The 57,671-nt window shown below is 64.4% G+C and carries 46 protein-coding genes (2 of these 46 only partly in view); 14 read left to right on the top strand and 32 right to left on the bottom strand.

Going from position 1 to position 57,671, the window contains the following annotated elements; all coding sequences use genetic code 11:
- Together sufB and BMF89_RS20170 are read right to left on the bottom strand one after the other, a co-directional pair.
- Nucleotides 1–874, bottom strand: the 5' portion of a protein-coding gene (sufB, locus tag BMF89_RS20175; RefSeq protein ID WP_078108810.1) for a Fe-S cluster assembly protein SufB. Its footprint begins 602 nt before the window's first position; 874 of the gene's 1,476 nt are visible here — the first part of the coding sequence; it begins with the start codon at nt 872–874; its stop codon lies beyond the left edge, outside the window.
- 11 nt (nt 875–885) lie between these two features.
- Nucleotides 886–1,653, bottom strand: coding sequence for a winged helix-turn-helix transcriptional regulator (locus tag BMF89_RS20170; protein ID WP_253190922.1), 768 nt, complete (start codon nt 1,651–1,653; stop codon nt 886–888).
- A 152-nt stretch (nt 1,654–1,805) separates the two neighbouring features.
- Here BMF89_RS20170 and BMF89_RS20165 point away from each other — a divergent pair, with 152 nt between their 5' ends.
- Genes BMF89_RS20165 through BMF89_RS20155 form a run of 3 tightly spaced genes read left to right on the top strand, consistent with a single transcriptional unit; the run spans nt 1,806 to nt 4,548 of the window.
- The gene (locus tag BMF89_RS20165; protein ID WP_078108809.1) at nt 1,806–2,771 is read left to right on the top strand and encodes an ABC transporter ATP-binding protein; all 966 of its coding nucleotides are present in this window, start codon (nt 1,806–1,808) and stop codon (nt 2,769–2,771) included.
- On the top strand, nt 2,768–3,544 hold the full coding sequence (locus BMF89_RS20160; RefSeq protein WP_078108808.1) for an ABC transporter permease: 777 nt from the start codon (nt 2,768–2,770) through the stop codon (nt 3,542–3,544). Before BMF89_RS20165 ends, BMF89_RS20160 begins: the two co-directional genes overlap by 4 nt.
- Nucleotides 3,545–3,603: 59 nt before the next feature.
- A complete protein-coding gene (locus tag BMF89_RS20155; protein ID WP_078108807.1) occupies nt 3,604–4,548 on the top strand; it encodes a COX15/CtaA family protein in 945 nt (314 codons plus the stop codon).
- Between the two features lie 157 nt (nt 4,549–4,705).
- On the opposite strand, the gene BMF89_RS20150 is transcribed toward BMF89_RS20155, so the two are convergent.
- Nucleotides 4,706–5,668, bottom strand: a complete 963-nt coding sequence (locus BMF89_RS20150; protein ID WP_078108806.1) for a heme o synthase — start codon at nt 5,666–5,668, stop codon at nt 4,706–4,708.
- A gap of 482 nt (nt 5,669–6,150) precedes the next feature.
- Here BMF89_RS20150 and tkt point away from each other — a divergent pair, with 482 nt between their 5' ends.
- From tkt to pgl, 6 genes are read left to right on the top strand one after another with little or no spacing between them, the layout of a single operon-like run.
- The gene (tkt, locus tag BMF89_RS20145; RefSeq protein ID WP_078108805.1) at nt 6,151–8,268 is read left to right on the top strand and encodes a transketolase; all 2,118 of its coding nucleotides are present in this window, start codon (nt 6,151–6,153) and stop codon (nt 8,266–8,268) included.
- Nucleotides 8,269–8,324: 56 nt separating this feature from the next.
- Nucleotides 8,325–9,443, top strand: a complete 1,119-nt coding sequence (tal, locus tag BMF89_RS20140) for a transaldolase (RefSeq protein WP_078108804.1) — start codon at nt 8,325–8,327, stop codon at nt 9,441–9,443.
- Nucleotides 9,444–9,448: 5 nt separating this feature from the next.
- Complete coding sequence (locus BMF89_RS20135) at nt 9,449–11,080, top strand: hypothetical protein (protein WP_078108803.1); 1,632 nt, start codon at nt 9,449–9,451, stop codon at nt 11,078–11,080.
- A 15-nt stretch (nt 11,081–11,095) separates the two neighbouring features.
- Nucleotides 11,096–12,661, top strand: coding sequence for a glucose-6-phosphate dehydrogenase (zwf, locus tag BMF89_RS20130; protein ID WP_078108802.1), 1,566 nt, complete (start codon nt 11,096–11,098; stop codon nt 12,659–12,661).
- A complete protein-coding gene (locus BMF89_RS20125) occupies nt 12,658–13,581 on the top strand; it encodes a glucose-6-phosphate dehydrogenase assembly protein OpcA (protein WP_078108801.1) in 924 nt (307 codons plus the stop codon). Before zwf ends, BMF89_RS20125 begins: the two co-directional genes overlap by 4 nt.
- Nucleotides 13,582–13,589: 8 nt before the next feature.
- Entirely contained in the window at nt 13,590–14,408 is an 819-nt protein-coding gene (pgl, locus tag BMF89_RS20120; RefSeq protein WP_078108800.1) for a 6-phosphogluconolactonase, read from the top strand.
- On the opposite strand, the gene BMF89_RS20115 is transcribed toward pgl, so the two are convergent.
- The 17 genes from BMF89_RS20115 to BMF89_RS20035 all read right to left on the bottom strand — a co-directional run bounded on the left by BMF89_RS20115 (nt 14,361) and on the right by BMF89_RS20035 (nt 33,768).
- Nucleotides 14,361–14,756: an RNA polymerase-binding protein RbpA gene (locus tag BMF89_RS20115; protein WP_078108799.1), complete on the bottom strand. Its 396-nt coding sequence runs from the start codon at nt 14,754–14,756 to the stop codon at nt 14,361–14,363. The genes pgl and BMF89_RS20115 overlap by 48 nt on opposite strands.
- Before the next feature lie 83 nt (nt 14,757–14,839).
- The gene (gene secG / locus BMF89_RS20110) at nt 14,840–15,097 is read right to left on the bottom strand and encodes a preprotein translocase subunit SecG (RefSeq protein WP_074589634.1); all 258 of its coding nucleotides are present in this window, start codon (nt 15,095–15,097) and stop codon (nt 14,840–14,842) included.
- 47 nt (nt 15,098–15,144) lie between these two features.
- Nucleotides 15,145–15,960, bottom strand: coding sequence for a triose-phosphate isomerase (gene tpiA, locus BMF89_RS20105; protein ID WP_078108798.1), 816 nt, complete (start codon nt 15,958–15,960; stop codon nt 15,145–15,147).
- 83 nt (nt 15,961–16,043) lie between these two features.
- Entirely contained in the window at nt 16,044–17,270 is a 1,227-nt protein-coding gene (locus BMF89_RS20100) for a phosphoglycerate kinase (protein WP_078108797.1), read from the bottom strand.
- A 9-nt stretch (nt 17,271–17,279) separates the two neighbouring features.
- Nucleotides 17,280–18,290 carry a type I glyceraldehyde-3-phosphate dehydrogenase gene (gene gap / locus BMF89_RS20095; protein WP_078108796.1) on the bottom strand — a complete coding sequence of 337 codons (1,011 nt, stop codon included), beginning with the start codon at nt 18,288–18,290 and terminating at the stop codon, nt 17,280–17,282.
- 285 nt (nt 18,291–18,575) lie between these two features.
- Complete coding sequence (locus BMF89_RS20090; RefSeq protein ID WP_028267347.1) at nt 18,576–19,199, bottom strand: superoxide dismutase; 624 nt, start codon at nt 19,197–19,199, stop codon at nt 18,576–18,578.
- Nucleotides 19,200–19,308: 109 nt separating this feature from the next.
- The gene (gene whiA, locus BMF89_RS20085) at nt 19,309–20,289 is read right to left on the bottom strand and encodes a DNA-binding protein WhiA (protein WP_078108795.1); all 981 of its coding nucleotides are present in this window, start codon (nt 20,287–20,289) and stop codon (nt 19,309–19,311) included.
- Between the two features lie 9 nt (nt 20,290–20,298).
- Nucleotides 20,299–21,315: a uridine diphosphate-N-acetylglucosamine-binding protein YvcK gene (yvcK, locus tag BMF89_RS20080; protein WP_078108794.1), complete on the bottom strand. Its 1,017-nt coding sequence runs from the start codon at nt 21,313–21,315 to the stop codon at nt 20,299–20,301.
- On the bottom strand, nt 21,315–22,238 hold the full coding sequence (gene rapZ / locus BMF89_RS20075; RefSeq protein ID WP_078108793.1) for an RNase adapter RapZ: 924 nt from the start codon (nt 22,236–22,238) through the stop codon (nt 21,315–21,317). Before rapZ ends, yvcK begins: the two co-directional genes overlap by 1 nt.
- 88 nt (nt 22,239–22,326) lie before the next feature.
- Nucleotides 22,327–24,321: an excinuclease ABC subunit UvrC gene (gene uvrC / locus BMF89_RS20070; protein ID WP_078108792.1), complete on the bottom strand. Its 1,995-nt coding sequence runs from the start codon at nt 24,319–24,321 to the stop codon at nt 22,327–22,329.
- 58 nt (nt 24,322–24,379) lie between these two features.
- Nucleotides 24,380–25,048 (bottom strand): lysophospholipid acyltransferase family protein, encoded by a 669-nt coding sequence (locus BMF89_RS20065; protein ID WP_078108791.1) that lies wholly within the window; start codon nt 25,046–25,048, stop codon nt 24,380–24,382.
- Nucleotides 25,035–25,751 carry an HAD hydrolase-like protein gene (locus tag BMF89_RS20060; protein WP_253190919.1) on the bottom strand — a complete coding sequence of 239 codons (717 nt, stop codon included), beginning with the start codon at nt 25,749–25,751 and terminating at the stop codon, nt 25,035–25,037. Before BMF89_RS20060 ends, BMF89_RS20065 begins: the two co-directional genes overlap by 14 nt.
- Before the next feature lie 100 nt (nt 25,752–25,851).
- A complete protein-coding gene (uvrA, locus tag BMF89_RS20055) occupies nt 25,852–28,779 on the bottom strand; it encodes an excinuclease ABC subunit UvrA (RefSeq protein WP_078108789.1) in 2,928 nt (975 codons plus the stop codon).
- A gap of 65 nt (nt 28,780–28,844) precedes the next feature.
- Nucleotides 28,845–29,222: a GntR family transcriptional regulator gene (locus tag BMF89_RS20050; protein WP_078108788.1), complete on the bottom strand. Its 378-nt coding sequence runs from the start codon at nt 29,220–29,222 to the stop codon at nt 28,845–28,847.
- The gene (locus tag BMF89_RS20045) at nt 29,219–31,111 is read right to left on the bottom strand and encodes an ABC transporter ATP-binding protein (protein ID WP_290439684.1); all 1,893 of its coding nucleotides are present in this window, start codon (nt 31,109–31,111) and stop codon (nt 29,219–29,221) included. Before BMF89_RS20045 ends, BMF89_RS20050 begins: the two co-directional genes overlap by 4 nt.
- Complete coding sequence (locus BMF89_RS20040) at nt 31,108–32,850, bottom strand: ABC transporter ATP-binding protein (protein ID WP_078108787.1); 1,743 nt, start codon at nt 32,848–32,850, stop codon at nt 31,108–31,110. Before BMF89_RS20040 ends, BMF89_RS20045 begins: the two co-directional genes overlap by 4 nt.
- A gap of 138 nt (nt 32,851–32,988) precedes the next feature.
- Entirely contained in the window at nt 32,989–33,768 is a 780-nt protein-coding gene (locus tag BMF89_RS20035) for a trans-aconitate 2-methyltransferase (RefSeq protein WP_078108830.1), read from the bottom strand.
- A gap of 57 nt (nt 33,769–33,825) precedes the next feature.
- Between BMF89_RS20035 and BMF89_RS20030 the strand changes: the two genes are divergently transcribed.
- Genes BMF89_RS20030 through BMF89_RS20020 form a run of 3 tightly spaced genes read left to right on the top strand, consistent with a single transcriptional unit; the run spans nt 33,826 to nt 38,232 of the window.
- Nucleotides 33,826–36,351 carry a DEAD/DEAH box helicase gene (locus BMF89_RS20030; RefSeq protein ID WP_078108786.1) on the top strand — a complete coding sequence of 842 codons (2,526 nt, stop codon included), beginning with the start codon at nt 33,826–33,828 and terminating at the stop codon, nt 36,349–36,351.
- A gap of 20 nt (nt 36,352–36,371) precedes the next feature.
- Entirely contained in the window at nt 36,372–36,872 is a 501-nt protein-coding gene (locus BMF89_RS20025) for a GNAT family N-acetyltransferase (protein ID WP_078108785.1), read from the top strand.
- Between the two features lie 4 nt (nt 36,873–36,876).
- Entirely contained in the window at nt 36,877–38,232 is a 1,356-nt protein-coding gene (locus BMF89_RS20020; RefSeq protein WP_078108829.1) for an alpha/beta fold hydrolase, read from the top strand.
- 58 nt (nt 38,233–38,290) lie between these two features.
- On the opposite strand, the gene BMF89_RS20015 is transcribed toward BMF89_RS20020, so the two are convergent.
- The 3 genes from BMF89_RS20015 to coaE form a co-directional block, all read right to left on the bottom strand.
- Nucleotides 38,291–39,325, bottom strand: coding sequence for a TerC family protein (locus BMF89_RS20015; protein ID WP_078108784.1), 1,035 nt, complete (start codon nt 39,323–39,325; stop codon nt 38,291–38,293).
- A 181-nt stretch (nt 39,326–39,506) separates the two neighbouring features.
- Complete coding sequence (gene uvrB / locus BMF89_RS20010) at nt 39,507–41,594, bottom strand: excinuclease ABC subunit UvrB (protein WP_078108783.1); 2,088 nt, start codon at nt 41,592–41,594, stop codon at nt 39,507–39,509.
- 45 nt (nt 41,595–41,639) lie between these two features.
- Nucleotides 41,640–42,860: a dephospho-CoA kinase gene (gene coaE / locus BMF89_RS20005; RefSeq protein WP_078108782.1), complete on the bottom strand. Its 1,221-nt coding sequence runs from the start codon at nt 42,858–42,860 to the stop codon at nt 41,640–41,642.
- Between the two features lie 22 nt (nt 42,861–42,882).
- Here coaE and BMF89_RS20000 point away from each other — a divergent pair, with 22 nt between their 5' ends.
- Nucleotides 42,883–43,572, top strand: a complete 690-nt coding sequence (locus BMF89_RS20000) for a YigZ family protein (protein WP_139359755.1) — start codon at nt 42,883–42,885, stop codon at nt 43,570–43,572.
- A gap of 234 nt (nt 43,573–43,806) precedes the next feature.
- On the opposite strand, the gene rpsA is transcribed toward BMF89_RS20000, so the two are convergent.
- The 4 genes from rpsA to polA form a co-directional block, all read right to left on the bottom strand.
- Nucleotides 43,807–45,282, bottom strand: a complete 1,476-nt coding sequence (gene rpsA, locus BMF89_RS19995; RefSeq protein WP_078108781.1) for a 30S ribosomal protein S1 — start codon at nt 45,280–45,282, stop codon at nt 43,807–43,809.
- 167 nt (nt 45,283–45,449) lie between these two features.
- Nucleotides 45,450–46,187 carry a polysaccharide deacetylase family protein gene (locus tag BMF89_RS19990; RefSeq protein WP_253190918.1) on the bottom strand — a complete coding sequence of 246 codons (738 nt, stop codon included), beginning with the start codon at nt 46,185–46,187 and terminating at the stop codon, nt 45,450–45,452.
- 237 nt (nt 46,188–46,424) lie between these two features.
- On the bottom strand, nt 46,425–47,741 hold the full coding sequence (locus tag BMF89_RS19985; protein WP_078108779.1) for a GNAT family N-acetyltransferase: 1,317 nt from the start codon (nt 47,739–47,741) through the stop codon (nt 46,425–46,427).
- A gap of 87 nt (nt 47,742–47,828) precedes the next feature.
- A complete protein-coding gene (polA, locus tag BMF89_RS19980) occupies nt 47,829–50,471 on the bottom strand; it encodes a DNA polymerase I (protein ID WP_253190921.1) in 2,643 nt (880 codons plus the stop codon).
- A gap of 157 nt (nt 50,472–50,628) precedes the next feature.
- On the opposite strand from polA, the gene BMF89_RS19975 reads away from it, so the two are divergent.
- Nucleotides 50,629–51,096 (top strand): hotdog fold thioesterase, encoded by a 468-nt coding sequence (locus tag BMF89_RS19975; protein WP_078108777.1) that lies wholly within the window; start codon nt 50,629–50,631, stop codon nt 51,094–51,096.
- On the opposite strand, the gene BMF89_RS19970 is transcribed toward BMF89_RS19975, so the two are convergent.
- The 5 genes from BMF89_RS19970 to BMF89_RS19950 all read right to left on the bottom strand — a co-directional run.
- On the bottom strand, nt 51,049–51,645 hold the full coding sequence (locus tag BMF89_RS19970; protein WP_078108776.1) for a dihydrofolate reductase family protein: 597 nt from the start codon (nt 51,643–51,645) through the stop codon (nt 51,049–51,051). The two genes, BMF89_RS19975 and BMF89_RS19970, sit on opposite strands and share 48 nt — an antisense overlap.
- A 36-nt stretch (nt 51,646–51,681) precedes the next feature.
- Nucleotides 51,682–51,903, bottom strand: coding sequence for a hypothetical protein (locus BMF89_RS19965; RefSeq protein WP_078108775.1), 222 nt, complete (start codon nt 51,901–51,903; stop codon nt 51,682–51,684).
- A complete protein-coding gene (locus BMF89_RS19960; RefSeq protein ID WP_078108774.1) occupies nt 51,900–53,114 on the bottom strand; it encodes an inorganic phosphate transporter in 1,215 nt (404 codons plus the stop codon). Before BMF89_RS19960 ends, BMF89_RS19965 begins: the two co-directional genes overlap by 4 nt.
- 168 nt (nt 53,115–53,282) lie before the next feature.
- Nucleotides 53,283–53,780 (bottom strand): HAD domain-containing protein, encoded by a 498-nt coding sequence (locus BMF89_RS19955; protein ID WP_078108773.1) that lies wholly within the window; start codon nt 53,778–53,780, stop codon nt 53,283–53,285.
- 53 nt (nt 53,781–53,833) lie between these two features.
- Nucleotides 53,834–57,671, bottom strand: the 3' portion of a protein-coding gene (locus BMF89_RS19950; RefSeq protein ID WP_253190917.1) for a Pls/PosA family non-ribosomal peptide synthetase. 317 nt of this gene lie beyond the right edge of the window; 3,838 of the gene's 4,155 nt are visible here — the last part of the coding sequence; its start codon lies beyond the right edge, outside the window; the stop codon is at nt 53,834–53,836.

Here is a 57,671-nt window from a genome sequence, read left to right as displayed (position 1 = left end):
TGGACCAGTTCTGGATGGTCGTGTAACGGACGCGGGCGCCCTTCTTCACGATGATTTCCACCACAGCGGAGTGCAGGGAGTCCGACGTGTAGATCGGAGCGGTGCAGCCTTCGATGTAGTGGACGTAGGAGTCCTCGTCAGCGATGATCAGGGTGCGCTCGAACTGGCCCATGTTCTCGGTGTTGATGCGGAAGTAGGCCTGCAGCGGGATGTCCACGTGGACGCCCTTGGGGACGTACACGAACGAACCGCCGGACCACACGGCCGTGTTCAGCGACGCGAACTTGTTGTCGCCCACCGGAATGATGGTGCCGAAGTACTCCTGGAAGATCTCCGGGTGCTCGCGGAGCGCGGTGTCCGTGTCCAGGAAGATAACGCCCTGCTTTTCCAGGTCCTCGCGGATCTGGTGGTACACAACCTCGGACTCGTACTGCGCGGCCACGCCGGACACGAGGCGGCTGCGCTCGGCTTCCGGGATGCCCAGCTTCTCGTAGGTGTTGCGGATGTCCTCGGGGAGGTCTTCCCACGTGGCAGCCTGCTTCTCGGTGGAGCGCACGAAGTACTTGATGTTGTCGAAGTCGATGCCCGAGAGGTCTGCACCCCAGGTAGGCATGGGCTTGCGGTCGAAGTACTTCAAGCCCTTCAGGCGCAGGTCCAGCATCCATTCCGGCTCGTTCTTCTTGGCCGAGATGTCGCGGACTACCTCTTCGTTGAGACCACGGCGTGCGTTGGCGCCGACGTCGTTCTTGTCAGCCCATCCGTACTCGTAGGTGCCAATACCGTGCAGCTCGGGATTCTTCTCCAGAATCTCCGAGATCACAGCACCGTCAGCTAGCGCTTTCTCTGCTGTTCCTTCAGCTAATTGACCCGTCATCACGGCCTTTCTTACTGATTGTTGGATTCGACATGGGGCGCGGCCGGCAGCTTCGGAAACCCGAGGGCCTCCTTGGCGGCCGGCCTGCCGGTAGGAATGTGGGTGGTGCAGACGTGTCCGCCCTGCGCGAGGGTGGAAAGCCTGCGGACATCGACGCCGACCAAACGGGAAAACAGTTCGGTCTCAGTGTCGCAAAAAACAGGAAATTCCGCGGCGAGCTGCTGGATGGGGCAATGGCCCTGGCAGAGCTGCACGCTTGAAAGGGATGCGGGCAGGGGCGCCTTGGTCTCAATCGACGCTGCCGATGCGACATACCCGTCACGGCTCAGCGCCTTGGACAGCGCCACAGCCCGGGCGGCGATGTCGGAACCCGCGCGGTCGACTTCGGGTGCGTAGCGCGCCTCCATCTCGGCAAAGCGCTCCACCGCATAGTCCCTGACGGCTTCTTCGCCGGCGAGGTCCCTCAGCCGCCGCAAGGCGGAACTCGCGATGTTCAGGTAGTCATCGCCGAGCTTCGATTGCCCCTGGGAGCTGAGGACATAGCGGCGGGCCGGCCGGCCCGCGCCGGCACCCGCCTTCGCGACGCGCTTTACCTCTATGACACCGGCACGCTGGAGGTGATCCAGATGCCGGCGGACAGCGGCAGGGGTGAACCCCAGCATGTCGCCGAGTTCAGCCGCACTGACGGGGCCATGCTCCAACACCGCATTGAGAACGCGGTTCCGGGTGCGGTCTTCTGCATCAGCGACGCCAACGGCAGTGCCACCGGGCACCGGCATGACCGCGCCATGCCCTGCGGGCACGGAAACAGAACTCCTCATGGAATACACAACACAATCATGTCGTAATTTAGTCCGCGCATCCAGTAAGGCAAGGCTGGCCTGCGGCGGCTTGCCCTCCGCAGGCCTACTACTTCACGTAGAATACTTTGGTGCGATCCCCCGAATCCCCTGTCCTCACCATTGACGGACTCATCAAGGACGTTGGCCCGCTGGCTTCCCTTGACGGCAAGATGCTGCGGGTAGTCAGCGGCCTCTCAATGTTCGCAGAACGCGGCCAGATCACCGCCTTGCTGGGTGCCAACGGCGCCGGCAAGACGACAACGCTCGAATGCGCCCAAGGCCTCCAGAAACGTACGGGCGGCCGCATCGGACTCCTCGGCGAAGATCCCGACACCGCCGGCGCGAACCTCCGTTCACGCGTCGGCGTCATGCTGCAGGACGGCGGCCTCCCGCCGTCGGCCCGTCCCATCCCCTTGCTTCGGCACATTGCGGGCATGTACCGGAATCCGCTTCCGCTGGACGGACTCGTCGAGCGCTTGGGCATCGATACCTTCAGCCGCACCGGCGTCCGCCGCTTGTCCGGCGGCCAAAAGCAGCGGCTCTCGCTTGCGGCTGCCTTGATCGGCAATCCCGAAGTCCTGTTCCTGGACGAGCCCAGCGCTGGACTGGATCCCCAGTCCCGCCAAATCGTCTTCGAGCTCATCGCCGAACTGCGGGATGCCGGTATGGGTATCATCCTGACCACGCACCTCATGGACGATGCGCAAAGGCTTGCGGACTATGTTTACATCATCGACGCCGGCCACAACGTCGCAGAGGGCACCGTCGCCGAATTGTTGAGCCACGGCCATGAGGCCATGGACGGGGTGACTGAACGCACACTGTTCTTCGACGCCCCGGCCGGCCTCGACATTGCCGCGGCCATCGGCCACGAACTGACCGTCACCGAAAGCCGGGCAGGCAGCTACGCAATTGCGGGCACCTTGACGCCGCAGCATCTGGCGAAGCTGACGGCTTGGTGGGCAGAGAAGGGCATCATGCCTGCGTCCCTCCGCTTGGAGGCGCGCAGCCTGGAAGACGTTTTCCTGGACATTTCCGGAAGGGATATCCGATGACCAGTGCAATCCCAGTGCGCAGCACACCCCACGCCGGACCGGCGACCTTGATGCGCAGGATCCTCCTGCAGGGCCGCTACGAGACCCTGACCATGATCAGGAACGGCGAGCAGCTGATCCTCGCGGTGATCATGCCCTTGCTGGCCCTGGTGGGACTCACCGTGACGCCACTGCTCGACGGCTTGGGCGCCAGCAGGGTGGACATCGCGACGCCGGGTGTCCTCGCCCTGTGTGCCATGTCCACGGCATTCACGGGCCAGGGCATCGCCACCGGCTTCGACCGCCGCTACGGCGTGCTCCGCTTCCTCTCTACCACTCCCTTGGGCCGGACCGGACTCATTGCCGGCAAGATCATCGCCGTCTTGGCAGTCCTGGTCCTCCAGGTCCTGGTGATCGGCGCCGTCGCCGCGTTGCTGGGCTGGCATCCACGGCCCGAAGGTTGGCTTCCGGGCCTCAGCCTCTTGGTTCTCGGCGCTGCCGCCTTCACTGCGCTCGGGCTCCTGGTCGCCGGCACCGTCCGGCCTGAGGCAACCCTCGCCATCACGAACCTGCTCTGGATCCTGCTGGGCGCCCTCGGCGGAATCGTGGTTCCTGCCGAGCGTCTGCCGGACCTGGCGCAGAGCATTGTGCATTTCCTGCCTTCAGGAGCCTTGGGGCAGTCGCTCAGGGATGCTTTCCTCCATGGCAGCGTCTCCCTTCCGTATGTTCTTGTGCTGCTGCTGTGGACCGTCGTTCCTGGCATGGCCGCCGTCCGCTGGTTCAAATGGAACTGAGTGTCCCGCAGTGGAACCGAACCGTCAGCATGAATTGAGTACCGAGAATTGAGAACACTGTGAGCACGGCTTCCCGCCTCCCGAAGTCCATCCAGCAGCTGGCCGACAAGCTGCCCACGGAAGTCAACAGCACCATCCGCAGGCTGGCGATGTTGTCCCTGATCGGCCAGGTGGTCCTGGTGGTCACCGGCGGCGCGGTCCGGCTGACATCTTCAGGGCTCGGCTGCCCCACATGGCCTCGTTGCACCAGCGGATCCTTGGTGAATACGCCGGAGATGGGCATCCACGGCTTCATTGAATTCGGCAACCGTATGCTGACGTTCGCATTGGCCGCCGTCGCGGTCCTGATGCTTGTGTATTTGTGGAACCTCCGCAAGGAACGCCGCGACTTGTTCCTGCTGGCCGTGGGCCTGCTGGCCAGCATTCCGGCACAGGCCATCATCGGCGGCATCACCGTGCTGTCCAACCTGAACCCCTGGGTTGTCGGACTGCACTTCCTGGTTTCCATGGCCCTGGTTGTCTTTTCCACCCTGCTGGTCAACCGCGCCTATGGCCGGACCGGGCGGTTCATGAAGCGGCCGTTGGAAGCGATTCCAGGCGCCATGAGCCCAGTCATGACCGCCGTCGCGTTCTTCTCGGCGGTTGCGGTGTGCTTGGGCGTCATCGTGACCGGTGCCGGACCGCACGCCGGGGACGCGAACGCGCCGCGGAACGACCTCGACTGGGACCTCGTCTCGCACATCCACGCGGTGCCGGCGTACCTCATCACGGCGGGTGCCGTCTTCGCTGTCTACTTCGTCCTGCGCAAGGGAATCACCGGCCTGTTCCGCACAGCTGCGCTGCTGCTGCTCGCCGTGACGGTCCTGCAGGCGGTCATCGGCTTCACCCAGTACTACAACGGCATTCCCGCCCTCCTCGTGGGAGCCCACATGCTGGGTGCCGCCCTGCTCATGGGTGCCGCAACGAACGCGGCGGATGTGGCACGGTTCAGCCCGAAGCTCTAGCACCTGGCGGCTGATGGCCTCTGGGCAAGCCAAAGGAAAGACCCTCGCTCACGTCATGCGACGTGAGCGAGGGTCTTTCGTTTTACCGCTATAGGTGAGCGGGCGTTTGGGAAAACGGCCCTAAAGGTGAGCGGGCGTCCTGCGGGGACGGGGAACGTCAGCCGCCGATGATCGGGGAACCGATGAACGGGTCCACCGCGAGGGCGATGAAGAGAAGCGTCAGGTAGCTGATGGAACCGTGGAAGACCTTCATGGCTCCCTTGTTGGAGACGTCGCCGCCTTGTGCCCGGTTGTAGAGGGCATGGGATTCATACAGGAACCAGGCGCCCGCGAGGACGGCGGCGATGGTGTAGACCCAGCCCGCGCGGCCAACCGGCACCAAAAGCAGCGAGCACACCACCATGGCCCAGGCGTACAGGACCACCTGGACGGAAACCACCTTGGCGCCGGCGATGGCGCCCAGCATGGGGACGTTGGCGTTGCGGTAGTCCTCGCCGTAGCGCATGGACAACGGCCAGTAGTGCGGAGGCGTCCACAGGAAGATCACCATGAAGAGCACGACGGCGGGCCACTCGACGGTGTTGGTCACCGCGGCCCAAGCGATCAGCACCGGGAAGCAGCCGGCCGCGCCGCCCCACACGATGTTCTGTGCCGTGCGGCGCTTGAGGATCATCGTGTAGATGACAACGTAGAAAACAATCGCACCGAGGCCCAGCCAAGCGGACAGCGGGTTGGCCCCGAACCACAGGATGGCGATGGACGCGGCCCCAAGGATCCACGCGAAGACGAGAGCTTCGCGGGGGGTGACTTCCCCGGTCACAAGGGGACGCTTTTCGGTCCGGTGCATCAGCTTGTCGATATCCCGGTCGATGTAGCAGTTGAAGACCCCTGCGCTGCCGGCGGCGAAGGCGCCGCCCACCAACGTAGCCAGAATCAACCCGATGGACGGGAAGCCCCGTTGCGCGAAGATCATCGTGGGCAAGGTGCTGACCAGCAGCAACTCGATCACGCGGGGTTTGGTCAGTGCCAGATACGCCTTGAACTTACGGGACATTCCGCCCTTCCCCACAGCCGGGGAAGCGTTGAGGGGCGTATCTGTTGTGCTCACGTTGGCAGTCACTCTGTTCTTTGCTCTGGTGTTCTCGCAGCGGCGGCGCCTGTTCTTCCTGGCACCTCGGAATCCGGGGCACGGGGTGAAGCGTGCATTCGATCCATGCATGCAATCGATGGCGCACACGCCGCTGGTGGCCTCCAGATATCATACCGTGGCCCGTCCGACGCCACGGCACCGGCGAACTTTCCGTTGTTTCCGAAAGTTCACCGGCGCTTTGCCGTCGAGGTGATTCATAAAACGGAATATGCGTCCATTTTTTGGGATTCCCACCATTTGGGGCCGCGAACCGGGCTAAGCTGTCTGCAGATCAGCTCACGCAGGTTTCCGAGAAAGCGTATTCTCAGATTTGCATGTCTGGATGATAGATCAACGTTTCAATGGTGAACGGCTGGTAGACACTTCGCAGCGGGCGCCATCCTGTGCCCGAGGCTTGCCATGTGCCGCCACCAGCCGTCAGCACAGAGAGGGGCTCGGTTTACGTGCCACATTTGGAAGAGCAAGAACTGACTTGGACAAGCCTGGACCAGCGCGCCGTGGACACCGTCCGCGTTTTGGCCGCTGACGCCGTCGAGAAGGTCGGCAACGGTCACCCCGGCACGGCCATGAGCCTTGCGCCGGCCGCCTACCTGCTGTTCCAGAAGCTGATGCGCCACGACCCGAAGCACCCGGACTGGATGGGCCGTGACCGGTTCATCCTGTCCCCCGGCCACACATCGCTGACCCTGTACATCCAGTTGTTCCTTTCCGGCTACGGCCTGGAGCTCAAGGACCTCGAGGCCCTGCGCACATGGGGATCGCTGACCCCCGGCCACCCGGAATACAAGCACACCGCCGGCGTCGAGATCACCACCGGCCCGCTGGGCCAGGGCCTGGCTTCCTCGGTGGGCTTCGCCTACTCGCAGCGCCGCCAACGCGGTTTGTTCGACGCCGATGCTCCCGCCGGGCAGAGCCCGTTCGACCACACCATCTGGGTCATTGCCTCCGACGGCGACCTCCAGGAAGGCGTCACCTCGGAAGCATCTTCCCTGGCCGGGCACCAGGAACTGGGCAATCTCGTGGTGATCTACGACGAGAACCACATCTCCATCGAAGACGACACCGACGTGGCCTTCACCGAAGACGTCCTCAAGCGCTACGAGGCGTACGGCTGGCACACCCAGCGCGTGGACTGGACCAAGACCGGCGAATACGTCGAAGACGTCCAGGAACTCTATGGCGCACTGCTCGCCGCCAAGGCCGAGACGTCCAAGCCGTCCATCATCTCGCTGCGCACCATCATCGGCTACCCGGCGCCCAAGAAGCAGAACACGGGCAAGATCCACGGTTCCGCCCTTGGTGCAGAGGAAGTCGCAGCCCTGAAGGAAGTCCTGGGCTTCGACCCCGAGCGATCCTTCCAGGTTGACGAGGACGTCCTGGCGCACGCCCGCGCCGTCGTCGAACGCGGCGCAGCAGAGCGCAGCGAATGGCAGGCATCCTTCGAAGCATGGCAGACCGCCAACCCCGAGGGCGCTGCGCTGCTCGAGCGCATCGAGGCCAAGAAGCTTCCGGTCGAGCTCGACTCCGCGCTTCCGGTGTTCGAAGCAGGCAAGGAAGTCTCCACCCGCGCCGCGTCCGGCAAGGTCCTGAACGCGATCGGCCCGGTCCTTCCGGAACTGTGGGGCGGCTCCGCCGACCTCGCCGAGTCCAACAACACCACCATCGAGGGTTCGCCGTCGTTCATCCCGGCCTCGCGCTCCACCGGCGCGTGGAAGGGCAACCCGTACGGCCGGGTCCTGCACTTCGGTATCCGCGAGCACGCCGCGGCGTCGATCGTGAACGGCATCTCGCTGCACGGCCGCACGCGGGCGTTCTCCGGTACGTTCCTGATCTTCAGCGACTACCAGCGTCCCGCGATCCGCCTCGGCGCGCTCATGGGTGTTCCGTCGCTGTACGTCTGGACCCATGACTCGATCGGCCTGGGCGAAGACGGCCCCACCCACCAGCCGGTGGAACAACTGTCCACGCTGCGCGCCATCCCGGGCCTGGATGTTGTCCGTCCCGGCGACGCCAACGAGGTCGCGGCAGCATGGAAGACCATGCTGGAGAACCACGAGAACCCGGCAGGCATCGTGCTGACCCGCCAGAACATCCCGACCTACGCACGCGGCGAGGGCGTTGCCGTGGGTGACACCTTCGGCTCCACCGCCGGCGTCGCAAAGGGCGGCTACGTCCTGGCAGAAGCTTCGAAGGACGGCGCCACGGTCCCGGCCGAGGTCATCCTGATCGGAACCGGTTCCGAGGTTCAGCTCGCAGTGAACGCCCGCGAAGCGCTCCAGGCCGAAGGCATCGCCACCCGCGTCGTCTCCATGCCGTGCGTCGAGTGGTTCAACAAGCAGGACTCCGCGTACCGCGAATCCGTGCTCCCCGCCGCCGTCAAGGCCCGCGTTTCGGTCGAAGCCGGCCTGGCCCTGGGCTGGAAGGAATTCGTCGGCGACGCCGGACGATCCATCAGCCTCGAGCACTTCGGCGCCTCCGCGGACTACAAGCGCCTCTTCAAGGAGTTCGGCATCACGGCAGAAGCAGTCGCCGCCGCCGCCAAGGACTCCCTCGCGGGTCTCAGCAGCTGAAACGCGTCTGAGACGAATCCGACAGCAACGAACAGATTTCCAAGGAGATTAAAGAAATGACTACGACTCCCACCCAGCAGCTTTCCGACGCCGGTGTGTCCATCTGGCTTGACGACCTTTCCCGGGAACGCCTTTCCAGCGGCACCTTGCAGAAGCTCATCGACGAGAAGAACGTGGTTGGCGTCACCACCAACCCGTCCATCTTCCACGCTGCCATCACCGCCGGCAGCGACTACGACGCCGTGATCGCCGAAAAGGCCGCCAAGGGCGCGTCCGTCGAAGAGACCGTCTTCGAGATCACCACCACCGACGTCGCGGATGCCTGCGACCTCTTCGCCCCGGTCGCGGCAGCGACCAAGGGTGTGGACGGCCGCGTCTCCATCGAGGTGGACCCCCGCCTTGCTTGGGACACCGAAGGCACCATCGCCGAGGCCAAGCACCTGTACAAGAAGGTCAACAAGGACAACGTCCACATCAAGATCCCGGCAACCCTTGAAGGCCTCGCCGCCATCACGGCAACCCTGGCCGAGGGCATCAGCGTCAACGTGACCCTGATCTTCTCCTTGGAGCGCTACCGCGCCGTCATCAACGCTTTCCAGTCCGGCCTGGAGCTGGCCAAGGAAAACGGCCACGACCTCTCCACGATCCACTCCGTGGCGTCCTTCTTCGTCTCCCGCGTGGACACCGAGATCGACAAGCGCCTGAATGCCCTGGGCACCGATGAAGCCAGGGCCCTCAAGGGCAAGGCAGGCGTCGCCAACGCCCGCCTCGCGTACCAGGTCTACGAAGAGCTGTTCTCCACTGAGCGCTGGGCAGTCCTGGCCGAGGCCGGCGCACTGCCCCAGCGCCCGCTGTGGGCCTCCACCGGCGTCAAGGACCCGGCCTACCCGGACACCCTGTACGTGACCGAACTGGTCGCCGCGGGCGTCGTCAACACCATGCCGGAAAAGACCCTCGACGCCACGTTCGACCACGGCGTCGTCACGGGTGACACCGTCTCCGGCACGTATGAGGAGGCAAACCGCGTCCTCAACGACCTGGAGGGCCTGGGCATTTCCTACAACGACGTCGTCGCAATCCTCGAATCCGAGGGCCTGGACAAGTTCGTCGCCAGCTGGAAGGAACTTCTGGCCGACGTCGAAGGTGCCCTCGCCTCTGCACGGAAGGCTTCCTAACCCACATGAGCACTCTCAGCTACGACGCCAGCGGTGCTGCGCAGCAGGCCATCGAGCAGCACATCCCGGCACTTGTCGAAGACCGGATTGCCACCAGGATTTTCGCCAAGGACCACACTTTGTGGGGTCCGGACGCCGAATCCGAGTCCGCCATCCGTCTCGGATGGGTGGAAGCGGCAACCGTTTCCCAGCCCTTGGTCGAAGGAATCCTGGAACTCCGGGATGCCCTCCGGGCCGAAGGCGTCTCCCGCATTGTCCTGTGTGGCATGGGCGGCTCTTCGCTTGCCCCCGAGGTCATTGCCGGCACCGCTGGCGTCGAGCTGACCGTGCTGGACAGCACAGACCCCGAACAGGTCGGTGCTGCCCTCGCGGACCGCCTCGCCGAGACCGCGATCGTGGTCTCCTCCAAGTCAGGCTCCACCGTGGAGACCGACTCGCAGCGACGGGTATTCGAGCAGGCCTTCACCGAGGCCGGCATCGATGCCAAGAGCCGCATCGTCATCGTGACCGATCCCGGCTCCCCGCTGGACAAGGCGTCCCGCGAAGCCGGCTACCGTGCCGTCTTCAACGCCGACCCGAACGTTGGCGGCCGCTTTTCGGCGCTGACCGCTTTTGGATTGGTCCCCAGCGGCCTCGCCGGCGTCGACATCCAGGCGTTCCTGGATGAGGCCGAGGAAGCAGCGGAAATCCTGAACGAGGACTCCCCCGAAAACATCGGGCTCCGGCTCGGTGCCGCACTGGGCGGAACCACCCCGCTGCGCAACAAGATCGTGATCGTCGAGGACGGTTCCGGAATCGTTGGATTTGCGGACTGGGCCGAACAGCTCATCGCCGAGTCCACCGGCAAGCTCGGCACGGGGGTTCTGCCCGTTGTTGCAGGTCCTTCCGCTCCCGAGGTCAGCAGCGGCGCGGAAGACGTCCTGGTGATCCGGCTCGTCGGTGCGGAATCCGACGTCGAACTCGGCGAAAACGAGGCAGCCATCGCAGGCGGCCTGGCCACCCAGATGTTCGTCTGGGAATTCGCCACCTCGGTCGCAGGGCGCCTGCTGGGCATCAACCCCTTTGACCAGCCCGACGTCGAGGCAGCCAAAATCGCCGCACGCGGCCTGTTGGACGCGCGTCCCGAGCCGACGCCGGCGAACTTCGTCGACGGCGCGATCGAGGTCCGCGGCGGTGCGTGGCTCGGCGACGCTGCAACGGCCGCCGACGCCGTCAAGGCGCTCCTCGGCGAACTCGGCACGGACGGCTACCTGAGCGTCCAGGCCTATTTCGACCGGATCGCCTTCACGCAGCTCGAAGGCATCCGCGACGAGCTCGCCGGAGTCAGCGGCCGGCCGGTCACTTTCGGCTGGGGCCCGCGCTTCCTTCACTCCACCGGACAATTCCACAAGGGCGGACCGGCCATCGGTTCGTTCCTGCAGGTGACGGCCGCCGCAACCGGCGACATCGCCATCCCTGAACGGCCGTTCACTTTCGGTCAGCTGATTGCGGCCCAGGCCGCCGGCGATGCCCAGGTTCTCGAGGACCACGGCCGTCCGGTCCTGCGGCTGCACCTCACGGACCGCGGAGCCGGTGTCGCCCAGCTCCAGGACATCGTCGCCGCATTGGCCGGCCAGGCCAGCGCGCTCGAAAGCTAAGGCACAAACCCAAACATGCCAGAAACTGAAATCGGTTACCGGTCCACCGGAAAGGCAAGCCACCGCAATCCCCTCCGGGATCCGCGGGACCGGCGCCTGAACCGCATCGCAGGGCCTTCGTCATTGGTGTTCTTCGGAGTCACCGGTGACCTCGCCCGCAAGAAACTCATGCCGGCGGTCTATGACCTCGCCAACCGCGGGCTGTTGCCGCCGAGCTTCGCGCTCGTCGGCTTCGGCCGGAGGGATTGGAGCAACGAGGACTTCGCGAACGAGGTCAAGGAGAACGTCAAGGCGCACTCCCGGACCCCGTTCGACGACGCCGTCTGGAACCAGCTCTCCGAGGGCATCCGCTTCGTCCAGGGGGAGTTCGACGACGACCAGGCGTTCAAGCGCCTCAGCGCCACCCTGGACGAACTGGACGAGACCCGCGGCACGCGCGGAAACCATGGTTTCTATCTGTCCATTCCGCCCAAGGCCTTCGAGCAGGTCTGCCAACAGCTCTCCAAGCACGGGCTGGCGCAGGCCGGCGACGGGCAGTGGCGCCGGGTGGTCATCGAGAAGCCCTTCGGCCACGATCTGGAGTCCGCGCGCAAGCTCAACGACATCGTGGAGTCCGTCTTCCCGCCGGACGCGGTCTTCCGCATCGACCACTACCTGGGCAAGGAGACGGTCCAGAACATCCTGGCCCTGCGCTTCGCCAACCAGCTGTTCGAACCGCTCTGGAACGCCAACTACGTCGACCACGTCCAGATCACCATGGCCGAGGACATCGGCACCGGCGGCCGGGCGGGATATTACGACGGCGTCGGCGCGGCCCGCGATGTCATCCAGAACCACCTCCTGCAGTTGCTGGCCCTGACGGCCATGGAGGAGCCCATCTCCTTCAATGCCGACGACCTGCGTGCCGAGAAGGAAAAGGTCCTGGCCGCGGTCAGGCTCCCTGAGGACCTCTCCACCCATTCGGCCCGCGGCCAGTTCGCCGGCGGCTGGCAGGGCGGGGAGCTCGTGCAGGGCTATCTTGAGGAAGACGGCATTCCGGCCGATTCCAAGACGGAAACCTATGCAGCCATCCGCCTGGACATCAACACCCGGCGTTGGGCCGGTGCGCCGTTCTACCTGCGGGCCGGCAAACGCCTTGGCCGGCGCGTGACGGAAATCGCCGTGGTCTTCAAGCGGGCGCCCAACCTGCTCTTCCGCGGCCACGGCGAAGACGACTTCGGCCAGAACGCCGTGGTCATCCGCGTCCAGCCCGACGAGGGGGCCACCATCCGCTTCGGGTCCAAGGTCCCGGGAACGCAGATGGAAGTCCGCGACGTCACCATGGACTTCGGCTACGGACACTCGTTCACCGAGTCCAGCCCCGAGGCCTACGAACGCCTCATCCTGGACGTGCTGCTGGGCGAGCCCCCGCTCTTCCCACGGCACCAGGAAGTCGAGGAGTCCTGGAAGATCCTCGACCCCTTCGAGGAATACTGGGCCGGACTCGACGAACAGCCCGAACCCTACGCTCCCGGCAGCTGGGGCCCGGCCTCGGCCGACGAACTGCTTGCCCGCGACGGACGAACCTGGAGAAGGCCATGATCGTAGATCTTCCCGACACCACCACCTCCAAGATCTCCAAGAAGATCACCTCCCTGCGCGAGCAGGGAGGGGTGATCGCCCTTGGACGCGTCCTGACCCTCGTGGTCGTCACGAAGTCCGGCCTCGAGGAAGAAGCCATCGAGGCAGCCAACGAGGCCAGCCGCGAACACCCCTGCCGGATCATCGTCCTCGCGGACGCAGGCAGCGAAGCGCCCAACCGCCTCGACGCCCAGATCCGGGTGGGCGGGGACGCCGGAGCCTCCGAGGTCATCGTGCTGCGCGGCTACGGCGAGCTCGCCAAGGAAAGCGAGTCCCTCGTCGCCGCACTGCTCCTCCCGGACGCGCCGATCGTGGCCTGGTGGCCGCACGGCGCACCCGAGAACGCCTGCGAGACTTCGATCGGACGCATCGCGCACCGCCGCATCACGGACTCGGCCAACGAGGCCGACCCCGCGGCGGCCTTGGCCCGGATCCGGAAAACGTACCGGGCAGGCGACACCGACCTCGCCTGGACACGCCTGACCAACTGGCGCCTCCAGCTCGCGGCAGCCCTGGACCAGGTGGACGAATCCCCCGTCACGGCCATCGCCGTCGAGGGCGCTTCGGACTCCCCCAGCACCCTGCTGCTGGCCGCCTGGCTCACCCTGTTCCTCGACGCACCGGTCCAGATCGTCGCCGACCCGGCGGGAACCGGCATCCGCAGGGTGCGGCTGAGCCGCGCCACGGGCGACGTCCAGCTGGTCCGCCCGGGCCTCACCGTGGCGGAACTGACCCAGCCGGGCCAGCCCGCCCAGCGGATCTCCCTGCCCCGCCGAAGCCTCCGGGACTGCCTCGCCGAAGAATTGCGTCGCCTTGATCCGGACGATGTCTTCGGAGAAGTGATTACTATGGGACTGCCCCGAACCAATAGCAAGGAGTGACCGTCCCAGTGAGCGCCGACCCCAGAGTAAGCATCCATCCCGACTCCGCCGTCCTGATGGCCGCGATCGCAGCGCGGCTCATCACCAAGCTGGTGGACATCCAGGACAAACACGGGGAAGCCACTGTGGTCCTCACCGGCGGTACCGTGGGCATCGGCACCCTGAAAGCGGTTGCCGACTCGCCCGCGGCGCCGGCTGTTGACTGGTCCAGGGTGAACTTCTGGTGGGGTGACGAGCGCTTCGTTGGCAAGGACAGCACGGACCGCAACACCGTTCAGGCGCGTGAGGCGTTGCTTGCCAGCTTGCCGGTTGACCCGGCCCGGGTGCACGAACCGGGTTCAACGGACGAGTTCGACACGGCGGACGAGGCCGCAGCGGACTACGCGGCCCGGCTCAAGGCCGCAGCCGCCGCCGAGCACGCCGCCGACGCTTCGGACAACCGTCCAGAGGAGGCCGGTGAGTTGCCGCGCTTCGACGTCCTGCTCCTCGGTGTGGGTCCGGATGCGCACATTGCGTCGCTCTTCCCCGAGCAAGCGGGTATCCGCGTGAAGGACCGTACGGTCGTGGGGGTCGAGAACTCCCCCAAGCCGCCGCCGTCGAGGATTTCGCTGACGTTGCCCGCGATCAATTCCGCCGAGGAAATCTGGATGGTCGTGGCAGGCGAGGACAAGGCCGGGGCTGTGGGACTGGCCCTCGCAGGGGCCAACCCGGTCCAGGTTCCCGCCTCCGGTCCTAGCGGCCGGTCGAGGACCCTATGGCTCATCGATGAAAACGCGGCCTCACGTGTCCCCCAGCAGCTCATCCGCAAGGATCCCGCGGGCGCGTAGCCGCTTGAGCGCTCCGGCCAGGACAATCTCCGCGTCTTGGCTGGAGCGTCTTTCTTTAACGTAGTCCAGGTGGCTCTTGAAGACTTCCTCGTCCGCACGTTCCATGGTGGCCTCGCCCTGCTCGCGCACGGCAATCAGGCCACATTTAGGGCAGTCCCACCGAATCGGGATCTGATCTTCCGGGAGCTTAACGAAAACAAGCCGCGTTTCATGTCCCTTGGCGCACCAATAGGGAACACGAATACGCGGCAGGCTTTCGCCAACAACAGAGTCGGGTTGGTTCCTCGGGGCCGATCCGGCTGTTACGCCGGCCCGTGTGCCCCGGAATCCGGAAGTACCATGAACCATCGTCGATCCCCTTGAGAGTTCGGCTGCATGGCGATGAAGGCCATGCAGCCTAGTCTAATCGGAGGATCCCGACAGGGGCAGTGCTAGGAGTCTCCGCCCGAAGTGAAACGCATGATGAGGCCAAGCCCGATGATGACGACGCCCCAAGTGCAGCCCAAAACAATGGTGAAGCGGTTGAGGTTTCGCTCTGCGACACCTGAAGAACTCAATCCTGAGCTCATGCCACCGCCAAACATATCGGACAACCCGCCGCCCCGCCCCTTGTGGAGGAGGATGAGCAGCGTCAGCAGAAGACTGGTGATGCCCAGCAGGATCTGCAGAATAACTTGAAGAACGTCCACGACGGCCTTTCAGAAGAGCGGAAAACGGGAGCGGAACCTAAAACGGACTAAGCCGCGCTGAGGTGGCTCTCGAACCTGACAATGTTAGCAAACTCGGCGGGGTCCAGGCTCGCGCCACCCACGAGCAAACCGTCGACGTCGCTTTCGGCCATGATTGCTGCCGCGTTGTTAGCCTTGACCGAGCCGCCGTAGAGGAGGCGGGTCTTGCCGGCCACCGCATCGTCGAACAATGAGGCGAGCTCCGAACGGATCGCCGCGCACATCTCCTGCGCGTCTTCGGGACCAGCGACTTCTCCGGTCCCAATGGCCCAGACAGGCTCGTACGCGACAACCAGTTCGCCTGCTTGCTCCACGGAGAGGCCTTCGACGCCGGCGCGCAGCTGGGCGAGCGTGTGCTCCACATGGGTGCCGGCCTGGCGGACCTCAAGGCCCTCGCCGACACACAGGACGGGCGTGACGTCGTGGCGGAAGGCGGCTTTGACCTTCGCGTTGAGGACCTGGTCGTCCTCGTTGTGGATGGTGCGGCGTTCGCTGTGTCCCACGAGGACGTAGGCGCAGCCAAGCTTGTTGAGGAACTGCCCGGAGATATCGCCTGTGTATGCACCGGAGTCGAATTGCGAAAGGTCCTGGCCGCCGTAGACGACGTCCAGTTCGTCGCCCTGAACAAGGGTCTGCACACCGCGCAGGTCGGTAAACGGCGGGAAGACCGAAACCTCCACCCGGCTATAGTCGTGCTTGGCGTCGGACAAGGTCCATGCCAGCTTCTGCAGCAGGGTGATGCCTTGGACGTGGTCCATGTTCATCTTCCAGTTACCGGCGATGAAGGGCTTGCGGATGAAGTTTCCGTTGGCAGAAGTTGTCACGTGTGCTCCAAAGATGCGTTGAGATAGGGAAAGCCGGCGGGGCGCTTGCCTTCCAGGAAAGGCGCCCCGCCGGCCGTGTAGCCTTAGCGGTCCAGAACGCTCAGGCCGGGAAGATCCTTGCCTTCAAGGTATTCCAGGCTGGCGCCGCCGCCGGTGGAGATGTGTCCGAACTGGGAGTCCTCGAAACCGAGGGTCCGGACAGCTGCGGCGGAGTCGCCGCCGCCTACCACGGTGAATGCCTGCGTTTCGGTCAAAGCCTGGGCGATGGCACGGGTGCCGCCCGAGAAGGCTTCGAATTCGAAGACGCCCATGGGGCCGTTCCAGAAGACGGTCTTGGCGGCCTTGATCTGCTCGGCGAAAGCCGCTGCGGATACCGGTCCGATGTCCAGGCCGATGCCGGAAGCCCCGAACGAGCTGTCTTCGATCGCGTCTGCTGCAACCACTTCGTGTTCAGCGTCCGCGGCGAAGCGGCTGGCGACCACGACGTCGGTCGGGATGACGAAGGCGGTACCGGCGTCGGACGCGCGCTTGAGGTAGTCCTGGACCACGGGGATCTGGTCGGCTTCGAGCAAGCTGCCCGCCACCTTGTGCCCAACCGCCGCGAGGAACGTGAAGAGCATTCCGCCGCCGACGAGGATGGTGTCAGCCTTGCCCAGGAGGTTGTCGATCACAGCGAGCTTGTCCGAGACCTTGGATCCCCCGAGAACCACGACGTACGGGCGCTGGGTATCCGTGGTGAGTTTGCGAAGAACCTCCACCTCGGTGCGCACGAGGTCCCCCTGGTAGGAAGGAAGCCGGGTGGCGACATCATAAACGCTGGCGTGCTTGCGGTGGACGGCCCCGAAGGCGTCATCCACGAAGGCACCGTTGTCACCGGTCAGGGCCACGAGCTCATCGGCGAAGGCGCCGCGCTCGGCGTCGTCCTTGCTGGTCTCGCGGGCGTCGAAGCGGACGTTTTCCAGGACAAGGACGTCCCCGTCGCCCAAAGACCGGGCCAGCTCCTTGGCGGACTCACCGACGGTGTCTTCCGCGAGCTGGACCTTGAATGGCGCGAGCTCCGCAAGCCGCGCTACCGCGGGCTTGAGGGAGTACTTGGCCTCCGGAGCGCCCTTGGGGCGTCCCAGATGGGCCGTGACGAGCACGCGGGCACCGGCGTCCGAGAGCTTTTCGATGACCGGGAGGGAGGCCTTGATGCGGCCGTCGTCGGTCACTGTAGAGCCGTCGAGCGGCACATTCAGGTCACTTCTGACAAGAATGTACCGCCCGCGGACACCTTCAGCGATCAGTTCGTTGAGGGTGTGAGAAGTCATGTGTCTACCCTAGCCCAGCTTGGATGCGACGAGCTCCGTGAGGTCAACGAGGCGGTTGGAGTAGCCCCATTCGTTGTCATACCAGGAAACAACCTTGATCTGGTTGCCGATGACCTTGGTGAGGCCGGAGTCGAAGATCGAAGAAGAGGGATCGCCGACGATGTCCGAAGAAACGATCGGATCTGCCGTGTAGCTCAGGATGCCCTTGAACTGCTCGGTCTCGGAAGCTGCCTTGAGAGCGGCGTTGACTTCCTCAACGGTCACTTCGCGGGAGACGGTCACGGTGAGGTCCGTGGCGGAACCCGTCGGGACCGGAACGCGGATGGCGTAGCCGTCGAGCTTGCCCTTCAGCTCCGGGAGGACGAGGCCGATCGCCTTGGCGGCACCCGTGGAGGTGGGAACCATGTTGATCGCTGCGGCGCGTGCACGGCGAAGGTCGCTGTGGGGGCCGTCCTGCAGGTTCTGGTCTGCCGTGTAGGCGTGCACCGTGGTCATCAGGCCACGCTCGATGCCGAAGGCGTCGTTGACGACCTTGGCCAGCGGGCCGAGGCAGTTGGTGGTGCATGAAGCGTTGGAAATGATGTGGTGTGCCGCGGGGTCGTAGAGCTCGTGGTTGACGCCCATGACGATGGTGATGTCCTCGTCGGAAGCAGGCGCGGAGATCAGGACCTTCTTGGCACCTGCATCGATGTGCTTCTGTGCGGCGGCAGCCTTGGTGAAGAAGCCCGTGGACTCGATGACAATGTCAACGCCCAGTTCGCCCCAGGGGAGGTTCGCAGGATCGCGCTCGGCAAGGACCTTGATGATGCTGCCGTCGACAATGAGGTTGCCCTCTTTGACTTCAACGGTCTCGGTCAGTCGACCGCCGACGGAGTCGTACTTCAGAAGGTGGGCAAGCGCCTCGGGACTCGTGAGGTCGTTGACCGCAACAATTTCGAGGTCTGCACCCTGGGCGAGTGCTGCGCGGAAGTAGTTGCGGCCGATGCGGCCAAAGCCGTTGATACCAATACGGGTGGTCACTATTCAGTCTCCTTGGTGCTCTTGCAAGCACACCTAGTGAGTCGGATCTTGATTCCAACTAACAATTCCCGCACATCATTGGGCAGAAGTGATTATCAGATCGGAGGGCGACCAGCCACATTGCTGAAGGCTAACCGCCTTCCGTGACCCATCTTACGTTTAACTACGTCTGCCCCCGCAACTGCGGGGGCAGACAATCCGGTATTTGGGCGAAATTCACCTGAATGTGAAGTTTGTTACATCCTTGTGTATTCCGCGTCACGCACCGATGTAGCAGGAGTTTCCCTAGAGGACAATCAGCCCTGTGGCGTTCGCGCGGGCCGCTTCGAAGCGCTTCGCGACGTCAGCCCAGTTGACGATGTTCCAGAAAGCCTTGACATAGTCAGCCTTGACGTTGACGTAATCCAGGTAGAACGCGTGCTCCCACATGTCCAGCATGAGCAGGGGCGTGGTGCCGACGGCGACGTTGCCCTGCTGGTCGTAGAGCTGTTCGATGAGCAGGTTGCCACCGATGGGCTCGTATGCGAGGAAGCCCCAGCCGGATCCCTGCAGGCCGAGGGCGGCTGCAGTGAACTGGGCGCGGAATGCATCGAAGGAGCCGAAGGCATCGTCGATGGCTGCAGCCAGCTCACCCTCGGGCTTGTCGCCGCCGTCCGGGGAGATGTTGTTCCAGAACACGGAGTGGTTGATGTGGCCACCGGTGTGGAACGCGAGGTCCTTGGAGAGGCGGTTGATGTTGGCGAAGTCGCCCTTGTCGCGGGCCTCGGCCAACTGGGCCAAAGCGTTGTTGGCGCCTGCTACATAGGCAGCGTGGTGCTTGCTGTGGTGCAGCTCCATGATCTTCGCCGAAATGTGCGGCTCAAGTGCTGCGTAGTCGTAGCCGAGCTCGGGCAGTACGTACTCTGTCACGAAATCCTCCAATGCAGTGGACCGGGGTCCGGTTGGTAACTCTCGTTTTGTTCATCCGACCGGCGAACCGGCCGGAAATCTACACTCTCCCGATTCTAGGACGGGAGCTTTATTCGTCCATCATTTCGGGGGTCACATTTGCCTCAGTGCCCGGGATCCCGAGGTCACCGGCCCTCTTGTCTGCCATGGCCAGGAGCCGGCGGATCCTTCCCGCGATGGCGTCCTTGGTCATGGGCGGATCGGCAAGCCGGCCCAATTCATCCAGGCTGGCCTGCTTGTGGGCCACCCGGAGCTCGCCCGCGTACTTGAGGTGGTCGGGGACGTCGTCGCCCAGGATTTCCAAGGCCCTGTCCACGCGCGCACCGGCGGCGACGGCAGCCTGGGCCGAACGCCGCAGGTTGGCGTCGTCGAAGTTCGCCAGGCGGTTGGCCGTGGCCCGGACTTCCTTCCGCATGCGGCGTTCCTCCCACACCATGAGGGCGTCATGGGCGCCCATCCGGGTGAGCAGAGCGGCAATGGTATCGCCGTCACGGATGACCACGCGATCCACTCCACGCACTTCCCGCGCCTTGGCCTGGATGCCGAGGCGCCGGGCAGCGCCTACCAGGGCAAGTGCAGATTCCGGTCCGGGACATGTGACCTCGAGCGATGAGGACCGGCCGGGTTCGGTGAGGGAACCGTGGGCCAGGAACGCGCCGCGCCACACAGCCTCCGCGTCCGACGCCGAGCCGTTGACGACGGCGGACGGCAAGCCACGCACAGGCCGTCCGCGGCCGTCCAGGAGGCCGGTCTGGCGGGCGAGCGCTTCGCCGTCGCGCACTACCCGGACGACATAGCGGCTACCGCGCCGGAGACCCCCGCCGGAGACGACGATGATCTCGCTCTGGTGCCCGTAGACTTCGGCGATCGCCGCGCGCAGCCGCCGCGCCGTCGAGGCGAGGTCAACCTCTGCCTCGATCACGAGGCGGCCCGAAATGATGTGCAGTCCGCCGGCAAAACGCAGCATGGCCGAGACTTCGGCCTTGCGGACGGACGACTTCTTGATGTCCAGCCGGGAAAGTTCTTCCTTGACCGATGCGGTCAGTGCCATCGCATGTTCCTAACTATTCCCGAAGATATCGTGATACGCCGATGCCAGACGCAGCGGGTCGTGGACTGGACGGCGGCTCGACGCCCCCACTTTACCCAAGACCACCTCGGCACCGATCATCCCGGCCGCGCGTTCGAATTCCTTGAGGTCCGATATCGACGACGGATCGGCCAGGACAACGTCCACGCTGAACTCAGGCGCGTAGTGGCGCAAGGCATCCAGGTGGTCAGCAGCGGACATCCCGGAGGTCTCCTTGGTGTCCATGGCCAGGTTCATCGTGAGGCAGCGTTTGGCGGGTGTGTCGCACAAGGCCTGGCGCATTTCGGGCAGCAGCAAATGCGGCAACACGGAGGTATACCAGGAGCCGGGACCCAGAATGATCCAGTCCGCAAGCTCGATGGCAGTCAGCGCTTCGATGCAGGCGCGCGCATCTTCCGGGAGGAGCCTGACGTTTTCGAGCGATCCGGCAACGGCGCACTTGGCCTGGCCCTTGACGGACTGGAGTTCGTACCCGCCCCCGGGCAACGGCACACGGACGTCGCCTTCGATGTTCAGCGGTTGGGAGGACATCGGGAGGACCTGGCCGCGGGCACCCAAAAGCGCACCTGCCCATTTCAGGCCCGCGACGGCGTCGCCCAAAAGCTCCCAGAGGGTGACAATGAGCAGGTTCCCCATGGCATGGTCGTCGAGGGAACCTTGGCGGCCGCTCGGCGTCTTGAAGCGATGCTGCATGACATCCCGCCAGGTGCGCCCCCAGTCGGTGTCGTCGCACAGGGCGCTCAGCGCCATGCGAAGATCGCCGGGCGGAAGGACGCCGTACTCCTCGCGCAACCGCCCGGAGGATCCGCCGTCGTCGGCAACGGTGACGATCGCGGTCAGCTCCGAGGTCAGCAGCCGCAGCGCCGACAGCGAGGCGGAAAGCCCGTGTCCGCCGCCGAGCGCCACCACTGTGGGACCCTTCGCAGGCTGGCTGCCCGGGGCGCCCTTCGGTGGAACCAGCGGCAGGGGTCCGGTGAGGACCCCCATTACTCGCGACCCAGATCGCGGTGGCTTGTGGTGACGGTGACGCGGGGATATTGCGCCAGCCGTTTGGAAAGTTCGACGGCGACCGCGACTGAACGGTGCTTCCCGCCCGTGCAACCGACGGCAATCGTGGCGTAGTGCTTGTTTTCCGTCCGGTAGCCGTCGAGGACGGGCTCCAAGGCAAGGACATAGCGGTCGATGAAGTCCTTGACTCCATCGGCCCCGAGGACATAATCGCTGACGTCGGCGTCGAGTCCCGTGTGCGGACGCAGTTTCGGAACCCAGTGCGGGTTGGGAATGAAGCGCGCGTCCGCGACGAAGTTGGCGTCGACGGGCAATCCATATTTGAAGCCGAAGCTCATGATGTTCAAGCGCAACGCCACAGGGCCTGTGTCGGTGAAGAGTTCAGTGATGGCGGTCGCCAGGCCGTGGACGTTGTACGTACTGGTATCCAGGACGACGTCGGCCGATTCCCGGAGTTCCTTCAGTACGTCGCGTTCCGCCGCGATTCCGTCCAGGATCCGGCCACCGCCTTGGAGCGGATGCGGGCGCCGGCCCTGCTCAAAGCGGCGCACCAGGACGTTGTCGCTGGCATCCAGGAAGAGGAGGCGGAAGGTGATTCCACTGGCGCTGAGCGCCCCGAGCGCCGTCCTGATATCGGTGAAGAGGCCTTTGCTGCGTACGTCCACGACGACGGCGAGCTTGGGGATGGACTGGGGCGCGTGCGAGACGATTTCCGCCAGCGTTCCGAGCATCTGGGGCGGGAGGTTTTCGACGACGTACCAGCCGTGGTCCTCCAGGGCGTCCGATGCCGTGCTGCGGCCTGCTCCGGACATGCCGGTCACCACCAGCAGTTCCGCTTCGACAGGCTTGACGGGTACCAGACCGTCCTGCTCCGCGCCGGATCCTGCTGTTGGCTCTGACATCAAGTTTCCCCGTTTCTGAGATGGTCCAAAGTTTGTGGGATGGCCCAAAGGCGGACCGCTTTCGGGAGCGGTCCGCTTATTACCCTAGCTAAATTTCAAGGATTTCGCCGGTGGTCATGTTCACTGCAGGAGCAGCCTCTCCGGAGGCACCTGCTGCGGCCAGATGGTTGACGACGGCTTCAGCCAGCGCCGGGCCGATCCCCTTCGCGGCCGTGAGCTCGAGGGCCGTTGCCGCCTTGATCTTCTTGAGGGAACCGAAATGGGCCACAAGTGCCTTCCGTTTGGCCTCGCCGAGGCCCGGAACGCCGTCGAGGGCCGAGACCGTCATGGCCTTGCCGCGCTTCTGCCGGTGGAAGGTGATGGCGAACCGGTGGGCTTCGTCGCGGATGCGCTGGAGCAGGTAGAGTCCCTGCGAAGTGCGCGGCAGGATCACCGGGAAGTCGCTGTTCGGCAACCAGACTTCTTCGAGGCGCTTGGCGAGGCCCACGACATAGACGTCGTCGATCCCCAGTTCCGCGAGTGCCCGCGCGGCCGCGTTCACCTGGGGCTGCCCGCCGTCGACGACGACGAGGTTGGGCGGATAGGCGAATTTCGCCTTGGCTCCCGTGAGGGCGGCGTCCTCCGACGGCGGTTCCCCGGCGCCGGGGTTCGGAACCTCTCCGCTCTTCGGAAGCTGGGCTGATTTGTCCTGCAGGTAGTGCCTGAAACGCCTGGTCAGGACGTCGTGCATCGCCGCCGTATCGTCTGTTGCCGCAGCGCCGGTGATGGAGAACTTCCGGTAGTCGGCTTTCTTGGGGAGTCCGTCCTCCACCACCACCATCGACGCAACCACGTTGGTGCCCTGCACATGGGAAATGTCGTAGCACTCGATCCGGAGCAGCGGCACGGGAAGCTCCAGGGCTTCCTGCAGTTCCTGGAGCGCCTGGGAGCGGACGGTGATGTCGCCGGCACGCCGGACTTTGTGAAGCTTCAGCGCCTGCTCGGCGTTTTCCCGGACGGTGGACATGAGGGCAGCCTTGTCGCCGCGCTGCGGCACCCGGATATCCACCTTGGCGCCCCTCAGGCCGCCGAGCCATTCAAGCAGCTCATGGTGGTTGCTCGGGATCTCGGGCACGAGGACTTCGCGGGGAATGCGGCCCTGGTTGTCGCTGTCCTCCCCGTAAACCTGCTGCAGCAAGTGCTCGATAAGCTCCGGAGTGGTGGCGTCTTCGACCTTCTCGACGACCCAGCCCCGTTGGCCGCGCACCCGGCCACCCCTGACATGGAAAACCTGCACGGAAGCCTCGAGGTCGTCTTCGTGCAGGGCGAAAACATCGGCGTCCGTGTCTTCCGAAAGCACGACGGCGTTGCGCTCGAACACTTTGCGCAGCGCAACGATGTCGTCCCGGATCCGGGCCGCCCGCTCGTAGTCCAGCTCGGCGACGGCGGCGCCCATGTCCTTTTCGAGGCGCGTGATGAAGCGTTTCGCTTCGCCGCCCATGAACGAGCAGAAGTCTTCGGCAATCGCCCGGTGCTCCTCCGCGGTGACGCGGCCGACGCACGGGGCCGAGCATTTGTCGATGTAGCCAAGCAAGCACGGCCGGCCGCTGGCCTGGGCCCGCTTCAGCACGCCGGGACTGCAGCTGCGGACCGGAAAGACCCGCAGCAAGGTGTCCATGGTCTCGCGGATGGCCCCGGCCGTGTACGGCCCGAAGTAGCGGGTTCCCTTGCGGCGTTCACCGCGCATGACCTGGACCCGCGGGAGCTTCTCCCCCATGCTCACGGCGAGGTACGGATAGGTCTTGTCGTCCCGGAAGACCACGTTGAAGCGCGGCTTGAATTCCTTGATCCAGGTGTATTCCAGTTGGAGCGACTCCAGCTCGCTGCCCACCATGGTCCACTCGACGCTGCTGGCGGCGTGCACCATGGCATACGTCTTCGGCAGCAAGCCGGCAGGGTTGGCGAAGTATGAGTTCAACCGGGAACGGAGGTTTTTCGCCTTGCCCACGTAGATGACACGGCCATGCGGATCCCGGAACCGATAGACGCCGGGGGTGGTGGGGATTTCTCCGGTCTGGGGTCGATAACTCGCTGGATCTGCCACGCATCCAGTCTAGTAAGGGAATCGCACTCCCCCGTACGGGCCGACCGGCCCGCCGAAGCTACTCCGCGGACTTGCTCTGGTTGTAGCTCGCTGAGCGTTCCTGGCCGCTCAACACCGCGATGGCATCCATGATCTTGTCAGTCACTTCGCGCCGGGCAGGCAAGGAATGGTCCGGACCTGTCTTCTCGAAATAGAGCGGCTCGCCGACCTTCATGGTGAAATGCTGCGGACGGACAGTATTGCGGTCCACCGGCTGCAGCTTGTCCGTGCCGATCAGGCCGACCGGAATGACGGGCGCACCCGTGGTCAGGGCGAGCCAGCCGACGCCGGTACGCCCCCGGTACAGCAAGCCGTCACGGGAGCGGGTCCCTTCCGGATAGATTCCGATGCCCCTGCCGTTCTCCAGGATGTCCAGGAGGGTCTTGAGGGCCTGCACGCTGGCTGCCTGCTCTCCACGTTCCACAGGAATGGATCCAACGGCCTGAAAGAACGCCTTCATCGCGCGCCCCTTGAAGCCTGTGGTGGTGAAGTATTCGGCTTTGGCAAAGAAGCCCACCGGACGGGGCATCAGGGCCTGGACGATCACGCTGTCGAGAAAGGACAAATGGTTCGGGGCCACAATGAACGGCCCTTCCTTGGGCACGTTCTCCAGGCCGATGACCGTGGGCCTGCACGTGCCGGAGATCAGTCCGCGCGTGGTCCAGCGGATGACATCAAAGGCTTCCATCGTTCTGCACCTCGCTCAGGGCCGCCGCGCGGACAGCGTCAAGTTCTTCGATCTTCTTCAGCAGCTGCTCCGCGGTGTCGACGACGGCGACGGCGCCCGCCTCCCGAAGCTCGCCGTCGGGCGCGAATCCCCAACTGACCCCGATGCAGTCGAGTCCGTTGGCCATGGCACCTGCAACGTCCTGGTGGCGGTCCCCGACCATCACGGCAGGCTGGGAATGCAAGGTGGCCAGCGCCGCACCAACGATTGCCACTTTGCCCGGAGCCGTATTGGCGGCCATTGACTCGTCGTCCGAAGCGCCGCAGATGGAGGCGAAGAAACCGGCAATGCCGTGGTGCTCCAGGACGACGCGTGCCAGGCCCTGGGGTTTCTGGGTGGCCACCGCAACCGGCCGCCGGGACTCCGCGAAGAACTCCAGGAGCTCACGGATGCCCGGATAGAGCCGGCTTTGGCCTATTCCCTCGGAACGGTAGTAGCCGCGGTACAGCCCGATGACTTCGTCGACTTTTCCCGCGGGAACCCCGGCAATGTGCTCCAGGGAATCGCTGAGCTTGGGTCCGACCATGGAGTCCAGCACGGCTTGTTCCGGGACACGGAGGCCCATTTCGCCCAGGGCCGCGGCGATGCCGCCGGTTATGCCACCTGCAGGATCGACAAGGGTGCCGTCCAGATCAAAGATTACGGGCACCATTGTTTGAGTCACCGGGTTAGTTTCTCACGAGTTGAGGCATGCCTGAAACTCACATGCCGGCCAGGGAATTCTTCGAGCGCACTCGAAATTTCCCCCGGCCGTTCACCCAGGACTAGGCGAGAATCTCTGCGAGGAAGGTAGCGGTATGGCTTTCCGTCGACTTGGCAACCTGTTCGGGGGTGCCCGTTGCCACGACGCGTCCACCGCCTGAACCGCCATTCGGGCCAAGGTCCACAATCCAGTCGGCGGACTTGATAACGTCAAGGTTGTGTTCGATGGTGATGACCGTGTTGCCCTTGTCCACCAAGCCCTGCAGCACCATGAGCAGCTTGCGGATGTCCTCGAAATGGAGGCCCGTGGTGGGCTCGTCCAACACGTAGACGCTCCTGCCATTCGAACGCTTCTGCAGTTCCGAGGCCAGCTTCACGCGCTGCGCCTCGCCGCCGGAAAGCGTGGTGGCGGGCTGCCCGAGCCGGACATAGCCGAGGCCGACGTCGACGAGGGTGTTCAAATGCCGGGCGATAGGGGTGAATGCCGCAAAGAACTCGGCCCCCTCCTCGATGGGCATGTTGAGGACGTCGGCGATGGTCTTGCCCTTGTAGTGGACCTCCAAGGTCTCCCGGTTGTAGCGCGCGCCATGGCACACCTCGCAGGGAACATAGACGTCCGGCAGGAAGTTCATCTCGATCTTCAGGGTGCCGTCACCGGAGCACGCCTCACAGCGGCCGCCCTTGACGTTGAACGAGAAGCGTCCCGGCTGGTATCCGCGGACCTTGGCTTCGGTGGTCTCCGCGAAGAGCTTCCGGATGTTGTCGAAGACGCCGGTGTAGGTGGCCGGGTTGGAACGCGGGGTCCGCCCGATGGGGCTCTGGTCCACGTGAACCACCTTGTCGAGGTGCTCAAGGCCCTGCACGGAGCGATGCCGGCCGGCGACCTGCTTTGCCCCATTGAGCTTGTTGGCAAGCACCTTGTAAAGGATCTCGTTCACCAGGGTGGACTTCCCTGAACCACTGACTCCCGTGACTGCCGTGAAGAGGCCCAGCGGGAAGGCGGCGTCGACGTTGTTCAGGTTGTTTTCGCGTGCGCCGATGACCTTGAGCTCGCGCTTCTTGTCGTACTTGCGCCGCTTTGCGGGGATGTCGATCTTGCGCCGTCCGGACAAATAGTCGCCGGTCAGCGAGTTCGTGTTTTCCAGGAGCTCCTTGTAGGAACCGGAGTGAACCACCTGGCCGCCGTGCTCGCCGGCGCCGGGTCCAATGTCCACCACCCAGTCGGCCTCGTGGATGGTGTCTTCGTCGTGTTCGACCACGATCAGTGTGTTGCCCAGGTCGCGAAGCCTCGTCAGCGTCTCGATGAGGCGGCGGTTGTCTTTTTGGTGCAGTCCGATGGACGGCTCGTCGAGGACGTACAGCACGCCTACCAAGCCGGAGCCGATCTGTGTCGCGAGCCGGATGCGCTGTGCTTCGCCGCCGGAGAGCGTTCCGGACGGCCGTTCGAGATTCAGGTATTCGAGTCCGACGTCCAGGAGGAATGTCAAGCGGGCCTGGATCTCCTTGAGGACCTGGTGGGCGATCTGGGCCTCGCGGTCAGTAAGCGTGAGGCTGCCGAGGAAGTCCGCGCAGTCCCGCATCGGAAGGGCCGCTACTTCGGCGATGGACTTGCCGTTGATCAGCACGGAGAGCGAGGCCGGGTTAAGCCGGGCGCCGTTGCATTCCGGGCAAGGAATCTGCCGCATGTACTCTTCGTAGCGGTCGCGCGCCCAATCCGAGTCCGTTTCGCCGTGCTTGCGGTGGACGTACTGGATGGCGCCTTCGAAGCCCGTGCTGTACTTGCGCTCCCGGCCGAACCTGTTGCGGTACTGCACCACCACCTTGTGGTCTTTGCCATGCAGGACCGTTTGCCGCACTTCCTGCGGCAGCTTTTCCCAGGCGGTGTCCATGGAGAAGTCGAGCTCCAGGGCGAGGCCCTCGAGGAGGCGGTTCCAGTACTCCGTGGTGGCAGTGCCGAGGGACCAAGGCGCGATGGCACCCTGGTTCAAGGACAGTTCCGGGTTGGGGACCACCAATTCCTCATCGACTTCGAGCTTGGTGCCGATACCGCTGCAGGCCGCACAGGCGCCGAAGGGGTTGTTGAAGGAAAACGAGCGTGGCTCGATTTCGTCGATGGCCAGCGGGTGTTCATTGGGGCAGGCAAGGTTTTCGGAGAAAGCCCTGATCCGTGCGGGGTCTTTGGTATCGAGGTCCACGAACTCGACCAGCACGCGGCCTTCGGCAAGTCCGAGCGCGGTTTCGATCGAGTCGGTCAGCCGTTGGCTGATTCCTTCCTTGACCACCAGACGGTCCACGACAACTTCAATCGAGTGCTTGAATTGCTTGCCGAGCTTGGGCGGATCGCTCAGCTGGACGAGGTGTCCGTCCACCCGGGCGCGTGAGTAGCCCTTGGCGGTGAGCTCCTTGAAGAGCTCGACGAATTCGCCCTTGCGTCCGCGGACGACGGGAGCGAGGATCTGGAAGCGGGTGCCGGTTTCGAGCTCCAGCAACTGGTCCACGATCTGCTGCGGCGTCTGGCGCGTGATCGGTTCGTGGCACACCGGGCAATGCGGCCGGCCGACACGTGCCCAGAGAAGGCGCATGTAGTCGTAGATCTCGGTGATGGTGCCCACCGTGGAGCGCGGGTTCTTGCTCGTGGACTTCTGGTCGATGGAGACTGCCGGGGAAAGGCCCTCGATGAAATCCACGTCCGGCTTGTCCACTTGGCCCAGGAACTGGCGGGCATAGGCAGACAGTGACTCCACGTACCGGCGTTGGCCCTCGGCGAAGATGGTGTCGAAAGCCAGGGACGACTTGCCGGATCCGGACAAGCCCGTGAAAACAATCATGGCGTCACGGGGAAGGTCGAGATCGACGTTGCGGAGGTTGTGTTCACGCGCTCCCTTGACCACGAGCCGGGACAGGTCATGTCTTACGGGCGCGGCGGGTGGTTGCGCGGAAACGCTTGCGAAGGATTCGACGGCAGGGACTTCAGCTACGGCTTTAGGCACCCACTAATGCTAATCGAAAACTTCTTCGAATTTCCATGCGGCATCCCACGGCCTACTGACGGGTATCAATCGGCGTCGTAAGCGGCAGCCAGAAGCTGCACCGCCTCGGCGAAACTGGCGCCCTGCGCCTTGGCCGCCGCGGAGTAGCTCGCAGCGACTGCCGCCAATGCGCTCCAGCGGTCATCCCGGGCGCACACGACTGTTCCGTTGCGCCCACGGGTTGCGACTACTCCCGCAGCTTCAAGTTCCTTGTAGGCACGGGCCACCGTGTGGGGAGCCACATCCAACTGTTCGGCCAAGCTCCGTACAGCCGGAAGTTTGCTGCCGACAGCCAGGGTGCCGCCGTCGGCCAATTCGATGATGCGGAGCCGAAGCTGCTCGTACAGGGCAACGGTGCTGGACTGGTTGGGACGCCAGGAACCTGGAAACTCAAGCGGACTCATGAGGCTTCCCTGCCGCCCTGGCCGGCGCGATGCTTGGCGGACCTCACGGGCATCTCGGCGAGCTCCCCGCCTCCCGAGGCAAACTGTGCTTCATGCAAGCGGGCATAGTGCCCGCCAAGCTCCAGCAGGGAATGATGGGTGCCGTGTTCAACGATCCGTCCGTGGTCCATGACGAGAATTAGATCAGCGTCGCGGATGGTGGACAAGCGGTGCGCAATGACGAATGACGTCTTGTTGCTCCGCAGCCTGTGCATCGCTTGCCGGATAAGGACTTCAGTGCGGGTATCCACCGAACTTGTCGCCTCGTCCAGGATCAGGATGGGGCGCCCGGAGAGCCGTGCGCGCGCGATGCTCAGCAATTGCCTTTGGCCCTGGCTGAGGGGATCTCCTCCGTTGCTGAGCATGGTTGAATACCCGTTGGGCAGCGAGCGGACAAAGTGGTCAACGTGGCTCGCCTCGGCGGCGGCCACGATTTCGGCCTCGCTGGCACCTGGACGTCCATACTCGATGTTCTCCCTGATGGTCCCGGTGAAAATCCACGGGTCCTGGAGGACGACGCCGAAATTCCGGCGGAGCGCGTCACGGCGCATGCCGGCGATGTCCATGCCGTCGATCGTGATCCTCCCGGATGCGAGTTCGTGGAAGCGCATGAGGAGGCTGACCAGCGTGGTCTTGCCCGCTCCGGTGTGCCCGACGATCGCCACCGTTTGTCCCGGTTCAACATGGAAGGACAGGTCCTGGATCAGGGGGGCATCCGGCCGGTAGCTGAAGGAGATGCGTTCGAAGGCAACCCTCCCGGCAGGAAGATCAAACCGCCCATCAAAGCCCGGGCCGGCGTCGGCCCGCGAACCAGCGCCCGGTTCCCCAGGCTCCCCCGTTATTTCATCGGCGTCCAACAGTTCGAAGACCCTGCTCGCGGAAACTGCGCACGATTGCAGTACCTGGGCCATGCCGCCGATCTGGCCAAGCGGCTGGCTGAAGAGCCGGTTGAATTGGATGAACGCTTGAATGCCGCCGATACTCATCGCTCCGGCAAGGAATTGGAGGGCGCCAACGATCGCAACCCCCACATAGCTGGCGTTCGACACGAAAGCCATGAGCGGTACCAGCAATCCCGAAGCGAACTGTGCCTTGGAACTGGCGGCGTACAGGCCATCGTTGTGGGCAGCGAAGCGGGCCGCCATGGCGGGCTGGGCGTTGAAAAGCTTGATGGCCTCGCGGCCTGTTGCCGTTTCCTCCACGAGTGAGTTCACATCGCCCGTGGCCTCCCACTGCCGCACGAAGTATTTCTGCGAGCGTCGGGTCACGACAATCGATGCCAGGGCCGATACCGGAACGGCCAAGAGGGACACGACGGCGAGGAGGGGCGAAAGCAGGAGCATCATCCCGAGGGAACCGAGGACCATCAACGTTGAGGTCAAGAGCTGGGAGAGGAGCTGGTTGAGCGTCTGCGACACGTTGTCGAGGTCGTTCGTCGCACGGCTCAGGACGTCGCCCCGGGAACGGCCGTCGTAGTACGCCACGGGAAGCCGGTGCAGTTTCGCTTCCACGGCTTCCCGGAGGTCGTGCGCGAGCCGCTGCACGGCGAGGGCGTTGAGGCGGCCCTGCGCCCAGCTGAACAGCGCCGTGACGCAATACATGGCTGCGGCCACGAGCAGCAGGGAGACAAATCGCGCCGTGTCGAACTTCGCCCCGAACACGGCGGCCGCGATGACGTCGGTGGCGTCGCCGAGGATTTTGGGCGCCACGACATTGAGGGTGACGAAACCGCAGATGCACAGGATCGCCACTGTCATGATTCCCCGGGCGGGCTTCATCAAGCCCACCAGGCGGAGGAGCGACCGCGATGGTTTCCTTGTGACGGCGAGGAGCTCGCTTGCGCTGCTCACGCGGCTTCTTCCGTTTCCAGCTGGGACGCCACGATTTCCCGGTAGGTTTCCGAGGAACCAAGAAGTTCGTCGTGGGTCCCCCGCGCCACCAGGCGGCCCTCGTCGATGAGCAGAATCTGGTCCGCCGAGACCACGGTGTTGACGCGTTGGGCGACGATGATGATGGTTGCCCCGCGCAGTTCCGGCTCAAGCGCGGCACGGAGCTTTGCTTCCGTGACGGTGTCCAGCGCCGAGAAGCTGTCGTCAAAGAGGTAGACGGATGCCGGGCGCAGAATGGCGCGGGCAATACACAAACGCTGTCGCTGGCCGCCGGAGAGCCCGGCGCCGCCTTGGGACAACATGGTCTCCAGTCCTTGCGGCAGCTCATTCACGAAATCCGCTGCCTGGGCGGTTGCAAGGGCATGCCACAACTGGGAATCCGTCGCCGAGGGCAGCGAAATCCGCAGGTTCTCGGCGATGGTTCCGCGAAACAACCAGCTCTCCTGGGGCACGACGCCGAGCTGCTCGCGCAAGGCCCCGAGGGGAACCCCGGCAATGTCCTGGCCATCGAGCGAAATGCTTCCGCTGCTCACCTCGAGCAGCCTCGGCACAAGGCTGACGATGGTCGACTTGCCGCTTCCCGTGGAGCCGATGACCGCCGTCGTGGTCCCCGGAGCCGCATGGAAGGTGATGCTGTCCAGTACGGGCGTTTCGGCTCCAGGGTAGGCAAAAACGACATTCTCGAAGCGCAAGCCTTCGGGCCTCGCGGGGCGTACCAACCCGCCGGCACCGTTGCCCGGCAAGACCGTTTCGGAATCCGTGTTGAGCACCTCGGTGACGCGCTCGGCGCTGACAGCCGCGCGGGGCGCCGTGCTCAACACGTACATTGCCATCATGATCGCAAGGAGGATCTGCATGATGTAGGCGATGAATGCCGTGAGCGCACCCAGCTGCATGTCTCCGGCGATGATGCGGTGGCCGCCGAGCCAGACCACGCCCGCGGAGGAGAGATTGACCACGATCATGACGAGCGGAAGCATGGCCGCGACGATCCGGGCAGAACGGAGATTGTTCTTTGTCAAGGCATCGTTGGCGGCCTCGAACCGTTTCATCTCAAAGGGCTGGCGGACGAATGCCCGGATGACCGCGGTCCCCAGGATCTGTTCGCGGAGCACGCCGTTGATCCGGTCCACCAGGTTTTGGCCCTCGCGGTACAGCGGGACGAGCTTGCGCACTATCAACAGCATGATGAGCAGCAGCACGGGAACAATCGCGAAAACGATCCAGGACAGGGCCACGTCCTGTTCGACGGCGAGGATCACGCCGCCGATACCCATGACGGGGGCTGCCACCAGCATGCTCAAAACGAGCACCGTGATGTTCTGCAGTTGCAGGACGTCGTTGGTGGTCCTGACCACAAGGCTGGCCGGTCCGAACGCCGCCACGTCCTGGTCCGGCAGGGAATGTATTTTGTCGAAGAGTTCCTGCCGCAGTCCGCGGCCGACCTTCATGGCGACAATGGCTCCAAGGTAGCCGGCCAGTACGGCGGCGAGCACCTGGATGACCGTGAGGACCAGCATCCACCCGCCGAGGCGCAGGATCACCCCGCTGTTCCCGGCGACGAGGCCGTCGTCGACGATCTTGGCATTGAAGGTGGGCAGGAGGAGTGTGGCGCCGGTCTGGACAAGCTGCAGCAGAACGATGGCCAAGACGTGGCTCTTGTAGGGAGCCAGGCGCTGCAACAGCAAGGATGCCAGCACATTGCCTCCAATCGTTGGCCTCCGGAGCCGCGGATTTCACACGATGCCGCCCCTGGATCGCGTTGCCATTGTAGTTCAGATCACAGTGCGAATCCTTGTCATCAGGGCGTTTCCGGAGTCCTTTGGACCTGGGCCGGCTCAGCCCTGCTTTTGTGCCACCGCAAAAATCCTGCGGAACGCAAACAGCGTGCCGTGCCGCCCCCGTGGATAGGCCTCGCGGAGGGCCGCCGCGTACTGGTTTTCGAAAGCGCGCGCTTCGGCTTCGGGGAGGGCTGCGAGCACCGGACGCAGGCCGGTTCCCCGCACCCACTCCAGGACCGGATCGGCTCCCGGCAGAAGTTGCTGGTAGCTCGTTTCCCAAGCGTCGGCTGCGCATCCGGCGTCGAGCATGATCCGCAGGTAGTCGGCCGGTTCCCCGACGGCGTCGTCGTGGCGAAGCACGCCGGACAGCTTCCCGGACCATTCGGGCGAGGCGGCCAGTTCGCGCATGAGCACGTGGGACGGCGCACCGAAGTTTCCGGGGACCTGGAGCGCAAACCAGGCTCCCGGTTTCAGCGCTTCAAGCCACGCGGCGAGCATCGCCAAGTGGCCCGGCACCCATTGCAACGCCGCGTTGCTGACCACGACGTCGGTGTCCGCTTCCGGCGTCCACCCGGCGATGTCGGCGTGCACGAACGAAAGAGCAGGGTGCGCGGCAGCGAGGGCGTGGGCTTTGGCCAGCATGTCCGCTGAGGAGTCCAGCCCGACGACGGCGGCGCGGGGCCACCGCGTCGCGAGCGTCGCCGTCAAGTTCCCCGGACCGCAGCCCAGGTCCACGACGTGCCGCGGATCCTCCGCCAGGATCCTCGAGGTCAGGTCAAAGAACGGCCGGTCACGGTAATTGCCGAACTCGACGTACTTGGCTGGATCCCACTTCACTGCATGCTCCATCGTCGGTCTCCATCGTCTGCTCCACCCACACTAAGCTGGAAGGCAATGAAACTTCTTGAGCAGCTCACCGACGGCGCACGCGTTGACCCGGACGAAATCTACACACGCTTCGTCGAATGGACGGAGAGCCGCGGGCTCCAGCTGTACCCTGCCCAGGACGAAGCCATCATGGAACTAGCGTCCGGCTCCAACGTCATCCTGGCGACCCCCACCGGCTCTGGAAAGTCCCTCGTGGCGATCGCCGCGCACTTCGAGGCGATGTCCCGCGGCCTGCGCAGCTACTACACGGCGCCCATCAAGGCCTTGGTCTCCGAGAAGTTCTTCGCCCTCTGCGACATCTTCGGAGCCGGGAACGTCGGCATGATCACCGGCGATTCGGGAGTCAACCAGGATGCGCCGATCATCTGCTGCACCGCCGAAATCCTCGCCAACATCGCCTTGCGCGAAGGCAAGGAAGCCGAGCTCGGCACGGTCATCATGGACGAATTCCACTTCTACTCCGATCCGCAGCGCGGTTGGGCGTGGCAGGTGCCGCTCCTTGAGCTCCCCCAGGCCCAGTTCCTGCTGATGTCGGCCACCCTGGGAGACGTCAGCCGCTTCGAAGCCGGCCTGAGCGAACTCACCGGGCGGTCCACTACCACCGTGAGTTCGGCCGAACGGCCCATCCCGCTGCATTACTACTTCCAGGAAACGCCGGTCCACGAAACCCTGGAGGAGCTGCTGAGCACCAAGCAGGTTCCCGTGTACGTGGTGCATTTCAGCCAGGTCGAGGCCATCGAGCGTGCCCAGAACCTCATGAGCGTCAACATGTGCACCCGCGAGGAGAAGGACAAGATTGCCGAGCTGATCGCCGGTTTCCGGTTCGCCGCCGGCTTCGGCAAGACCCTGAACCGGCTGGTCCGCCATGGCATCGGCGTCCACCACGCAGGCATGCTGCCGAAGTACCGCCGCCTCGTGGAGCAATTGGCACAGGCAGGACTCCTGAAGGTCATTTGCGGCACCGACACGCTCGGCGTCGGGATCAACGTTCCCATCCGCACTGTCCTCCTGACGGCGCTCAGCAAGTACGACGGCGTCCGCACCCGCCTGCTGAACTCCCGGGAGTTCCACCAGATCGCGGGCCGCGCCGGCCGTGCGGGCTATGACACTGCCGGAACGGTCGTGGTGCAGGCACCCGAACACGTAGTGGAAAACGCGAAGGCGATGGCAAAGGCCACCGCCAAGTTCGGCGACGACCAGAAGAAGCTGAGGCAGGTCGTGCGGAAGAAGCCGCCAGAGGGCTTCGTGTCCTGGGGGCAGCCCACCTTCACCCGTTTGGTGGAGTCCGTGCCGGACCCGTTGACCTCGAGTTTCACCGTGACCCATGCCATGCTGCTCAACTTGATGGAGCGCCCCGGCGACCCGTTCGCCGCTGCCCGTCGTCTCCTGACCGAAAACCACGAGGCGCGCCCCGCCCAGCTGCAGCTCATGAAGAAGGCCTTGGGCATCTACCGCGAGCTGCTGGCAGCCGGCGTGGTCGAACGCATTCCCGAGGCCGAGCAGGAGAAAGAAGGCCGCTCCGTGCGGCTGACCGTTCACCTACAAGCCAACTTCGCGCTGAACCAGCCTCTTTCACCGTTCGCACTTGCTGCGCTCGAACTCCTGGATCCGGAGTCGCCGTCGTACGCCTTGGACGTGGTGTCCGTGATCGAGTCAACCCTCGAGAAGCCACGGCAGATCCTGTCTGCGCAGCAGAAGAAGGCACGCGGCGAGGCCGTCGCCGCGATGAAGGCCGATGGCATCGATTACGACCAGCGCATGGCGATGCTCGAAGAGGTCACCTACCCTCAGCCGTTGGCGGAGATCCTCGGCGAGGCGTTTGAGGTGTACCGCAAGGCTGCACCCTGGGTGGGCGACTTCGAGCTTGCTCCGAAGTCGGTGGTCCGCGACATGTATGAGCGCGCCATGAATTTCGGTGAGTTCGTGCAGTTCTATGGGCTCGCCCGCTCCGAAGGGATCGTGCTGCGGTATCTGGCCGATGGGTTCAAGGCCCTGCGCCAGACCGTCCCCCAGGACTCCCTTCGCGAAGACCTCGAGGACCTCATCGCCTGGCTGGGTGAACTGGTCCGCCAGGTCGACTCCAGCCTGCTCGACGAGTGGGAAGAGCTCACCTCCGGGGTGGCCCCGACGCCGCACGACGCTCCGCCTCCCCCGCCGCCGTCGCTCACGTCCAACATCCGCGCCTTCAGGGTCATGGTCCGCAACGAAATGTTCCGGCGCGTTGAGTTGTTCGCGGACGAGGATGCGGCCGCTCTGGGCGAGCTCGACGCCGGCAGCGGCTGGGATGCGGAACGCTGGGAAGACGCTTTGGACGACTACTTCGACGAACACGACGACATCGGAACCGGCCCCGATGCCCGGGGACCGGGACTCCTCATGATCACCGAGGAGCCCGGCGTCTGGCGCGTACGGCAGATTTTCGATGACCCGGCCCGCAACCATGACTGGGGCGTGTCCGCCGAAGTGGACCTGGCAGCCTCCGACGAGAGCGGCACGGCCGTGGTCAGGGTGACCGCGGTCAACCGTCTCTAGGCGCCTAGTAAGCTCGAATCATGAGTGTTATCCGCCCAGCCACATTGTCCGACGTTCCCGCGATCCTGCAGATGATCCACGAGCTTGCGGTCTACGAAAAAGAGCCCGATGCCGTGAAGAACACGCCGGAAATGCTCACCGAGGCTTTGTTCGGCGAAAATCCGCGGGTGTACGCACACATGGCGGAAAACGCGGCCGGGGATGTCCAGGGCTTCGCCTTGTGGTTCCTGAACTACTCCACGTGGGAAGGCGTCCACGGCATCTACCTCGAGGACCTCTACGTCACTCCCGCTGCGCGAGGCGAGGGCCACGGGAAGGCGCTCCTGCGGCATCTGGCCGCGACCGCCGTCGAACGCGGCTATGCGCGGGTGGAATGGAGCGTCCTGGACTGGAACGAACCGTCCATCAACTTCTACCGCAACCTCGGTGCCGTTCCGATGGACGGCTGGTCCACGTTCCGCCTGAGCGGCGACGCCCTGGGCGCCTTCGGCAGCGATGACAAGGCCATGGCCCGTGGCTGAGCGCATGGTCGAGGGTCTCGCTGAGCCCATGGTTGGGCAAGCGGCGCACACCATCCGGGCAAGGCACGAATTCCGGGGTGTCCGCACCACCGAGCATTTCTTCACCGTCCCGCTCGACCATTGGGCGTCCGGAGGTGAAGCTCCAGGCAACGCGGAAACGATCACCGTCTTCGCGCGGGAGTTCGTCTCTGCCGAGCACTCGGAGGAGGACGCGGACCGGCTGCCGTGGTTGCTCTACCTCCAAGGCGGCCCCGGCGGACGCGGCACCCGGACCACTTCCCTGTCCGGCTGGATGAAGGCTGCCGCAAGGAATTTCCGCATCCTGATGCTGGACCAACGCGGCACGGGCCTGTCCACGCCGGCGGACCGCAACACCTTGCCGCTCCGGGGCAACGCGGCAGCGCAGGCTGGCTACCTCGCGCATTTCCGGGCGGACTCGATCGTGGCCGACGCCGAACTCATCCGGAAGGCGCTGGGCTCGGAGCCGTGGACGGTCCTTGGCCAGAGCTTCGGCGGTTTCTGCGCGCTGACTTATTTGTCCTTCGCGCCGCAAGGCTTGAGCGAAGTGCTCATCACCGGCGGGCTGGCGCCGTTGGAAGGCCCGGCCGAGCGGGTCTACCGGGCAACCTTCCAACGGGTTGCGGAACGTAACGCGGAATACTTCGCGTGGTACCCGGAGGACCGGGGGCTGGTCACCCGGATCGCGCGGCATCTGGAGTCCACGGAGGAGCGGCTGCCCAGCGGGGAACCACTCACTCCGGAGCGCTTCCAAATGGTGGGATCGTTCCTGGGCGGAAACGCCCGGGTGGATGCCCTGCACACCCTCCTGGAGGATGCGTTCGTGCCCACGCCGGAGGGAGAACGGCTCTCCGACGCCTTCCTCGAACAGGTCCACGGGCTGGTCTCCCGGGCATCGAATCCGCTGTACGCGGTGTTGCACGAATCCATCTACGGCCAGGGCCAGGCCACCGACTGGGCGGCGTGGCGGGTGCGCTCGGAATTCCCGGAATTCCGGCCCGACGCCGCAGAGCCGCTCCTGACCGGCGAAATGGTCTACCCCTGGTACTTCGAGCAGGATCCGGCGCTTGTGCCCCTTCAGGAAGTAGCCGCGCTGTTGGCCGCCAAACAAGACTGGAAACCGCTCTACGATGTGTCCCGGTTGAAAGCGAACACCGTGCCGGTCGCGGCTGCCGTGTACCGCGACGACATCTATGTCGACTTCCAACTGTCCATGGAAACCGCCGCGGCGGTACGCGGACTGCAAGCCTGGACCACCGGAGACTTTCACCACGACGGCATCGGCGAAGACGGGGAAGGAATCTTCAACCGGCTCCTGGGAATGGCCCGCGGCCAGAACTGAGCCCCGGCCAAAGCGCTGACCGGGGCTCAGTTCTGCTGTGACAATGGCTCGCCGGTTGTTAGTGGCCGCTGACCTTGTTCATGCTCTTGCGGGAGTCCTCCTCGAGCCGGGCATCCAGTTTGGATTTGGCAGCCGCCGGGGTCAGCAGGCTCGCGACAACCGCCACCACGATGGTGCCGATGATGACCGCCAGGGACACATAGGTCGGGATCTCCGGCGCCCAGTCAATATGGTGGCCGCCGTTGATGAACGGCAGTTCATTGACGTGCATGGCGTGCAGGACCAGCTTGACGCCGATGAACGCGAGGATGACCGACAAGGCGTGCTTGAGGTAAATCAAGCGGGTCATGAGTCCGCCCAGCAGGAAGTACAGCTGGCGAAGGCCCATCAGGGCGAAGATGTTCGCGGTGAAGACGATGAAGGCGCTCTGTGTCAGTCCGAAAATGGCCGGAATGGAATCCACGGCGAACAGGAGGTCCGTCATGCCAATGGTCACGAAAACGATCAGCATGGGAGTGAACAGCTTCTTGCCGTCGACCGTGGTCCTCAGCTTGCCGCCGTCGAACTTCTCCGACATCGGGACAACTTTGCGGATGCGGGCAATCAGCGGACTTTCGGCGGCGTCTTCCTCGTCTTCGCCGTTGTCCGTGGCCTGCTTCCATGCGGTCCACAGCAGGAACGCGCCGAAGATGTAGAAGACCCAGCTGAACTGCTCAATCACCACGGCGCCAAGGGCAATGAAGATGCCGCGCAGCACCAGGGCAATGATGATGCCCACCATGAGCACTTCCTGCTGATACTTACGGGGCACCGAGAACCGCGCCATGATGATGATGAAGACAAAGAGATTGTCGATACTCAGGCTGTATTCGGTCACCCAACCAGCGATGAACTGGCTGCCATGCTCCGGGCCGGCAAACGCGAACATCGCCCCGGCGAACACCAAAGCGAGGGTGACGTAGAAGGCGACCCAGAGGCCTGCTTCCTTCATGGAGGGTTCATGCGGACGCTTGATCACCAAAAGAAGGTCGACAAGGAGGATGATTCCGAGAACGACGAAGGAGCCGATCTCAAACCAGGCGGGGAGTTGCATCAAGAATGCCTTTCGCAGGTACGCCAAAACGGCGTAAGTCTCTCCGACCTGCCTGCGTGTCCATGCTCAATAGGCAATCAACGCTCAAACGGCGATCCGCTAGGCCCGGCGAGGCGTCTGTGCCTTGCGTGTTGACGGACTTAGCGCTTGGGATACTCCCCTACGTAGGCCCAACTTTACCCTAGGCATGCCCGGCGGACTGCATCTGGCGTAGTTCGCGCTTGAGGTCTCCCACCTCGTCACGGATCCTCGCTGCGATCTCAAACTGGAGTTCGGCGGCGGCCGCATGCATCTGCTCGGTCAGTTGTTCGATCAGACCCACGAGGTCTTCGGCCGGCGCCGCGGCCAGGCCGTCTTGACGGACCTTCGAAGCGCCCTTGCCCTTGCCGGTCCGGCCACCCTTTCCGGCTGCGGCCAGCAACTCGCGGGTGTCGGCGTCTTCGCGGGCAAGTTGATCGGTGATGTCTGCGATCTTCTTGCGCAACGGTTGCGGATCCACACCATTGTCCGTGTTGTACTTGACCTGGATTTCCCGGCGGCGGTTGGTTTCCTCGATGGCCTTGGCCATGGAGTCGGTGATCCGGTCGGCGTACATGTGGACCTGGCCGGAGACGTTTCGGGCCGCGCGCCCGATGGTCTGGATGAGGGAAGTGGCCGAACGGAGGAAGCCTTCCTTGTCGGCGTCGAGGATGCTGACAAGTGACACTTCGGGCAGGTCGAGGCCCTCGCGGAGCAGGTTGATGCCCACAAGGACGTCGAAGCTGCCCATGCGGAGTTCCCGGAGCAGTTCCACGCGCCGGAGGGTGTCGACGTCGGAGTGCAGGTATTGGACCTTGACCCCATGGCCCAGCAGGTAGTCGGTGAGGTCCTCGGCCATGCGCTTGGTCAGCGTGGTGACCAGCACGCGTTCGTCGCGCTCCACCCGGGTCCGGATTTCCCCGAGGAGATCGTCGATCTGGCCCTTGGTGGGCTTCACGATGACTTCGGGATCGATCAGCCCGGTGGGGCGGATGATCTGCTGGACGGTCCCGTCGGCCTTGCCGAGCTCATATTTTCCGGGGGTCGCGGAAAGGTAGACGGTCTGGCCCACCCGCTCCAGGAACTCATCCCATTTGAGCGGCCTGTTGTCCATCGCGGAAGGCAGCCGGAAGCCGTGGTCCACGAGGGTGCGCTTGCGCGACATATCGCCTTCGTACATGGCGCCGATCTGTGGAACCGTGACGTGGGATTCGTCGATGACCAGCAGGAAGTCGTCCGGGAAGTAGTCGATGAGGCAGTGCGGGGCCGTGCCGGAGCCGCGGCCATCGATGTGCCGCGAGTAGTTCTCGATGCCGTTGCAGAAACCCATTTGCTGCATCATCTCAAGGTCGTACGTGGTGCGCATGCGCAGCCTCTGGGCTTCCACCAGCTTGTTCTGGCCTTCGAGGACCTTGAGCCGCTCGGCGAGTTCCCCCTCGATGGCGGTGATGGCGCGGGACATGCGTTCCGGACCGGCGACATAATGCGAGGCCGGGAAGATGTACATCTCGGTTTCCTCGCGGATGACATCGCCCGTGACCGGATGCAGCGTGTAGATGTTCTCGATCTCGTCGCCGAAGAACTCGATGCGCAGGGCCAGCTCTTCGTACATGGGGATGATTTCCACGGTGTCTCCGCGGACACGGAAGGTGCCGCGGTGGAAGTCCATGTCGTTGCGGGTGTACTGCATGCCGACAAACTTGCGCAGGAGATCGTCCCGGTTCATTTCGGCGCCCTTGGTGAGCGTGACCATTCCGGCGATGTATTCCTCCGGGGTGCCGAGGCCGTAGATGCAGGATACGGTAGCCACCACGACGACATCCCGGCGGGTCAGCAGCGCGTTGGTCGCCGAGTGCCGCAACCGCTCGACTTCCTCGTTCACGGAGGAGTCCTTCTCGATGAACGTATCCGTCTGCGGAACGTAGGCTTCGGGCTGGTAGTAGTCGTAATACGAAACGAAGTACTCCACCGCGTTGTTGGGCAGCAGTTCCCGGAACTCGTTGGCAAGCTGCGCGGCGAGGGTCTTGTTCTGGACCATCACCAAGGTGGGCCGCTGGACCTGCTCGATCAACCAGGCAGTGGTGGCGCTCTTGCCCGTACCGGTGGCCCCGAGCAGCACGACGTCTTTTTCGCCGTTGTTGATCCGTTCAGTCAGCTCCGCAATGGCGGCCGGCTGGTCACCTGCCGGCTTGAATTCGCTGATGACCTCAAAGGGCGCGACGACGCGGTTGATCTCCTGGGCAAGACTCATGAATCCAATGTACCCCCGCCCGCGGACAGTTACTGTCCGCGTTTTCTAGGCTTGCGCCGCGGAGTACGACGGCGGCTGCCAGCCGCTGCTTCCGGCCCAGGAGTCCATGAGCGGCCAGGCGACCTCGGTGAACCACGGCTCCTTGGCTTCCGCGTACGCCAGGGTCCTGCGGTCGCCGGCGTGGAGCGCGGCGAGCTCGTGCTTCAGGTCCCCATACATGCGCAGGGCGTCCGGGTTGGCGCGGAGCCAATCGCGGAACAACAAGGCATAACGCCACCCCGGACTTCCAAGGACCCGGACATGGACATTGGCGGGCCGTCCGGGGTCGGCGTTGCAATGGAACCGTTTTTGCCATGCCGAAGGATCCAGGTCAGGCGGCTTGGGGGTGTCGCGGGCTGAGGCCTCCCGCAACGGGAAGCCGGCCTCGCCCAGGGCCCGGGCTATCCGGTCGGCGGCGTCCAGCGAGGACACATTCACTTGCAGGTCGATGACGTCCTTTGCAGGAAGGCCGGGAACCGACGTCGAACCGATATGGTCTGCACCCAGGACCTCAGGAGATACCCGCCGGATCCGGGCAAGCAGCCGTTCAGCCTGGACCGGCCAGTCGGGGTTTGGCGGTGACAATACGGGGCCGCTGGTTCGTGGCGCCGGCCGGTCGGCCGCAAGATTGCGTGCGAACGGGACCAATCGTTCTTCCCACAAGGCGTCCACGAGTGCGGTGATGTCCTCCACGCTTCCCGAGTTGTCCAACACGATGTCGGCCGCCGCCAACCGTTCATCCCTGCTGGCTTGAGCGGCCATGCGGGAGACCGCGTCCTCGGCTGTCATGCCGCGGTTCTCCGTCATGCGCCGGATCCGTTCCCCGTCCGGGGCATCGACCACCAGCACCAGGTGGAAGCTGCTCCCCTGCCCGGTTTCGACGAGCAACGGAATATCCTGGACGACGATGTCTCCGGGTTTCGCTGTCGCGAGCATCCCGGCAGCCCGCTCCCTCACGCGCGGATGGATGATCGCGTTGAGTGCTTCCCGGCGATCGGGCTCAGCGAAGACAATCGCGCCGAGGCGTGCACGGTCGAGGCGACCCCCGGCGTCGACGATGTCTTCACCAAACTCGGCCACGACGCCCGCCAAGCCCGGCGTGCCCGGCTCCACGACTTCGCGTGCCAGAGCGTCGGCGTCGATCAAGACGGCGCCCAACTCCCTCAGCCGGGCGGACACGAGTGATTTGCCGGAGGCGATCCCGCCGGTAAGTCCAATCTTCAGCACCCCTCCACACTAGACTGGGTCGGTGGCAGAACAGGAAGAAAGCCGGGCGACCGCGTACACAACGTTGGCTCCCGGAGACGGTTTCCGCCATGAACTCGAGATCAAGCGTTCGCGCTTCATCACCGTGCTGCGCCGCGCCTCCGACGAGGATGCCGCCCGCGCGTTGGCGTCCGAACTGCGCAAGGAATTCCATGACGCCCGGCACCATTGCTCGGCATTCGTCCTGGGCCCTGATCGCGCCATCCAGCGTTCCAACGACGACGGCGAGCCCTCCGGAACTGCCGGCATCCCCATGCTCGAGGCGCTCATCAAACGCGAGACACTGCCCGGGGTGACTGACCTCAGCGACGTGAGCGCCGTCGTCGTGCGCTATTTCGGCGGGATCCTCCTGGGCGCCGGCGGACTGGTCCGTGCCTACTCCGAGTCAGTCTCGGCCGCATTGGACTCCGCTCCCCTGGTTCAGCGGCGCCGCCTGCGGATGTGCGACATCCCGGTGCCCCACCACGCGGCCGGAAAGCTGGAAAACGATCTGCGCTCCGCGGGCTACGTCATGGCCGAAACAAGCTACGGGCCCTCAGAGACGATCCTGCGCGTGGCCCTGCCCGATGATGCAAACGCAATCGCCGACGCAGGTGAGCGGCTGGCATCCATGACCGCAGGCGCCTCGGGACTCCAGTTGCGTGGAACGGAATGGGTCGACGTCCAGGGCTGAGCATCCTCCCAAGGGACATGCCCACCCCTTGTCACTACCCCTGGACATAGTGCGTATATGTCCAGTCCTTGCTGCGAACGAGGGGCATGTCCCGTGGGGAGCCGGGGCAACGGGAGCCGGGCAAGAGCAACCCGGGCGGGAGTAGGACAGGGTTAAACAAAAGCGGCTCCTGCGATTCGTGAATGAATCGCAGGAGCCGCTTTGTTCCGGCCCGGAAATCCGGGCCAGGGGCAATTAGTTGCCGGTCAGCTTCTCGCGCAGGGCTGCGAGGGCCTCGTCGGATGCCAGGGTGCCCGCGTTGGACTCGGTGACAGCCGGCTCGGAAGAGTAGCTGGTGGTACCGGAGTCGCTCTCGCCGGAAGCGGCAGCAGCGGCGTCGTCAGCAGCGTGCTGGGAAACCTGCTTCTTGTGAGCTTCCCAACGTGCCTGGGCGTCAGCGTACTGCTGCTCCCAAGCGGCGCGCTGCGTCTCGTAGCCCTCGAGCCATTCGTTCGACTCGGGGTCGAAGCCCTCGGGGTACTTGTAGTTGCCCTCTTCGTCGTACTCAGCGGCCATGCCGTACAGAGCCGGGTCGAACTCGGTGCTGTCAGCGTCAACGCCCTCGTTAGCCTGCTTGAGGGAGAGGGAGATGCGGCGGCGCTCGAGGTCGATGTCGATGACCTTGACGAAGAGCTCGTCGCCAACGGAGACGACCTGCTCAGCAAGCTCAACGTGGCGGACAGCCAGCTCGGAGATGTGCACGAGGCCTTCGATGCCGTCTTCGACGCGAACGAACGCACCGAACGGAACCAGCTTGGTGACCTTACCCGGAACAACCTGGCCAAGGGCGTGGGTGCGGGCGAAGGTCTGCCACGGGTCTTCCTGCGTAGCCTTGAGGGACAGGGACACGCGCTCGCGGTCCAGATCCACTTCGAGGACCTCGACGGTGACTTCCTGGCCGACCTCGACAACCTCGGACGGGTGGTCGATGTGCTTCCAGGACAGCTCGGAAACGTGAACCAGACCGTCTACGCCGCCAAGGTCCACGAATGCACCGAAGTTGACGATGGAGGAAACGACGCCGGGACGAACCTGGCCCTTTTCCAGCTTGTTGAGGAACGTGGAGCGAACCTCGGACTGGGTCTGCTCGAGCCACGCACGGCGGGAAAGAACAACGTTGTTGCGGTTCTTGTCCAGCTCGATGATCTTGGCTTCGATCTGCTGACCGATGTACGGAGCAAGGTCGCGGACGCGGCGCATCTCGACGAGGGATGCGGGCAGGAAGCCGCGCAGGCCGATGTCGAGGATAAGACCACCCTTGACAACCTCGATGACGGTACCGGTGACGACACCGTCTTCTTCCTTGACCTTTTCGATGTCGCCCCAGGCACGCTCGTACTGAGCACGCTTCTTGGAGAGAATCAGTCGGCCTTCTTTGTCTTCCTTGGTGAGCACCAGGGCTTCGACCTGATCGCCAACGGAGACGACGTCCCCGGGGTCAACATCGTGCTTGATGGAAAGCTCACGGGAAGGGATGACACCTTCGGTCTTGTAACCGATGTCGAGCAGAACTTCGTCGCGGTCAACCTTGACGACGATACCTTCGACGAGGTCTCCGTCGTTGAAGTACTTGATGGTGGCGTCGACAGCTGCGAGGAAGTCCTCAGCGGTACCGATGTCGTTGATCGCGACTACGGGGGTACCGGGCTTCTCGGTGGAGGTGATGGTCATGTAGTAGGGGCTCCGTTGTGGATAGAGTATCGGTCAGGCAAACCGCCCGCTTTCCGTCGCCGGTCCGCAGGACACGGCAAAACGCCGGGTCATCCTGAATTGTGGATTGTAAATTTGCGCGCACGTAGTATGCGCCCGTTCATTCTAGTCGTTCGCCTCAAGGAGGGTCAAAGCGGCAGCGTGTCACCAAGCCGCGCGAACGTCACGCCACGGTCCAGCAAGCTTGGGAGGGCTCGTGCATATCCCTCGGCGGTGCCGCTCGTGGGCTGGTTGAAATGCGAGATCACAATGTGGCCGGCGCCCCGACCTGCGGCGATTTTTCCCACCTCGCCCGCGACCGTCGGGGCAGGGAAGGTCGCGCCGCCGTCGCCATTCACCGTGAAGCTCACCGGAACCAGTCCGAGGGAATTGGTGATCGCTGCCGCGACGTCGTCATAGTAGGCGGTTCCGGCCCTGAAGAAGCGGGGAGCCTTGCCGCAGAGCCGCTCCATGACTTCCTGGTTGCCCATGATCTCGTCATAAACCTCGCCGGCGTTGGACGTGCCGGTGATGCCGTATGCCGAGCGTCCGCTGACCGAAAGGGGCTGGTGCCGGAAGCCGTGGTTGCCGAGCTCGAACAAGGGATCGGCCGCGAGATCAGCCGCCAGCCCGGGGTTCGCCTTGATCCAGCGGCCGTTGACAAACAGCGTGGCGGGAACGTTGAACTTGCGCAGGGTCTGGAGAAGGCGGTGATCGCATTCCGAACCATTCGGGCCGCCGCAAGCATCAAACGTCAGGACAGCATGAGCGGACGTTGTCTTCGACACCACGCCGACGACGTCGAGCCCCCATTGGACGGGCTTGCGCCTGGAGTATTCGGCCACAACCTGGGATCTCGACGGCAGCGCGGGCCGCGTTTCGGGCACGACCGGATGCTGGCCTATATCCTCCACGACCGGCGCTGAACCCGACGCGGGTCGAGATGCCGGTGCAACTGCCGGTTGTTGGGCACAAGCCGCCAGGCCGGTTACCGCGAGTCCGGCGGCAGCCGCCAGCAACGAGCGCCGGCCCGGCAGTCCTGATGGGCCGGAGGAGTGTCCCCCCGGCTGGAATTCCCCCATGGAATCCTCTTCTGTTGGTTGGTCGTGCGTACGGAGATGTGCCTAGAAGTGCGTGAGGCAATGGGCAGGACGTTCGACGGCGAACATGTGCTGGGCAGCCAATGCTGCTCCGGGCGTGTGCTCGCGGATCCGGCCTGCCGAAGCCAAGATTACAGGACTGACGGCGCCCAGAAAGACCGACCCCAAATCCGTGACATCCATGCTCAGGTCCGGGCTCATGTCTTGGCTCCCGCCACCCGCCTCCCTGACGGTTACGACGCCGCCGTCGGACGTCAATTCCCACGTACCGTCGGCAAAACCCAACGCGTCCCTGACTTCCAGCACCAACCGCCCGTCGGCCCCGTAGCGCCGTGCCGACAGGGCTCCAGGGACGTCCAGGACGCGCAGCCACAACATGTCGCGGTAGTCAGATGACGTGACGCAGCGCCCGTCCACGAGCGCCCACGCGAGAGGGTCTTCAACGGGAGCGTCAGGCCAGGAGACCTGGACGACGAGGTCCAGGCTGCCCAGGAATTGCCACAATTCCAGGTAGGCGGAGTCCGACGCGGCGACGAGGTCCACGATTTCCACCGTGTACGGCTTCGTGTCCCAACCGGCGAACTTGTAGGAGACGTAGCCGTCAACTGTGCCGTCCGGTGCGTAGTGGAGCGCACATTTGATGGCTTTGTCCTCGCTGCCGTCGCGCTTCATGGCCCCGGACACGTGATGGCGGTAGGAGTCCTGCCTCACGATGGACCCCGGCGTGCGGTGGTGAACCTGTTCGAAAACCTCGGGTGCGAGTTCGAGGAGGACCTTTGGATCCGCGATCTCCACCCGGCCAACGGGCTCATGCCGGATGCGGAATTTCGGACCGGTGTCCACCTTGATGCTCCGCTCGAAGGTTGCGACGCCGAAACCAAAGCGGCCGTAGATGGACGCCTCGGACGCGGTCAGGGCGGCCATGGCGAAGCCATCGTCCTTGGCATCGGCGAGATCCGCGGTCATCATTCCCCGCAGGATGCCGTGCCGCCGGTGCGTCCCGCGGACGGTGACGGCGGTGATCTGCCGGGTCCGCAGTTCCTGGCCGAAGCCGACATTCAGCTTGTTTTCCAGCGTTCCAAAGGTAGCCACCGGAAACCCCGGGTTGAGCGCGTGCAAGGGTGGTTCTTCGTTGACGTAGACGCCCGTCAGCTCGCGGTTGTCCGCTTGGTACATCGCGAGGATCTTGTCGATGAGCTCATCGCTTCGCTGCTCGTCGTGGAATCCGAAGCCGACTGCGCGGAGCCACTCACGTGCTTGTCCGTAGTCCGGGTTGTCCTTTCCGACGGAACGAAAGCGCTTGACGTTGTATTTTTCGTTGGTTTCCTTGGGATCAGCCACGTCCCGAGCCTAGCCAGACAGCATGGGGGCACGCCACCGTATCGGCGGCGTGCCCCGTTGAAGCCTGCAACCAGGCCGGTGCGCCTGCTAGTGCCCGGCGTCGTACCAGCTGGAGCCGACGCCTACCTGCACGTCCAGTGGCACCGTGAGCCGGGCCGCCGTCCCCATTTGTTCGGTGACGAGTTTTTCGACGGCTTCGCGTTCGCCGTGCGCCACCTCGAGCACGAGTTCGTCATGGACCTGAAGCAGCATCCGGGACTTGAGCCCCTGGCTGGTCAGCTCGGCCGAAACGCCGAGCATGGCCCGCTTCATGAGGTCCGCCGCCGAACCCTGGATCGGCGAGTTCAGTGCAATGCGTTCGGCGATCTCACGGTGCTGGCGGTCCGTGCTGGTCAGGTCCGGAAGATAGCGACGGCGGCCCTCGATCGTGGCCGTGTAACCATCGATCCGGGCCTGCTCCACCACGCCGCGCAGATAGTCGCGCACGGCACCGAAGCGGTCGAAGTAGTCCTTCATGAGGGTCCTGGCTTCGTCGACCGAGATTTCCAGCTGCTTGGACAGGCCGAACGAGGTCAAGCCATACGCCAATCCATAGGACATGGCTTTGACCTTGGATCGCATGGCACTCGTGACGTCTTCCGGTGCCACGTTGAAGATGTGCGAGCCGACATAGCGGTGCAGGTCCTCACCCTCCTTGTACGCCTCGATGAGTCCTTCGTCCCCGGACAGGTGGGCCATGATGCGCATTTCGATCTGCGAGTAGTCGGCCGACAGCAGGCATTCGTAGCCCTCGCTGACGACGAAGATCCCGCGTACGCGCCGGCCTTCCTCACTGCGCACCGGGATGTTCTGCAGGTTCGGGTTGTTGGAGGAAATGCGCCCCGTGGCCGCGACGTTCTGCGCGTACGTGGTGTGGATGCGGCCGTCCTCTGCCACCGATTTCTTGAGAGTCTCCAGCATTTGGGCCAGCTTGGAGGATTCGCGGTGGGCCATGAGCTGCACCAGGAACTCGTGGCCGGTCTTCTCCAGGAGGGCCTTCAGCGAGGCGGCGTCCGTTGTGTAGCCGGACTTGATCTTCTTGGTTTTGGGCAAGCCGAGTTCTTCGAAGAGGACTGTCTGGAGCTGCTTGGGCGAACCGAGGTTGACCTCGTGGCCGATTGCGGCAAATGCCTGCTCCTGGGCGTTGTCGATGACCTTGGCGAGGTCCGCGAGCTGCTCGTTCAGCCGCTCCGTGGAGATGGCGATGCCCGAGAGTTCCATCTGGGCCAGGACCCGTGCGACCGGCAGTTCCAGAGTGGTCAGGAGCGCCTCGGCCTTGCGTTCGGCGAGCTCGCTTTCGAAGTGCTTGCTCAGCACGTGCACGACGGCGGCCTGCTGGACGAGCGCGCTGGCTGCGGCACCGTCCGGCCCATCGCCGAATTCGAGTTCCAGCTGCCCGGTTGGCGCCGCCGCAGCCGCGACAGTGATCCTTAAGTGGTGCTGGGCGAGCTCGGCGAGCTCATAGCTGCGGCGGTCCGGCTGGATCAGGTAGCCCGAAATGGCGGTGTCGTCCACCACGCCTTCCAGGCCAAGTCCCCGATGCTGCAAGGCCTTCAGGGCGTCCTTGAACTCGTGCATGACCTTGGCCTCTTCGGGATCACGCAGCCACTTGGCCAGGACGGCATCGGCCGCCGCGTCCAGGGACGACAGCTCGATGTAGGCAGCCCCGTTCGACCGCACGATGGCCAGGGCAGCGGCGTCGTCGCCAATCCGTCCCGGAACCAACTGCACGGCGACCGCGGCACGGCTCCCCGCACCCCCCGCGAAGAAGGCTTCCAGGGCGGCGGCGTCTTCCAGGACCGCGTAGTCGGGCGCGTCGATGGTTTCGGCAGGCGCGCCGGCGGTGTCATCGCCGTAGAGAGCGAACAGCCGGGCGCGGAGGGTCCTGAATTCGAGGGTGTCGAAGAGCGTCTCGACCTCCTGGCGATTAGGACGCGGCTCCTCGAGTTCGGCGAGCGTCACCGGGAGCTCAAGGTCGCCCAGGAGCTGGTTGAGGCGGCGATTGCGCTTGACGGCGTCGATGTTTTCCCGGAGGGCTCCACCGACCTTGCCGCCGATGGAATCCAGGTTCTCCAGGATCCCTTCCAGGCCGCCGTAAAGGTTGATCCACTTGGCTGCGGTCTTGGGGCCGACGCCGGGAACGCCGGCGAGGTTGTCGGCGGACTCCCCTACCAGCGCGGCGAGATCGGAGTAGCGGGAGGGGGGAACGAAGTACTTCTCTTCGATGGCTGCCGCGTCCATGCGGGGAATATTGGAAACCCCCTGTTTCGGGTACAGGACGAACACGTTGTCTGTAATGAGCTGGAAAGCGTCACGGTCCCCCGAAACCAAGAGGACTTCGTAACCTGCGGCCTCGCCCCGTGCCGCGAGCGTGGCGAGGATGTCATCGGCCTCGTAGCCGGGCATCTTGATGGTCTTGATCCCCCAGGCCGCCATGACCTGGTCGATGAGATCGATCTGCCCGCGGAATTCCGGCGGCGTTTCGTTGCGGCCACCCTTGTATTCGCTGTACTCCGCCTTGCGGAACGTCGTGTCGTCCGAGACGTCGAAGGCCACTGCAACGTGGGTGGGCTTCTGGTCCTTGATCAGGTTGATCAACATCGAGGTGAAGCCGTGCACGGCGTTGGTGTGCTGGCCCGAGGAAGTGGCGAAGTTCTCAGCCGGCAGGGCATAGAAGGCCCGGAACGCCATCGAGTGTCCATCGAGGACCAGAAGCCTCGGGCGGCCACCCGCCGCGGTGCCCGCAATGGTTGCCGAAGGGTCTGGTGCCGTTGCGGTGGCAGTTGACGTTGACGTTGGAACTGAGTCCGGTTTGGTTGTTTCGCTCACAGGTGCCAGCCTAGTTGCCATGATGGACAATTTCACGCCGGGCCCGTTCACTGACGAACTCAATGCGGCCGGCGTTCCGCCGGAGTTGCACGGTTGGCTTTCCCGCTACGGGGTGGGGTCGCTCGTGGCGAAGATGGGCATCAGGTTCCTTGAGCTCGGCCCGGAACGGACCGTGGCCACCATGCCGGTGGAGGGAAACACCCAGGTTGCCGGCATCCTCCACGGCGGAGCCCATGTGGTTCTCGCCGAAACCTTGGGCTCCTTCGCGGCGGCCCTGCATGCAGGAGCCGGACGCCACGTGGTGGGAATCGAGGTCGGCGCAACCCACCATCGCTCCATAGCGGCCGGCCTGGTCACCGGCACATGCACGGCCATCCACTTGGGCGGTACGCTCGCCACCCATGAAATTGTCATGACCGACGAACACGGCCGGCGACTGTCAACGGCCCGGATCACCAACATGATCCGGGAGAACAGGGTCCACTGACCCGGCACGGGCCGGGAACCGGTAGCGCATCTCGACTGCTGCGGCACCAAGGGTGCGGGACGAGACCAACTCGAGCGGCGCCGTCGGGCTCTCGACCGGCAAGAGTCGCTTGCCCGTACCCAAGGCGACGGGGATGAGGGTGACAATCATCTCGTCCAGCAGGCCTGCCTTGGCGAACTGCGCCACCAGGTTCCCGCCGCCAACCAGCCACACGTTCTTGTCACCGGCGTCGGCAATCAGGTCCGGTGCGAATTCCGCGACCTCGCCGCGCACGAAGGTGACGTCCGCGCCGGGCGGCGCTGCATACTCGCGGTGGGTGAAGATCCAGCATGGAACACCCGGATAGGGCCATTTGCCCGGTTCGTGCTCCATGAGCCAGCGATAGGTCTGGCCACCCATGACGATGCAGCCGATGCCCGCCATGAAGTCTTCGTAGCTCTCGGTGACGCCTTCGGCCTCTTCGAACTGGAGCAGCCAGCCGAGATCGTCTTCTTTCGTGGCGATGAACCCGTCAAGCGAGGATGCCACGTAGTACTGGAAGTCCGCCATGGCACCACCCTACCCATGAGGCAGCGGGGTTCCCAGCTACTTCGTGAAGTACGGAACGATCAGATAGATCCCGAAAAGCACGGCAATTCCACAGGCCGCGAAACACGCGTACGCCAGGGACCGGACCATGGCCGGGGACTTCTGCCGGGCGTCGCCCGCGACGGCAGTGAGCCGGACGCCGAGCGAATACAGCACCACGAGGACCACGGCGGCGACGAGGGTCGCGCCGGCCACCTGAACCAGATCCAACCACTTCATGCCTGGATGTCCTCACTCGTGCTTTTACTCGGACTTTGTTTTTTGGCGTTCTTCTTGCGGAAGCGGACGGCGGTGCCGGCTTCCTCGACTTCGACGGCGTTGTGGTGGCCCACGTGCGACTTCCTCGAGTAGATGAACATGTAGACGACGACGGCGGTGCCCACAACGGCGGCGATCACAACGCCAGCGATGCCGGTGCCGATGAGGAACGCGGTCAAGGCGCCCACGATCGCGGCCGCGGGGAGGGTGAAGAGCCAGCCTGTGGCGATGCGCCCGACAGTTCCCCAGCGCACCGTGGTGCCTTTGCGTCCGAGACCCGAGCCGATGACCGAGCCGGAGGCCACCTGTGTGGTGGACAGCGCGAAGCCGAGGTGGGAGGACGCGAGGATGGCCGAAGCGGTGCTGGCTTCCGCGGAGAAGCCCTGGGCCGGCTTGACGTCGGTCAGCCCGGACCCCATGGTCCGGATGATGCGCCAGCCTCCGGCGTAGGTTCCGATGGCGATGGCAAGCGCGCAGGCCCCGATGACCCAGAGCTGGGGTCCGCTTCCGGCAGGCTGGGTTCCGGCGGCGATCAGCACGAGGGTGATGATGCCCATGGTCTTTTGCGCGTCATTGGTGCCGTGGGCCAGCGCGACAAGGCTGGAGGTGAAGATCTGGCCGGTTCGGAACCCGCCGCGCTTCTGGGTCAGCTTGTCGCCGGTTTCGGGGTCGTGGCGTGACGTCAGGGCGTAGGCCAGTTTGGTGCATATATAGGCGACGGCACCCGCCAGCAGCGGCGAGAAGACGGCGGGAAGGATGACCTTCTGGAGCACGGTGTCGAAGTTGACGGCGTGGAAGCCGATACCGACGATCGCCGCACCGATGAGGCCGCCAAAAAGCGCGTGCGAAGAACTCGACGGCAGCCCCTTGAGCCACGTGAACATGTTCCACAGGACGGCCCCCATCAGCCCCGCGAAGATGATCTCCGGCGTGATGTGGATGCCGTCAGTGCCCTCGCGGATCAGGCCTCCGGAAATGGTCTTTGCGACCTCGGTCGAGAGGAACGCGCCCACGAGGTTGAGCACCGCGGCCAAGGCAACAGCCGTCTTGGGCTTGATGGCACCCGTGGCGATCGGAGTCGCCATGGCGTTCGCTGTGTCGTGGAACCCGTTGGTGAAGTCAAAAAATAAGGCCAGCGCTATGACAAGCGCGACCATGAAGGTGATTCCCACCTTGTGCCCAATCTGCAGAGTCGACGATGCGCAGTTCCACTTCCCCGGGCCTGCCTAACGAAAAACAGTTCAGCAATCGTTCATCTGACTGCACTGGCGGAATTAACTATGGCGGGCGTGAAACCTTAAGAATCCTACGTGCCATTGCCGGCAGGGCCAAACATCGAATCATCCAAGGAATTGCCGAACAGCCTCGATATCTCGCCGCGACAGGCCCCGCCGCGGGTCCGGTGAGATCCAAAGCACACGGGGGCCGAGGAATTCCGCCCAGGACCGTGCCGCGGCTTCATGGTTCAGCTGATCGTCCATCCACACGATGCGTTCGGCTCCGGATTCCTGGACGTCCTTTTGCAAAACGTCGAACTTCCACCAATCGGCGGTCTGGTCCCAATCGTCGCTCGTCAGGACGGGCCAGTGCTCACCGTGGAGGCCGATGGCCGGGCACAGGAACTCAGGGGCGAGCCGCTGCCACGTGGTCAGCCAGACAAACCTCGCCGCGGGATGCGCGGCCAGCTCGTTGAGCTCATCGACCAGTTCGGACGCGTAAACGACGTCAAGTATCCCGGCGTCGGCGATTTTCCATTCAGTACCCCAATCGGTGAAGCCCATGGGACCGAAGGGGTTCACCACGCCGTCGACGTCCAGATACAGCGACACGCTGGTCATGCAGCCCCCTCCCCGACGTGCCAACAAGGCCAGCGTAAGGCAAGCGCTGCGTGTCAGGGCAGTCCGGCGGCGGCTTGCCGCGTGAGTTCACGTGCGGGATTGCCGCCGAAGATGCGGTGGGCGGGGACGTCTTCGCCCTTCATCAGGAACGAGTCTGCTTCGAGCTGGGAACCTTCGTGCAGGGTGGTTCCATAGTGGACGAATGCGCCCACTCCAAGGGTGCAGCCGGGACCAAGCGTGATGGCGTCGAGTTTAAATGCGCCGTCCTCCATGGAATGGCACTGAACGCCGGAGTGGACGTTGAGGGTGCAATAGTCCCCGATGGTGACGAGGGTCCTTTCGGGGATCCCGCAACCGTCGTCGAAGACCTTCTTGCCCATCCGGATCCCCAACATACGCCAGATCACGGGTTTGAAGGGCGTGCCGTTGAACATCTGCACGATGCCCCCGGCGCTGAGCTTCCAGAAGCGCTCGTGCCGCCAGAACGGCTTTTCGTAGATAGAGCAGACGAGCGGTGAAAGTCTTCCGAAGCCGAGGGATGCCCGCTCCACGAGGACCGCCAGGATGTTGGTGGTGATGACCATTGTGCCCAACCCGGCCAGGGCTCCGAGGCCTCCTGCCGCGGGTAGGAAGGCCTGCGATGCCCAGGCGGCCACGAGAATCACGTAGAGCTCGACCCAGCGGCCCAGCAGGTAGAGCAGAAGCGTCACGGCGTTGTGACGGTTCTTTGCCGGGATCCGCCGACGTAATTCCTCTGCCGTCCTGAACCGGTCGAAGGCGCTGTCGCGGTCCACTGTGCGCGGGATTTCAAAGGGTGGAGAGCCCAGGAGGCCAACCCCCTCGCGGAGCGGACCCTCCAAGGGCACCATGGTCTTGGTGCCCAGGAGGCAGTTGTCGCCCACCCTGGACCCGGCGGGATAGGCGATGTTGTTGCCGAAGAAGCTCCTGGCCCCGATGACGGCCGGCGAGAGCCGGAACGCGGTGTTTGAATAGTCGGCGTTGATGATGGATAGACCGTCGGAGACCATGGTCCCGCTGCCGACCGTGGCCAGCGTGGGGCTGTCGTGCTTCAGCCCGACGCCGAAATTGGACCCCGTCTGCACCAGCCCCGGCTGGTGGTAGCCCAGGACATTCAAGTAGTGCACGATCAGGGAACTGTCCCCCGTGAGTTGGAGGAGCGACTTGAGGTTTGTCAGCCGCTGAATGGTCCGCAGGACTCCGAAGCGCGGGCCATAGAGCGGGTAGTCCTTCCCGGGGACCAGGAACAACGCCAGCACCCTGGGAAGGGTGGCGACGAGGGCGAAGGCGGCCAGGATGCTGCCGAAGAGAACGACGAACGAGACCAGCAGAAGTGCGCCCCAGAATCCGAGCTGGGCAGGGTTTGCATCGCCGGTGGGAAGTGAGGCGAGCAGGATGTCAATGGCTCCGATTCCGAGGGACGACACGAGCACCACATGGTTCACGATGGTCCAGAATGCAAAGGTGACCCGGCTGCGCGTGCCGCTGCCGGCCTGGCCGTCCAGCCGGTAATCGGTCCCGGCAGGCCCGGCCGGTGAGCCATTCCAGGCGGAGCCCGGAGGAACGCTCTGGAAGCGGTGCAAGGAGGAGCTGTGCCCCAGTTGGGCGTTGTCCCCCACGGCGGTGTCTATGTCCAGCGTGGTCTGCTCGCAAATCAGGACGTTGCGGCCGAGGGTGACTGGCCCTGTCTGGATGCGGCCGGCGTGGGCACGGTAGCAGTAGAAGGTGGAGTCCTTTCGGATCACGGTGTCCGCCCCGACTGTCAGCAGGTCGGGGCAGGCGGGAATCTTTGAGGAGAGGATGGTTACCCGGGGGCCGATCCTGGCCCCGAGTGCGCGGAGATATAGCGGGAAAACCGGCGTTCCGACGAACATCCGGACAGGGCTTGTGGAGACCAAGGTCCTGACGAACCAGAAGCGGACGTACTTCAAGGACCAGAGAGGGAACTCCTCGGTCTTCCATCGGCCGACGAGGGCCCATTTGAGAACAACGGGCAGGACTGCCAAGGCCAGGAACGATATGGTGCCGACGACGGCGGAGCGCGCCACCAGGTCGCCGGGCTGCCGGGACCCGCCGATCCACTGCTCGCCGGCCACCGGGATGAGCAAGGCCACGTACGCGTAGGCCAGGGCGGCGATCGCCTGCAAAACCCCGCACAGCAGGTACTGGCCGGTCCCGACGCGCAGGAAGGGTTCAGCCGTCGCAATTTCCCGTCCCTCGACGTCGGCTCCCGCCGTCGATCCGACGCTCGCGGCGTCCAAGGCGGCCGACAGCGCGGCGATGGTCGGATGTGCATAAATTTCGCGCATCGAGACTGACGGTGGGTTGGCGACCTTGCGGACGTTGGCGCAGAAATGCGCCATCAACAGGGAGTTTGCCCCGAGATCGTTGAAGAAGTTGGCGGTGGTGGAGACAGACGTGAGGTGGAGGGCCGAGGCCAAAGCCGGGGCGAGGATCCGTTCCGTGGGCGTCACCGGGCTGGTGTCGGCGAAGCCTGTACTGACCGCGCGCGGGCCGGTGGGATCGGGCAGGCTCCTGCGGTCCACTTTCCCGCTGATCATCATCGGCATGGTCCGGAGGGACTGGAAATACGCTGGCACCATGTAGGCGGGGAGCCGCTCGCGCAGCCAGGCGCGGATGTCCCCGCCTTCCACCGTGGGCGCGTTGTGGTGCAGCGTGTAGTAGGCGGCAAGTTCCATGATTCCCTGCTCGGGCTCCCAGGTTTTCACAACAGCCGCCGCCATCCCCGGCATCTGCAGGAGGACGCTTTCGATTTCGCCCAGCTCAACCCGATAGCCCCGGACCTTCACCTGCGTGTCGGTGCGGCCGTGGTACTCGATTTCGTCGTGGTCGTTGAACCGGCCAAGGTCGCCGGTGCGGTAAATGCGGTGGGACGGGTTGTCCTCGAGGCCGAGGAAATCGGGAATGAATGCCCTTTCGGTCAACTCGGGCCGGTTGATGTAGCCCCTGGCGAGCCCCACGCCCGCCAGGCCGATTTCGCCCAACTCGCCGTGGGCCAGGGCCCGGTCCTGGACGGGATCCAGGATGACTGCGGCATAGCCGGGCAGGGGCTTGCCCAGCGTCACGGGCTTGCCGGGCTCCGCCGTGCCCCAGGTCGCCGTCACTGTCGCTTCGGTTGGCCCGTAGACATTCAGGAAGCGCCGGCCGGGCCGGTGCCAGCGCTCCACAAGGTCCTCGGGGCAGGCTTCGCCGGAGACGAGCAGGAACCGCAGCCCGGGCACGTCGTCGTCGAGCGTGGCGAGCAGGGTCGGCACACAGCAAAGGGCGGTGATGTTCCGGGCCTCTATGAACTCGGCAAGGTCCGGCCCGAGGAGGTTGTTCCCGGGCGGTCGGGGAACCAAGGTGGCCCCCACCATCCATGGCACCCAGATCTCCTCCACGGAGAAGTCGAACGCCGTGGTCATGCCCTGGTAGACCCGGTCGCGGGCATCGTAGCCGTAGGTTTCGGCGGCGGTCCGCACGAAGTGGCAGATGCTGGCGTGGGCTATGGCCACTCCCTTGGGCCGCCCCGTGGATCCTGACGTGTAGATGATGTATGCCAGTCCGTTGGCCGGGGACTCCTCCCCGGCCCAGGCCAGTCGGGAGGCTTCGAACGCAGCAATGCGGCGGTCCTCCTTGTCCATGCGAACCGCGAGGGCTGCGCTCGCGGGCGGGAGGCTGTCCGCCAGGCGGGAGACAGTCAGGATCATGGTGACGTCGGCATCGGCGGCAATGTACGCAATTCTCTCGGAGGGGAACGCCGGGTCGAGGGGCACGTAGACGGCATGGGCCTTGAGGACCGCAAGCATGGAGACATAGGACCGCACCGCGTCATCGAACAGCAGTGCGATTTTGTCGCCCGGGCTTGCGCCA

This window comes from Arthrobacter sp. SRS-W-1-2016 (genome assembly GCF_002009585.1).
GTDB classification, from domain to species: domain Bacteria; phylum Actinomycetota; class Actinomycetes; order Actinomycetales; family Micrococcaceae; genus Arthrobacter; species Arthrobacter bambusae_A.
Note: the sequence above shows the minus strand (reverse complement) of the source record. Positions and strands in the feature narration are given on the sequence as shown.

Excerpts from the sequence above, each read along its gene's own strand:
- BMF89_RS20020 (WP_078108829.1), top strand. The coding sequence starts at position 36,877 with ATGGTCGAGGGTCTCGCTGAGCCCATGGTTGGGCAAGCGGCGCACACC.
- rpsA (WP_078108781.1), bottom strand. The coding sequence starts at position 45,282 with ATGACCATCACCTCCACCGAGAAGCCCGGTACCCCCGTAGTCGCGATC.
- BMF89_RS20025 (WP_078108785.1), top strand. The coding sequence starts at position 36,372 with ATGAGTGTTATCCGCCCAGCCACATTGTCCGACGTTCCCGCGATCCTG.
- BMF89_RS20030 (WP_078108786.1), top strand. The coding sequence starts at position 33,826 with ATGAAACTTCTTGAGCAGCTCACCGACGGCGCACGCGTTGACCCGGAC.
- BMF89_RS19965 (WP_078108775.1), bottom strand. The coding sequence starts at position 51,903 with ATGAAGTGGTTGGATCTGGTTCAGGTGGCCGGCGCGACCCTCGTCGCC.
- rapZ (WP_078108793.1), bottom strand. The coding sequence starts at position 22,238 with ATGTCAGAGCCAACAGCAGGATCCGGCGCGGAGCAGGACGGTCTGGTA.
- BMF89_RS20115 (WP_078108799.1), bottom strand. The coding sequence starts at position 14,756 with ATGGTTCATGGTACTTCCGGATTCCGGGGCACACGGGCCGGCGTAACA.
- BMF89_RS20050 (WP_078108788.1), bottom strand. The coding sequence starts at position 29,222 with ATGAGTCCGCTTGAGTTTCCAGGTTCCTGGCGTCCCAACCAGTCCAGC.
- BMF89_RS19955 (WP_078108773.1), bottom strand. The coding sequence starts at position 53,780 with ATGACCAGCGTGTCGCTGTATCTGGACGTCGACGGCGTGGTGAACCCC.
- BMF89_RS20065 (WP_078108791.1), bottom strand. The coding sequence starts at position 25,048 with ATGGAAGCCTTTGATGTCATCCGCTGGACCACGCGCGGACTGATCTCC.
- polA (WP_253190921.1), bottom strand. The coding sequence starts at position 50,471 with ATGGCGTTCCGGGCCTTCTATGCCCTGCCGGCTGAGAACTTCGCCACT.
- BMF89_RS20125 (WP_078108801.1), top strand. The coding sequence starts at position 12,658 with ATGATCGTAGATCTTCCCGACACCACCACCTCCAAGATCTCCAAGAAG.
- BMF89_RS20170 (WP_253190922.1), bottom strand. The coding sequence starts at position 1,653 with ATGCCGGTGCCCGGTGGCACTGCCGTTGGCGTCGCTGATGCAGAAGAC.
- BMF89_RS20015 (WP_078108784.1), bottom strand. The coding sequence starts at position 39,325 with ATGCAACTCCCCGCCTGGTTTGAGATCGGCTCCTTCGTCGTTCTCGGA.
- BMF89_RS19970 (WP_078108776.1), bottom strand. The coding sequence starts at position 51,645 with ATGGCGGACTTCCAGTACTACGTGGCATCCTCGCTTGACGGGTTCATC.
- BMF89_RS19975 (WP_078108777.1), top strand. The coding sequence starts at position 50,629 with ATGATGGACAATTTCACGCCGGGCCCGTTCACTGACGAACTCAATGCG.
- BMF89_RS20160 (WP_078108808.1), top strand. The coding sequence starts at position 2,768 with ATGACCAGTGCAATCCCAGTGCGCAGCACACCCCACGCCGGACCGGCG.
- uvrB (WP_078108783.1), bottom strand. The coding sequence starts at position 41,594 with ATGAGTCTTGCCCAGGAGATCAACCGCGTCGTCGCGCCCTTTGAGGTC.
- whiA (WP_078108795.1), bottom strand. The coding sequence starts at position 20,289 with ATGGCACTGACCGCATCGGTCAAGGAAGAACTTTCCCGGCTGGACATC.
- zwf (WP_078108802.1), top strand. The coding sequence starts at position 11,096 with ATGCCAGAAACTGAAATCGGTTACCGGTCCACCGGAAAGGCAAGCCAC.
- BMF89_RS20135 (WP_078108803.1), top strand. The coding sequence starts at position 9,449 with ATGAGCACTCTCAGCTACGACGCCAGCGGTGCTGCGCAGCAGGCCATC.
- tal (WP_078108804.1), top strand. The coding sequence starts at position 8,325 with ATGACTACGACTCCCACCCAGCAGCTTTCCGACGCCGGTGTGTCCATC.
- BMF89_RS20100 (WP_078108797.1), bottom strand. The coding sequence starts at position 17,270 with ATGACTTCTCACACCCTCAACGAACTGATCGCTGAAGGTGTCCGCGGG.
- yvcK (WP_078108794.1), bottom strand. The coding sequence starts at position 21,315 with ATGGGGGTCCTCACCGGACCCCTGCCGCTGGTTCCACCGAAGGGCGCC.